Source organism: Desulfurobacteriaceae bacterium (genome assembly GCA_039832905.1).
Lineage (GTDB): Bacteria > Aquificota > Aquificia > Desulfurobacteriales > Desulfurobacteriaceae > Desulfurobacterium.
In genome coordinates, this window is sequence record JBDOLX010000069.1 from 1 (window position 1) to 48054 (window position 48054).

36 protein-coding genes are annotated in these 48054 nt (G+C 34.0%); 17 read left to right on the forward strand and 19 right to left on the reverse strand.

All coding sequences use genetic code 11. The features are described from left to right. The 5 genes from ABGX27_04990 to ABGX27_05010 form a co-directional block, all read left to right on the forward strand. Nucleotides 1-650: glycine--tRNA ligase subunit alpha (locus ABGX27_04990; GenBank protein MEO2068850.1), on the forward strand; the 650-nt coding region annotated here is incomplete at its 5' end. Next, nucleotides 640-2709 (forward strand): glycine--tRNA ligase subunit beta, encoded by a 2070-nt coding sequence (gene glyS / locus ABGX27_04995; GenBank protein ID MEO2068851.1) that lies wholly within the window; start codon nt 640-642, stop codon nt 2707-2709. The genes ABGX27_04990 and glyS, both read left to right, overlap by 11 nt. 13 nt (nt 2710-2722) lie before the next feature. Further along, nucleotides 2723-5410, forward strand: coding sequence for a pyruvate, phosphate dikinase (gene ppdK / locus ABGX27_05000; protein MEO2068852.1), 2688 nt, complete (start codon nt 2723-2725; stop codon nt 5408-5410). A 57-nt stretch (nt 5411-5467) separates the two neighbouring features. Further along, nucleotides 5468-6349: a DsbA family protein gene (locus tag ABGX27_05005; protein MEO2068853.1), complete on the forward strand. Its 882-nt coding sequence runs from the start codon at nt 5468-5470 to the stop codon at nt 6347-6349. Next, entirely contained in the window at nt 6349-7125 is a 777-nt protein-coding gene (locus ABGX27_05010; protein MEO2068854.1) for an ABC transporter ATP-binding protein, read from the forward strand. The genes ABGX27_05005 and ABGX27_05010 overlap by 1 nt, the downstream gene beginning before the upstream one ends. An 8-nt stretch (nt 7126-7133) precedes the next feature. On the opposite strand, the gene ABGX27_05015 is transcribed toward ABGX27_05010, so the two are convergent. From ABGX27_05015 to ABGX27_05025, 3 genes are read right to left on the reverse strand one after another with little or no spacing between them, the layout of a single operon-like run. Then, nucleotides 7134-9452: a DEAD/DEAH box helicase family protein gene (locus ABGX27_05015; GenBank protein ID MEO2068855.1), complete on the reverse strand. Its 2319-nt coding sequence runs from the start codon at nt 9450-9452 to the stop codon at nt 7134-7136. Nucleotides 9453-9503: 51 nt separating this feature from the next. Then, on the reverse strand, nt 9504-10061 hold the full coding sequence (locus tag ABGX27_05020; protein ID MEO2068856.1) for a hypothetical protein: 558 nt from the start codon (nt 10059-10061) through the stop codon (nt 9504-9506). Nucleotide 10062: 1 nt separating this feature from the next. Then, complete coding sequence (locus tag ABGX27_05025) at nt 10063-12903, reverse strand: site-specific DNA-methyltransferase (GenBank protein ID MEO2068857.1); 2841 nt, start codon at nt 12901-12903, stop codon at nt 10063-10065. Nucleotides 12904-13142: 239 nt separating this feature from the next. Here ABGX27_05025 and leuC point away from each other — a divergent pair, with 239 nt between their 5' ends. The 3 genes from leuC (at nt 13143) to ABGX27_05040 (ending at nt 16013) form a co-directional block, all read left to right on the forward strand. After that, nucleotides 13143-14417: a 3-isopropylmalate dehydratase large subunit gene (gene leuC, locus ABGX27_05030; protein MEO2068858.1), complete on the forward strand. Its 1275-nt coding sequence runs from the start codon at nt 13143-13145 to the stop codon at nt 14415-14417. A 72-nt stretch (nt 14418-14489) separates the two neighbouring features. Next, nucleotides 14490-15104, forward strand: a complete 615-nt coding sequence (locus ABGX27_05035) for a DUF309 domain-containing protein (GenBank protein ID MEO2068859.1) — start codon at nt 14490-14492, stop codon at nt 15102-15104. 6 nt (nt 15105-15110) lie between these two features. After that, nucleotides 15111-16013: a selenium metabolism-associated LysR family transcriptional regulator gene (locus ABGX27_05040; protein MEO2068860.1), complete on the forward strand. Its 903-nt coding sequence runs from the start codon at nt 15111-15113 to the stop codon at nt 16011-16013. Here the strand turns inward: ABGX27_05040 and ABGX27_05045 are convergent. From ABGX27_05045 to ABGX27_05065, 5 genes are read right to left on the reverse strand one after another with little or no spacing between them, the layout of a single operon-like run. Continuing rightward, nucleotides 15994-16965 carry a CoA ester lyase gene (locus tag ABGX27_05045; GenBank protein MEO2068861.1) on the reverse strand — a complete coding sequence of 324 codons (972 nt, stop codon included), beginning with the start codon at nt 16963-16965 and terminating at the stop codon, nt 15994-15996. The genes ABGX27_05040 and ABGX27_05045 overlap by 20 nt on opposite strands. Before the next feature lie 54 nt (nt 16966-17019). Further along, nucleotides 17020-18801 carry a TonB-dependent receptor gene (locus ABGX27_05050; protein MEO2068862.1) on the reverse strand — a complete coding sequence of 594 codons (1782 nt, stop codon included), beginning with the start codon at nt 18799-18801 and terminating at the stop codon, nt 17020-17022. A gap of 12 nt (nt 18802-18813) precedes the next feature. Beyond that, nucleotides 18814-19563 (reverse strand): ABC transporter ATP-binding protein, encoded by a 750-nt coding sequence (locus tag ABGX27_05055; protein ID MEO2068863.1) that lies wholly within the window; start codon nt 19561-19563, stop codon nt 18814-18816. Continuing rightward, the gene (locus ABGX27_05060; GenBank protein MEO2068864.1) at nt 19550-20467 is read right to left on the reverse strand and encodes an iron ABC transporter permease; all 918 of its coding nucleotides are present in this window, start codon (nt 20465-20467) and stop codon (nt 19550-19552) included. The genes ABGX27_05055 and ABGX27_05060 overlap by 14 nt, the downstream gene beginning before the upstream one ends. Next, entirely contained in the window at nt 20452-21216 is a 765-nt protein-coding gene (locus ABGX27_05065; protein MEO2068865.1) for a helical backbone metal receptor, read from the reverse strand. Before ABGX27_05065 ends, ABGX27_05060 begins: the two co-directional genes overlap by 16 nt. A gap of 87 nt (nt 21217-21303) precedes the next feature. Between ABGX27_05065 and ABGX27_05070 the strand changes: the two genes are divergently transcribed. From ABGX27_05070 to pyrF, 3 genes are read left to right on the forward strand one after another with little or no spacing between them, the layout of a single operon-like run. Beyond that, nucleotides 21304-22521, forward strand: a complete 1218-nt coding sequence (locus ABGX27_05070; protein ID MEO2068866.1) for an aminotransferase class I/II-fold pyridoxal phosphate-dependent enzyme — start codon at nt 21304-21306, stop codon at nt 22519-22521. Between the two features lie 10 nt (nt 22522-22531). After that, nucleotides 22532-23815 carry a homoserine dehydrogenase gene (locus ABGX27_05075; GenBank protein ID MEO2068867.1) on the forward strand — a complete coding sequence of 428 codons (1284 nt, stop codon included), beginning with the start codon at nt 22532-22534 and terminating at the stop codon, nt 23813-23815. Between the two features lie 2 nt (nt 23816-23817). Further along, the gene (gene pyrF / locus ABGX27_05080; protein MEO2068868.1) at nt 23818-24516 is read left to right on the forward strand and encodes an orotidine-5'-phosphate decarboxylase; all 699 of its coding nucleotides are present in this window, start codon (nt 23818-23820) and stop codon (nt 24514-24516) included. Here the strand turns inward: pyrF and ABGX27_05085 are convergent. Beyond that, the gene (locus ABGX27_05085; GenBank protein ID MEO2068869.1) at nt 24511-25095 is read right to left on the reverse strand and encodes a flavin reductase family protein; all 585 of its coding nucleotides are present in this window, start codon (nt 25093-25095) and stop codon (nt 24511-24513) included. The genes pyrF and ABGX27_05085 overlap by 6 nt on opposite strands. A gap of 259 nt (nt 25096-25354) precedes the next feature. Between ABGX27_05085 and ABGX27_05090 the strand changes: the two genes are divergently transcribed. From ABGX27_05090 to ABGX27_05115, 6 genes are all read left to right on the forward strand, one after another. Further along, entirely contained in the window at nt 25355-26245 is an 891-nt protein-coding gene (locus ABGX27_05090; protein MEO2068870.1) for an NAD-dependent epimerase/dehydratase family protein, read from the forward strand. A gap of 59 nt (nt 26246-26304) precedes the next feature. Beyond that, nucleotides 26305-27645, forward strand: coding sequence for a glycosyltransferase (locus ABGX27_05095; protein MEO2068871.1), 1341 nt, complete (start codon nt 26305-26307; stop codon nt 27643-27645). After that, entirely contained in the window at nt 27642-27938 is a 297-nt protein-coding gene (locus ABGX27_05100; GenBank protein MEO2068872.1) for a hypothetical protein, read from the forward strand. Before ABGX27_05095 ends, ABGX27_05100 begins: the two co-directional genes overlap by 4 nt. After that, on the forward strand, nt 27939-28202 hold the full coding sequence (locus ABGX27_05105; GenBank protein ID MEO2068873.1) for a hypothetical protein: 264 nt from the start codon (nt 27939-27941) through the stop codon (nt 28200-28202). Continuing rightward, nucleotides 28177-29688: a hypothetical protein gene (locus ABGX27_05110; protein MEO2068874.1), complete on the forward strand. Its 1512-nt coding sequence runs from the start codon at nt 28177-28179 to the stop codon at nt 29686-29688. Before ABGX27_05105 ends, ABGX27_05110 begins: the two co-directional genes overlap by 26 nt. A gap of 189 nt (nt 29689-29877) precedes the next feature. Next, nucleotides 29878-31152, forward strand: a complete 1275-nt coding sequence (locus tag ABGX27_05115) for a radical SAM protein (protein MEO2068875.1) — start codon at nt 29878-29880, stop codon at nt 31150-31152. Nucleotides 31153-31336: 184 nt separating this feature from the next. Here the strand turns inward: ABGX27_05115 and ABGX27_05120 are convergent, their stop codons facing one another. From ABGX27_05120 to ABGX27_05165, 10 genes are all read right to left on the reverse strand, one after another. Continuing rightward, on the reverse strand, nt 31337-32563 hold the full coding sequence (locus tag ABGX27_05120; protein MEO2068876.1) for a DUF6175 family protein: 1227 nt from the start codon (nt 32561-32563) through the stop codon (nt 31337-31339). A gap of 11 nt (nt 32564-32574) precedes the next feature. Next, nucleotides 32575-34422 carry a hypothetical protein gene (locus tag ABGX27_05125; protein MEO2068877.1) on the reverse strand — a complete coding sequence of 616 codons (1848 nt, stop codon included), beginning with the start codon at nt 34420-34422 and terminating at the stop codon, nt 32575-32577. A gap of 19 nt (nt 34423-34441) precedes the next feature. Further along, a complete protein-coding gene (locus ABGX27_05130) occupies nt 34442-36448 on the reverse strand; it encodes a PEGA domain-containing protein (protein MEO2068878.1) in 2007 nt (668 codons plus the stop codon). Nucleotides 36449-36451: 3 nt separating this feature from the next. Beyond that, nucleotides 36452-37543: a hypothetical protein gene (locus ABGX27_05135; protein MEO2068879.1), complete on the reverse strand. Its 1092-nt coding sequence runs from the start codon at nt 37541-37543 to the stop codon at nt 36452-36454. A gap of 36 nt (nt 37544-37579) precedes the next feature. Continuing rightward, nucleotides 37580-38182, reverse strand: a complete 603-nt coding sequence (locus ABGX27_05140) for a hypothetical protein (GenBank protein ID MEO2068880.1) — start codon at nt 38180-38182, stop codon at nt 37580-37582. Between the two features lie 165 nt (nt 38183-38347). After that, nucleotides 38348-39349, reverse strand: a complete 1002-nt coding sequence (locus ABGX27_05145) for a hypothetical protein (GenBank protein ID MEO2068881.1) — start codon at nt 39347-39349, stop codon at nt 38348-38350. An 11-nt stretch (nt 39350-39360) separates the two neighbouring features. Beyond that, complete coding sequence (locus ABGX27_05150; GenBank protein MEO2068882.1) at nt 39361-43335, reverse strand: carboxypeptidase regulatory-like domain-containing protein; 3975 nt, start codon at nt 43333-43335, stop codon at nt 39361-39363. Next, a complete protein-coding gene (locus ABGX27_05155) occupies nt 43320-44579 on the reverse strand; it encodes a murein transglycosylase domain-containing protein (GenBank protein ID MEO2068883.1) in 1260 nt (419 codons plus the stop codon). Before ABGX27_05155 ends, ABGX27_05150 begins: the two co-directional genes overlap by 16 nt. 68 nt (nt 44580-44647) lie before the next feature. Then, nucleotides 44648-45796, reverse strand: a complete 1149-nt coding sequence (locus ABGX27_05160; GenBank protein MEO2068884.1) for an alanine--glyoxylate aminotransferase family protein — start codon at nt 45794-45796, stop codon at nt 44648-44650. Nucleotides 45797-45806: 10 nt separating this feature from the next. Beyond that, nucleotides 45807-47936: a UvrD-helicase domain-containing protein gene (locus tag ABGX27_05165; protein ID MEO2068885.1), complete on the reverse strand. Its 2130-nt coding sequence runs from the start codon at nt 47934-47936 to the stop codon at nt 45807-45809. Between the last annotated feature and the right edge of the window lie 118 nt (nt 47937-48054).

Genomic DNA, 48054 nt, shown 5'->3' on the forward strand with positions numbered 1-48054 from the left:
GACCTCAGCACTACTTTCAATTTCAAGTTATCCTAAAACCTTCTCCCGAAAATTCCCAAGAGCTTTACTTGGGTAGTCTTGAGGCACTTGGAATAAAACTCTCTGAACATGACATAAGGTTTGTTGAGGACGACTGGGAATCTCCGACTTTAGGTGCTTGGGGACTTGGTTGGGAAGTTTGGCTTGATGGAATGGAAATTACTCAGTTTACTTACTTCCAACAAGCAGGGGGAATTACTTTAGACCCTGTTTCTGTAGAAATTACTTACGGTTTAGAAAGAATTGCAATGTACATTCAAGGTGTTGATAACGTTTACGATATTGTATGGACAGAAAACGTTAAGTATGGAGACCTTTACAAAGAAAATGAGTACCAGTGGTCTTGCTATAACTTCGAAAAAGCGGATACAAAAATGCTATTTAAGCTTTTTGATATGTTTGAAGCAGAGTCCTTAAGGCTTGTGGAGGAAAATCTTGTCCTTCCAGCTTACGACTACTGCCTGAAGTGTTCTCATATTTTTAACCTTCTTGATGCGAGGGGAGCAATTTCTGCTCTTGAAAGGGCAAGTTTTATCGGAAGAGTTAGGAAACTTGCTGCAAAGTGCGCCAAAAAGTATTTAGAACTTGAAGAGGCCGAAAATGAAAACTAAGAACCTGTTAATTGAAATAGGTTGCGAAGAGCTTCCTGCTTCATTTATAAGACCTGCACTTGAATTTTTCAAAAATGAACTTTCAAAAGAACTTAAAAATAACGAACTTGTTCCGAGTGGAATAGAAACGTTCGGAACTCCAAGAAGGCTTATTTGGATAGTTTATGACATTCCAACTACTCAAAATGATAAAGAAGTTCTGATAGTTGGTCCATCGGTAAAAGCAGCGTTTGATGAAGATGGTAATCCAACAAAAGCTGCAATCGGCTTTGCAAAATCAAAAGGTGTTTCCGTTGAAGATTTGATAAAAGTTGAAAATCCACAAGGAAGAAAAGGTATATATGTTGCTGTCAAGAAGCTTATTAAGGGAAGAAATACAGTTGAAATTCTTTCTGAAATTGTTCCAAAGCTTATCACTTCCATTCCATTTAAAAAGAGTATGAGATGGGGAACGAAAAAAGTAAGATTTGGAAGACCTATTAGATGGATTACCTGTGTTTATGGTGAAGATGTTGTTCCTTTTGAAGTTGATGGTATAAAAAGTGGCAATGTTTCATATGGACATAGATTTTTATCTCCTGAGGCGTTTAAAGTTAAAAGTGTAAATGAATTTATCACTCAACTTGAAGAGCATTTTGTGATTGCCGATATAGAAAAAAGAAAATCAATAATTCTTGATGTTAGTGAAACTTTAGCAAAAAGCGTAGATGGAGAACTGTTAAGGGATGATGATCTTTTAGAGGAAGTTGTTAACCTTGTTGAGTATCCCCATCCAATCTTAGGAAGTTTTGACAAAGAGTTCTTAGATCTTCCAAAAGAGGTTCCTATTGTTGTAATGAAAGACCACCAAAAGTATTTCTCCGTTGTGGAAAAAGATGGAAAACTTAAAAATCATTTTATAGGCGTATCAAATATAAAACCTGTAGATGAGAATGTTGTAAGACAAGGTTATGAAAAGGTTTTAAGAGCAAGATTAAAAGATGCTCTCTTTTTCTTTAATGAAGACAGAAAAGTAAGACTTGAAGATAGAGTACCTAGTCTTTCTGGTGTGGTCTTTCATGAAAAGCTTGGAACTATGCTTGATAAAACAAAAAGACTTGAAAAACTTACTCCTTTCATTTCAGAAACCCTAGGATTTGATTGTCAAGATAAGTCCAGAAGATCTTCTTTTCTTTCAAAAGCAGATCTTTTAACCGAAATGGTGAATGAATTCCCTGAGCTTCAGGGAACAATGGGTAAATACTATGCCCTTTTAGAAGGTGAAGAAGAGGAAGTAGCAATAGCTTTAGAAGAACAATATTTTCCAAGGTTTTCAAAAGACAAGCTACCAGAAACAAAAGTTGGAATTTCTCTATCCTTAGCTGAAAAGATTGATAACTTAATAGGATTCTTTGGAGTAGGATTAAAGCCAACAGGTTCTCAAGACCCGTTTGCTCTAAGGAGAAACGCCATCGGACTTATTCAGATAATTTTGGAAAGGAAACTTCACTTGAACTTAAAACCTATCCTTGAAAAGGCGAAGGAAACTTATGAAAATCAAGGAGTAACCTTAGAAGAGGATGTGGTCTTAGATGTTCTCAGCTTTATCAAGGAAAGATTTAGAGTAATACTGCGTGAGAAAGGTTATAAAGTTGACACTATCGATGCTGTAATAGATACTTCAGATGACCTTTTAGATGTCTTGAATAGGGCTCGTGCTGTAGATAATCTAAGAGAGAAAGAAGAATTCGAAGAAGTTTTAATTACAATGAGAAGAGTTGTGAACATTATTCCAAAGGGATTTGAAGCTAAACCGTTTAGCCCTTCTGGAAAGTATGAAGTTGAACTTTTTGAAAAATTTATTTCAATCAAAGAAAGACTTAAATCTTTTGTATCTTCAGGTAGCTACAAAGAAGCACTTCTTCTTGTTAAGGAACTAAAGCCTTATGTTGACGCTTTCTTTGATAACGTTATGGTAATGGACAAAGATGAAGAGGTAAGAAATAGAAGGTTAAGTCTTTTAAAAGCTATTGGAGATGAACTAAAGAAACTTTTAGACTTTTCAAAAATAGCTTCTTAAGGGGGCAGGAACAATGTCCAAGAAGATGGTTTATTACTTTGGTGGTGGTAAAGCTGAAGGTAGAGCTGATATGAAGCTCTTACTTGGTGGTAAGGGTGCTAACCTTGCCGAGATGACAAACTTAGGTCTTCCAGTTCCTCCTGGAATAACAATCACAACAGAAGTTTGTAGAGAGTATTACGCATTAGGTAAGCAGTTTCCAGAAGGGATGTGGGAACAAGTTTTAGAAGGTCTTAAAAAGATAGAAAATGAAATGGGTAAAAAGTTTGGAGACAAAGAAAATCCTCTCCTTGTTTCCGTTAGATCTGGAGCACCCGTTTCAATGCCTGGAATGATGGATACAATCCTAAACCTTGGACTTAACGACGAGACAGTTCAAGGGCTTGCTAAGTCTACCGGAAATGAAAGGTTTGCTTGGGACTCTTACAGACGTTTCATTCAGATGTTCGGAAACGTTGTTATGGGAATTCCTCACGATGAGTTTGAACACATCTTGGAAGCCAAGAAAAAAGAGGTGGGAGCAAAAGCTGACGTAGACCTAACTAGTGAAGATCTAAAAGATATTGTTAATAAATATAAGAAACTTGTGAAGGAAAAAACAGGTAAGGAATTCCCTCAAGATCCTTACGAACAGCTCAAAATGGCTATTAGATCTGTTTTTGACTCTTGGAACAACCCAAGGGCTATCAAATACCGTGAAATTAACAACATTCCAGAAGATTACGGAACAGCCGTAAACATCGTCGCTATGGTCTTTGGAAATATGGGAGAAACTTCTGGAACGGGAGTTGCCTTTACAAGAAACCCATCTACAGGTGAAAACGAGTTTTACGGTGAATATCTAAAGAACGCTCAAGGTGAAGACGTTGTTGCAGGAATTAGAACTCCACAACCTTTAACAAAAGCTCAAAAGACTTCCTCTGAACAGGTATCCCTTGAAGAAGAATTCCCAGAGGTTTACAAGGAACTTCAAAAGATTAGAGAGATTCTTGAGGAACACTATAAGGATATGCAGGACATAGAGTTTACCATAGAGAACGGTAGACTCTGGATGCTCCAAACAAGAACAGGAAAGAGAACTGCAAGAGCTGCTGTAAAGATTGCTGTTGATATGGTTAAAGAGGGTCTCATTACCAAGGAAGAAGCAATCTTAAGGGTTGATCCTTCTTTAATTAACCAGCTTCTCCATCCAATGATTGATGAAGAGGATAGAAAGAAAGCCCTTTCCGAAGGAAGACTCATTACAAAAGGACTTCCTGCGGCACCAGGTGCTGTTTGTGGTAAAGTTGTTTTCTCTGCCGATGAGGCGGTAGAGCTTGCAGAGAAGGGAGAAAAAGTAATCCTTGTAAGACACGAAACCTCTCCGGAAGACATTCACGGAATGCACGCGGCAGAAGGTATTCTTACCTCCCGTGGTGGTATGACTTCCCACGCTGCAGTTGTTGCAAGAGGAATGGGTAAAACTTGTATCGTTGGTGCAGAAGAAATAGAAGTTGATTACGATAACCAGGAGTTTAGAGTAAAGGATGTTGTAGTTAAGAAAGGGGACATCATCACAATTGATGGTTCTACAGGTGAAGTATTTAAAGGAGAAATAAAGACAATACCTGCCCAAATTTCCGGTGAGTTTGAAGAACTTATGAAGTGGGCAGATGAGATAAGAGATCTTCAAGTAAGAGTTAATGCCGATACACCAGAAGATGCAAAACAGGGAAGGGATTTTGGTGCTGAAGGTATAGGTCTTTGTAGGACAGAACACATGTTCTTTAAAGAAGAGAGAATTCCTGTTGTTCGTGAGATGATTCTTGCAAAAACAAAAGAGGAAAGGAAGAGAGCTCTTGAAAAGCTCTTACCAATGCAAAAAGAAGACTTCATTGCAATCTTTGAAGTAATGAACGGTCTTCCTGTCAACATAAGACTTCTAGACCCACCACTTCATGAGTTCTTGCCAAGGACGGAAGAGGAGTTTGAAAGAACTGCCAAAGAAATGGGACTTCCTGTTGAAGAGATCAAAAAGCGTGCGGAAGAGCTTCATGAAGTTAACCCAATGCTGGGCTTGCGTGGTTCAAGACTTGGAATTGCATACCCAGAAATTTACGAAATGCAAGCAAGAGCTATTTTAGAGGCTGCTTGCCACTGTAAGAAGAAAGGAATTGAGGTTCTTCCAGAAATTATGCTTCCGTTAATTGCAGACGATAGAGAACTTGCAGAACTTAAAAAACTTATCGATAGAGTAGCTAAGGAAGTCTTTGAGAAAGAAGGTATAGAAGTTCTATATCAGGTTGGAACTATGATAGAAGTTCCAAGGGCAGCACTTATTGCTGACCAACTTGCAGAGTATGCTGAATACTTCTCCTTTGGAACAAACGACTTAACTCAGATGACATTCGGACTTTCGAGGGACGACTCCGGAAAGTTCATTGGAAAGTATGTAGAACTTGGAATACTTAAAGGTGATCCATTTATGCATATAGATGAAAATGGAGTTGGACAGCTTATCAAACTTGCGATAGAAAGGGGAAGCAAAGTAAGACCAAACATCAAAACAGGAATTTGTGGTGAACACGGTGGAGATCCAAGGTCTATCAACTTCTTCCAAAAGATTGGAGTTAAGTACATAAGCCCATCTCCGTTTAGAGTCCCAATAGCAAGGCTTGCAGCTGCTCAAGCCAAAATTAGACAAAAGAGGGGAGAGATATAAGAAGCCAAAGGGGGCTCCTGCCCCCTTTTTTTACTTGAAAGATTTTAGGGGGTAAGGATGAGATTTCTTTTAACTATTTTTACAATTTCTTTTCTATTTTCCTGTTCAACAACTCCAGGAAACGTTGCTTTTAAAGAGGAAGAGAGCTTAATAAAGTCAATTCTTAAGCCCTTAGCTGTGAAAGGGGTGGAAATAAAAGAAGTAAAAGCTACTGATGGGTCTCCATTTAAAGACTTTACACAGTTTGAAGTGGTTCTTGTCGATAAAAGGAGAAATCAGTTAGTTAAAAAATATATCTGGGTTTCTAAGGATGGAAATTACTTAATTCTTGATGCTTTTAAGATTAGAAAAGAAGCTGACAGAGTTTCCCTTGTTCCTGTGAAACCGAAGGATAGCGAGGTTCCTTTAAAGCAAGATCTATCGTGGGTCGAAAAGATAGATGAAAAACTGACCAAGATGAATATTCCCCATGTGATAGGTAATGGAGAAAATATCGTTTATATCGTTTGGGATGTTTACTGTCCTTTCTGCTATAAACACTTTGGAGAAATTGTAAAAAAGGCAAAAGAACTTAACCTTCAAGTTCATTTAATTCCTCTTGCTGTTCACGGAAAGAGTTCTTTAGAAGGTTTCGTTTACTTTACAAAGCTTGCAAGAGAGAAAGGTATGGAAAAAACTTTCCAGTATCTACTTAAGAAAGGAGAAGGTGATTTCTTAAAGTATGCTAAAACATTCGAAGAGGAAACCAAGAAAAACCTAAATTCTGTACCTGCGGAAGAAAGAGAAAGTTTAATGGAGTTCTATAAAGATTTAAGAAACTCTTTAATTTCTCACAATATTACAGCTACTCCTACTGTTATTTTCATTCCAAAGGGTGAAACTCAAGGATACGTTTATGTTGGATTTAAGCCTTTAGAAGAGGTTATAAAGAAAAAATAATGGAAGAAGGTATAAGAGTAGAAAATCTTACTATAGGTTACAAGAAGCCCCTCCTTTCGGGGCTTTCTTTTCACATGGTGGAAAGTGAATTTTGGGTAGTTGTCGGTCCTAACGGTGTTGGGAAAAGTACACTTTTAAAAACAATCCTTGGGATAATTCCGCCACTGTCAGGAAAAATCTTTATTCACGGTGTAGATTGTACAGAGGGTTGTAAAGAAAAGAAGTTTTTAGGTTATGTTCCACAGATGGAAGACTACTCCCATCACTTTCCAGCTACAGCTCTTGACGTTGTTCTGTCAGGTTTTTTCCCTCGTCTTTCAAGGTTTCAGAGAATAACAGACAAAGAAAGAGAAAAAGCCCTTTATTGGATGAAACTTCTTGAAATAGAAAGTATTGCTGATAGGCAATTTAACCTTCTATCTGGTGGTCAGCAGAGAAAAGTTTTAATTGCAAGAGCCCTTGTTAGCGATCCCCATTACATCTTTCTAGACGAACCTACAACAGGAGTTGATCTGAAAAGCACGAAAAGGATTTTAAGGATAATAGATGATCTACATAAGAAAAAAAACTTTGGAATTTTGATGGTTACCCACGATTTAAACTTTGTCTGGAATTACATTGACAAAGTAATTTTAATTGGACATAACAAATACTTTATTGGTAAGAAGGAAGAAATTCTAAATGGAAAACTTTTATCAGAAATATATGAAGTTGATGTAAAGTTAGCAGAAACTCCTTATGGTCCTGTCTTTTTAGTTGGAGACAAGCACTTGTAATTAAGTAATCAGCTGGCTTTCCTACAAAAGTTAGATATGTATTCTCTTAGAACAATTAACACTATTTCATGGAGTTTTTTTATACCTTCAAAAGATGTTATTTCTAAAACCAATTTGTTAGCTTTTTTTCTAATGTTTATTCCAGAAGTGTTATTCATAAAAACTTTATATTTTTTCGACAGAACGATTTTCTTTAAAACATCTTTGTAAATGATTAGATTAAACATACTCTTTACAGTTTTGTAGGTTAGAATTTCAGAATAAATGGCGTTCCAATCAAGGATATTAATATATTCATCTGGTATCTCTATCGGTTTTTCAGTTGAAGATACTGATTCTACTTTTAAGCCGTGTGCTATTGAAATTCTAGACCTTAAGTCCAGTTTGACGTTATTTAATATGGTTTCATCTAGTTCTAACTTAATAGGATGCCTTACAAAATTAAATTTTTTTTCTGCTTTTACTTGGTATAGTTCTTTCTTCCAGTTTTCTTTTTTTAGGACTTTTTCATAATCTATCTCTTCTTTCTCTATTGTTTTCAAGAATGCATTTATATAATCGGCATTCAGCCCAAAGATGAATAAAGTTTGAAGTACCTTTAATTTATAATCCGGGTTTTCTTCTCTTTTTAGAGAATAGTTTTTTCCTTTTAATCTAACTCCTCTTCCAAATAGTTGAATGATCTGAGGTCCCTCTCCTTTACCCATATTGATTAATCCCATGTTTGAGACACGCCAAGAATTCCAGCCTTCAACAAACTTCTTTGAACCAATGAGAATATTTATGGGAGAGTGGTTATTATTTATTTCTGAAAACAAAGATTGACTGAAGTGATCATCTTTTATTTCAATTTCAGCTTCTTTAATTAATTTCTTTAGTGAGTTTGTGTCTCCTACGTTTATTACTCCAAAATATTTTTCTGCTGTGGAAGTTTTAAGACCTATTTCGCCGTCGCTATTTTTTATGTCATATAACTCAAGTTTTCCTTCTCCATCGAAAATTTTTTGATAGATACTTTCTACGATTTCATCTATAGGAAATTGTCTTAAGTATTTGAATTTGTCTTTAAAAATATCATTTCCCCCATTATCTATAAGTCCAGATTTCCCTTCTATTATTTTTTTAATGTTATCCTTTAAGTGATCTTTATCAGTGGTTATTTTATTTAAGAACGCAACTATTCTGATTACATCAGAATTTAGTCCTTTTCCAGTAACTTTACTCCCAACAAAGACCCATAAAGGTTTTTCTACGTTGTATTCTTTTAGTTCGTTTTCATATTTACTAAAAATTAATAATTGTTCGTAGAAGGATAATAATCCTGCCGTGAGTAATAAGTCCTCTTGTACTTCTGAATAAGCGTCTTCTTTCATGTTGTAAACGTAGAAATCCTTACCATAACCGTCAGCATAGAAATATTTGTAGGAGTAATCAAAGATTATGGCTTTGCTGTATTCCTCAAGTAAGTTCCTATTTTTTCCTATAACCTGTCCGAAAGTTGCTGAATATTCAAATAGAAAACCTTCTTCACCTATTTTATCTCTTAACTTTTTCCATTTTTGTTCTTCAGACTTTTGTCCTTTATGTCCTTCGTCTATGAAAACAAGGTTTTTTCCGTCAAAGTAGGAAATATCTACACTAATACCTTTTCCCTTTTTTTCTTCCGTTAATTTATAAATGTCAATAATTAAGACTTCTCCTTCTTTTGTTTTTAGATTATCTAGATTTCCATTGTAAAGTTTACAAGGTATTCCGCTTAATTTAAATTCTCTGTAATGTTGTTTTGATAGTCCTTCATTGGGAGTAATTAGAATAATATTATCCCAGTTATTTCTTGAATATTTTAAACTTTGCCAGTAGTTTATATGCATTATGAGAGTTTTTCCGCTTCCAGTTGCCATCCAAAAGGCAAGTTTTTTAAGGTCTTCTTCAGTGAAGAGACTTATTTTTGACCTGCTTTCTTTATTAAATTTTTCCAGAAATTCATTAAGTTCATTCAAGAATTTTTCTTTCTCGTTGTAGTATTTATCTAAAAAGATTTCTGTGAACAGAACTGCCAAGTATTGGAAGTATTTAAGATTGAATTCTGGTTGTTTTCTGTTTTGCCTTAGCCTTTTAACATACTCTTCTATTGCTTCATCGTACTTTAAAAGTTCTGATTCCCATTCTGGCTTTAGGTTAACTAGAATATCAACAAAACAACTTCTACCTTGCGAGTTATAGTCTTCTTTAACGTCTTTCAATTTTTCTCTCAAATGGTTGAATTCGTTAAAGCCAAAAAGATTGAGAAAGTATTTATTCAAAACCAAGTATTTCTCAATTTTCATTTTATCTACCTATGTTGAATGGTTTAAACTTGCTTAAATTACTCTTAAAAATTAGGACAAATGGGTCTGCACTTCCAAGTTTTCTAATTGTCCTTTCCTTTTGTTAATATGTTTTTTGTTTCTTCTTATTGGTCTTTTCTTCAAAATATCTTTTGAAAATTTTTCAAGAATTTTATTTGTTCTTTCATCGAATTTGTCGGTGATAAATACTTTATCTACCAAATGAATAATATCCTTAGCGTGTAAATAGGAAAGACTGATTTTACCCTGTTCATTTTCGTATCCATACACATATATTACGTTTAACCCTAGAGACTTTTCAAGTCGATAATTTACCATTAAAGGAACCAATTCCAACGCTAAATTTTCGTATTGAGGCGATTTTGACTTTACTTCTATAAACACAGATTTATTATCTTTTACTGCAAGAATATCTGGTAAAGTTCTAAGAAATAAACATTCAAAAGAGTCACAGCTTTTTAACATTTCTGTCATTTCTTGATTGATGGAATCGTGGTATGTGAATTTGACAACCTTATAACCGTTGTCCTTCAGTTTGGAGATAACAATTTTCTCTATTTTGTCATGATAGACACTTATACTGTTCACTCTACCACACCCTTTCAAATATTAAAGATTTAAATAAAGGTTCTATAGGCTTAAAACCTTTAACTGTGGCATCTCCATTAATGTAAATTTCGTCAGGACTAAAGTCGCCTATTTGCTTCTCTATTATTTCTCTGTCACTTTCAAAATCGATGTTTTTTATGTTTCTCCAAACAATTACAATTCTTTTTCCTTCTTTTTCCCCAAAGACAAATATATACTTTCTTTCGTTATCTTTGAGAACTTTATAGCCTTTAATATGTAAACCCAGAAGGTAGTTAAAGGTTTCCACAATATCTACATTGACAACTTTCTCTTGATAATTCTCTATGATTTTCATCTTGTAGTTAAAAGGATTTCCTAGTTCATCAATGTTGAGGAACGTCTTACTATTCTTAGTTTCCCATTCAAGCATGTATTTGACAAAGTAATCTGAAAGTTCATAGAGTGTTTCTTGAGATTTTTCAAACTCAACGTTTTCTAAAGCATCTTCATACTGTTCTAAGGTATGATATTTGAAAAAGCCTCCTGCTGTTTTCTCGTTGTATTTTTCTTTAACGTCTTTTTCCTTGCTTATTCCTGATTTATCGTAAAACAGAACTTTTTTCGTTCTTGGCAAAATTACTGTCCAGAAATGCTCTCCCATCTCAATGCCAATCCATTTTCTTTTTAGTTTGTGGGCTACTGCTGTTGTTGTTCCACTTCCTAAGAAAAAGTCCAGAACTAAGTCGTTTTCATTGGAAGTGGATTCTATGACACGCTTTAGAAGAATTTCTGAGTTTTCAGTTCTGAAAGTGGTAGTAGAAGAGTATCCAGGAATATCAAGCCAGTTATTGTCAAGTAAAGTTTCCTCTTTAGGAGGTACCCAATATTGAATTGAGTTACCGTGTCTTCTTACAAACTCCAATTTCCTGCCAGTTCTGTTCCAATATTCTTCTAAAGTTTCGCCTGTTTTTTTAGCTACTTCAAGGTATTTTTTATAATTTTCTACCGCCCGATAAGCCCTTTCTTTACTCCACATCCACTGTCCTTTGGTTAAGTTTATCCCTAAAATTTCATACCTCATAGTAGGTCTATCGTAAATTTTTTTAAAACTTGTCCAGTATCCTTGTCTTTTCTCAGATAGGGGGGTTATGAAATTTCCGTAAACTTTTTCTTGATTCTTTGAATACCAGTAAAGGTTATCGTACATTACTCCGATAGATTTTAAGTTATTAAACTGCTGAAACAGCCCTGCTTTTGGAGATCCTCTTCTGACTACTATCTCGTTTCTAAAATTTTCTTTTCCGAAAATTTCGTTTAAAAGCAACCTAACGTACATATTTCCGTTGTAATCACATCTAACAAAAATACTTCCTCTATCGTTTAACAACTCTCTTCCTAGCCTAATCCTATTTTCAAGCATCGTTATCCACGTAGCATCTTTATAACCGACTTTGTAAAGGTAATCTGCTTCTTTTTCTTTGTTAAACGGCGGATCGATATAAATTGTTTGTATTTTCTCAGAATATTTATTTAAGAGTAAATTCAAAGCTTGCCAATTTTCGCTTTTTATTAATATTCCATCTAAAATATTGTCTAAATCATTTTTCTCACTTAAAGCAGATAGTAATTTCCATTTGAAATCGTCATTAAAATATCTTGTATCAACTGGCAACTTCTTCCACTCTTTGTTTTCTGGTGTACTTTTCTCGATTAAATCTTTTTTGTCTTTAACTTCAATTTCAAACAGTTCTTTCCATTCGTTAACCTGTTTTTTGTTACTCAAGATCTCGTCTAAAATACTCTCTAAAAACTTTTCTCCTGCGTATTCTTTAATTTTGTCTAAAGTAATTACATAGTTGGTTTCTATAACAAACTTTTTCTTTTCCCAAATCTTTTTTTGGAAATTTTCAATCTGTGCTAAAAACTCAACTATTTTTAGGGCAATATTTCTAAATACTCTAACACCGGTAAGGTAAAGTTTTAGCTTATCAAAATAATCATTTTGTTCTAAAACTTGTAAATCATCTAGCTGTAAGAATTCGTTTTTAATGTAAAAGTCTAACTCCCTCTCTAAGAATTCCTTTAAATTTTTGTGAATAAAGTAATCTGTAGTGTTTCTTCTTGTATATCTGTAAAGGTGTTTTTCAATTAATGTTTTTTCTCCTTTTTCGGACTTTTCAAAAATTAAAGTTGCTAAACTATTTTGTGGGATTTTATCTTCTAAAGTCTTTATTGTTTCCTTATTAATTTTTTCCTGAACTTTTTGATTTCCGTACTTTTTTTTCTCTTCTTCTGTTAAAGATCTATACTCAAAGTAAACGTTTAATTCTTTCTTTTCATCATAAAAGTCAAAAATCTTTTCATTTAAAACAAAAAACTTCTTTTCTTGTGCTTTAACGTTTCCCTTTTCTTCCTCTGCTTCTACAACTCTAAAGTTAACCGTTATATCTTTAACTTTGAAAGTGTATCTTCTGAAATATTCTGTAGTCTTTATGTAGTAACTATCTCTATTTACCCAATAGAGGAAGATTTCTTCTCCGTTATAAGGAACGCAGTATTTTTCTTTTTTTCCATATCTTCTTTTACTTATAAAGTCTCCGTTTTCATAATAGCGGGAAAAGAAGCTGATTAAATGATCATAAATGGTTTTTTCTAAGTTCTCAACTTCATTTTCGTTTAATATTGCTAGCTGTTTTTTTATACTGTCTATTAACTCTTCTTCAATGAACCTTTCAATTTCTTTCCGCTTATAGTTCATTATTCTATATATTCCAAAGTTCAAATCTTCACTTTCAAACCGAAAAATTTCCTTTAATTTTTTCTTAAGTTCCTTTATTAAATCATTGGTTGAATATGTCATGTTATTTTTCTCCTTATGGTAATTTTTTCTGGTATCTTATAATTTAAGACAGATTAAGCGCTAATCCTTTTCTTTTCAAAGACACAGACAGCGCACGCCGTAAGGCGTTTGGTTATGCGATTGCTTAGAAATAGTTCACGAAAAATGGAAGGAAAATCTCCCTATATATAATACATTGAAACTGAAGAGGTATAGAGATAAAATTTCCAAACATAAAATCTTTTAAAAGGAGTAGTAAGATGGGAATGACAATTACTCAAAAGATTTTAGCAGAACACGCTGGAAAAAAAGAGGTTTATCCTGGTGAACTTATAATGTGTAAGGTTGATATTGCTCTTGCAAACGATGTTACTGCTCCTATTGCAATAAAGCAAGTTAAAGCTCTTGGAGCTAAGAAAGTTTGGGATAAAGAGAGAATAGCTCTTGTTCCAGATCATTTTGTTCCTGCCAAAGATATAAAGGCTGCTGAACAAGTTAAGATGATGAGAGATTTTGCAAAAGAATTTGAAATTAAACACTTTTGGTCTGAAGGTAGAGTGGGAATTGAACACGCTCTTTTACCAGAACAGGGTGTCGTTGTTCCAGGAGACGTTGTAATCGGAGCAGATTCCCATACATGTACTTATGGTGCTCTTGGAGCTTTTGCAACAGGTGTTGGTTCTACCGATATGGCTTACGCTTGGCTTACGGGAGAAGTTTGGTTTAAAGTTCCAGAACAAATGAAGTTTATTTACTATGGAAAGCGTCAAAAGTGGGTAAGTGGTAAGGATTTAATTCTTTATGTAATAGGAATGATTGGTGTTGACGGGGCACTTTACAAGACTATGGAGCATACGGGCGAAGCTATTAGAGAGCTTCCAATGGATGATAGATTTACAATCTGTAATATGGCTATTGAAGCTGGAGCTAAGAATGGAATTATTGAACCGGACGAAATAACGCTTGAATACGTTAAAGGAAGAGCAAAGAGACCTTATAAGTTCTACAAGTCTGATCCAGATGCTGAATATTCTGAAGTTTACGAAATAGATGTTTCAAAGATAGAACCACAAGTAGCGTTCCCATACCTTCCATCAAATACGAGACCTGTTACAGAAGCAACTCACGTTACAATTGATCAAGTTGTTATTGGTTCTTGTACAAACGGAAGAATTAGCGATTTGAGAGTGGCAGCTCAAATCTTAAAAGGAAAGAAGGTAAATCCGAACGTGAGATGTATAATCATTCCAGCTACCCAAGATATTTACAGACAAGCTATGAAAGAAGGTCTTATAGATATCTTCATAGAAGCTGAGTGTGTTGTATCTACCCCAACTTGTGGTCCATGTCTTGGTGGACATATGGGAATTCTTGCCAAAGGCGAAAGGGCGATTGCAACAACTAATAGGAACTTTGTTGGAAGAATGGGACATCCTGAAAGTGAAGTTTACCTTGCATCTCCTGCAGTAGCTGCTGCTTCTGCTGTTCTTGGAAGAATTGCACATCCTGATGAAGTTGTTGGTTCTGAAAACTAAGAGAACAATTTAGCACTGGGCTTTTGCGTCCCAGTGCTTTCTTTTATTTAAGCATTAATGGGGAGAATAGCTTTGGATCTTTTTGAGATAAGAAACTGGTTTGCTCACAATCTTGTAGACTATTTAAGGGAAAAGGAAGAGGAAAGTTTAAGAAAGCTTAACGTTCTAATAGAGATTGTAGACGGAAAGAGCCCTGAAGTTGTTGAATACCTCAGAGAGGAGCTCCTTTCTGAATTTCCTTTATTAAAACTTGAAAACGGATTTCTGACTTTAAATGAAGAACTCTTAGATCCTTTTACAAAGGAGTACTTGGAAGAGAAAAGCGAAAAATATAAAGACTTCTTGAAAACTCTTGGAGATTTTGAACCTGTCCATGATGATATAGAAAAAAATATCCATATGGCGAGAAAACTCTTTAAATCAGGACTTTATTTTGAGGTTCATGAACTTCTTGAAGAGCTCTGGTTCAATGAATTTGGAAAGTACAGAGAGTTTATACAAGCCCTTATTCAGATAGCTGTTGCTTACTATCATCTTCAAAACTTTAACGTAAAGGGATATGAGCTTTTGATTCAGAACGCGATAGAGCTTTTAAAAGGTTATGAAGGAGTTCTTTTTAGTGTAGATGTTGATAAACTAAAAAAAGACCTTGCTAATGCTACACAGGACGAGCTTGTAGAGTTTTAAGAAGAAATGGATTTAAGACAGCTTGAAGTTTTCGTGAAAGTTTTTGAGTTGAAGAGTTTTTCAAAGGCAGCAGAGAAATTAAACATTTCTCAACCAACGGTTAGTGCTCATATACAAAATCTTGAAGATGAACTTTCTTTAAAACTTTTTGACAGGATAGGAAGAAAAGTAGTTCCAACTTTTGAGGCCAAAATTTTATATAAACATGCAGTAGAGCTAATAAAGAAAAGAGACGAAGCATTATCAGAACTGTTATCCGTGAATAAGAGGTCTAAAGGATTTTTAAAGATTGCTGCAAGCAATATTCCAGGAGATTTTCTAATCCCTCACACACTACCAAAGCTAAAACATCTTCTACCTGAAGTTATTGTTCGTGTTGATATTTTTGACTCAAAAAAAGTTATAAAGCTTTTGAAGGAAGTAATTCCTGATTATGATTTGGGAGTTGTAGGATCAAAACTTGAGGATCAAAAACTTGAATATAAAAAAATACTGGATGATGAAATAGTGTTAATAGCTCCTCCTTACTATAAAAAGGACTCTTTAGAGCTCAAAGAACTTTCTGAAATTCCTCTTCTTCTAAGGGAAGAAGATTCGGGTACGAGATTAACCGTAGAAAAAGCGTTGGAAGAGAATGGTTTAAATCCACTATCCTTGAATATTATTGCAATTTTAGGAAGTAATACAGCTATTAAGGAGTCTGTAAAAAAGGGAGTGGGATTTGGACTTGTGTCAAAGTACTCTGTTTTAAAAGAGCTTGAGTGTAAAAAATTAAAAGTTTTGAAAGTTAATGGACTTTCAATAAAAAGAAGCTTTTACGCTGTAAAAAGAAAGGATATTACCCTTACTCCACCTGCAAGGTTTCTATGGGAAAACTTGGAAAAAATATTTAACTTTCCAAGTACTTAAGTTTGTTTAGAGCGTCTTTGTATATAGGTTGGTCAATAAACTTACCTTTGTAAGTAATTCCTCCTTTTCCTTCTTTTAGAGCTTCTTCGTAGAGTTTTACTATTTCTTTTGCTTCTTCTATTTCTCTTTTAGATGGGGAAAAGACCCTATTGGCAATCTCCACCTGTCTTACGGAAATGCACATTTTACCGGCAAATCCAAGTTCTTTTTCAAAAGTTGCCTCTTTTTCAAATCCTTCTAAATCTTCATAATCCTGGTAGGCAGGGGCTATTGGTGAAACTCCAAAAGTTCTTGAAACTACTACAAATTTTTCCTTTATGTATCTTGCGATGCCACTTTCTCTTTTTAAAAGTTCCTGAGGAAGATTTAAATCTGCGAACATATCAAGAATTCCAAGGTAAACAGCGTTAATCCGAGAGGAGCTTTCTAAAATCTCCTTTAGGTTTTCTAAAGCTTTTCCTGTTTCTATGGAAAGCTGAATCTTTATTGTTCCATTTCTTAAACCTCTTGAAAGCTCAAAGGACTCTATAAGTTTTGAAAGTGCTACCACATCTTCTTTTGTTTCTACTTTGCTAAGCCTTATAGCGTGAGGAATTACTGGTAGAAGTTCTACTATATCTTCAAAGAAAAACTCTGAATTCCAAGGATTTATTCTTATAACTATTTCCTTTGAACCGTCAAATGGGGAGTTTATTAAAAACTTTCTTAAAAAAGTTCTTGCAAAGCGTTTGTTTTTATCAGCAACTCCATCTTCAACGTTGAAAATTATAACGTCTGCATCCCTTTTAAATATTTTTGCAAGGTGCTTTACTCTATCTCCAGAAACTATTAGTGCAGATCTTCTAAATGGTTTTTCAAAAGGTTTCCTCTCTTTTAGCTCTTCTGGGTAGTTTTTTAGGTCTTGAATATTCTTTTCACCTGCCAAGACTTTTTCCCCAAGTTCAAAAAGCACTTCCAACTTTTCCTCCGCGGAAGTTGAGATACGGGGCAAAAGCCCCGAAAAATTTTACTTGAAAGTTATGTCAACACCGGCAAAAATAGATCTTCCCATTGTGTTATATCCATAAGCGAGTTCGTACTTTTCGTCTGTAAGGTTAACACCTTTAAGGTAAAGTTTTGTTTTATCGTTAAGCTTATATGAAGCGTAGCAGTTAAGGGTGGTGAATGGAGATAGGGTGTTTTCTCCATCTTTCCTTTCGCTGTAATGTTCTATCCAAGTAGACATTTTTAGCTTTTTAGTTTTGAAGTTGAGTCCTACAATATAGCTATTTTCGGGAACTCTATCTCTTATGTTTTCAGAAGCATTTATATAGGTATATTTACCATACAAACTTAAATGTTTGGAAACGATAGTTCTCGCTTTTACTTCTATTCCTTTGGTTTCTCCACTCCCAATATTCTCGTAAGTATAATAATCAGTTTTATTAACACTTTGGATTTTATTCCATATGTAATTTCTAAAGTAATTTAACTCAAATAAAGACCGAATTTTTTTCAATTTTTGTACCACTCCTACTGTCCATCCCCTTGACTTCTCTGGAGATAGATCAGGGTTTCCTTTGGTAGGAGGATAATAAATTCCATTCCAAGAAAAACCTGGATAGTATCCATAAAGTTGGTCAATGGTAGGTGCTTTAAAACCAGTACCATACTGAAGTTTAAATGTGGTTTCTGTTTTATCTATGGAGTAAGCTCCTGATAACTTGTAAGTACCATAGTAACCAAACAGAGAATGATTGTCTATTCTACCAACTCCTGTAATATATAATTTTGAAATTTCAGTATGTCCTTCAACAAATGCTGAACGAAGAGAAACCTCCTTATCTCCTACAGCACTTGTTTCTGCTCTTTCTTGTCTGTAATTGATTCCAGCTTTTAAGAAGCTTTTCTCGTTAAAATAGTATGTAGGAGATAAAGATAAATAGTTAGTGTATCCTATATAGTTTCCGTAAGAGTATTCCCGTTTTTCTCTATTGGTTGATGTTTTTAGGTTCCATATTAGATTCTCACTTTGGAGATAGGAAACACGGGTGGCTGCAAATAACCTCTTGTAGTCCATTTCTCCATTATCATATTCATTATGTCCGTATTTTGCCTGAACATCAGTTATTATCTTTAAATTTTCTGTAGGATAAAATCCGAAAGAAATTCCTCCCGTTGTATAACGGAAAGGATCGTCGTCAGGAGAAGAAGTAGTGGCACTAAAACCAGAGATTTTAAAGTTTTCAAGATAAATAGATGAGAATCCTTTGTTAAAAATCTTATCTATTTTTAGTTTTTCTTTAAAAGTCTTGTAGCTTCCACCTTCTAGAGTAATAGAAGCCTTATCTTTTTTAGGTTCCTTTGTAATTATGTTTATTACTCCTGCGATGGCTTCTGAACCGTATAACGCACTTTGAGATCCTTTTAGGACTTCTATTCTTTCTACATTACTTAGATCTATCCATTCAAAGTTAGCTGTAGATCCTGGAGTTGAAGGATCATTTATTGGTATTCCATTTACAAGAACAAGGATATATTCGCTACTTAGTCCTTGTATCCAAACACTGGTTTGTTTTCCCCATCCACCTGATGATACTACATGAACCCCAGCTACATACTTTAAGACATCTGCAATACTTGTAAAACCATACTTTTCAATTTCCTCTTTTGTAATTACTTCAACATCGTCTCCAACGTGTTCAATAGGAACTTCAACCCTTGTTGCTGTAACTTGAACTTCTGGAATATCTTCAGCCATACCTTGTGAAACTAAAAGAAGGGAAAGAAGAACTAAACTTTTTCTCAAAACTTTACCTCCTTAAGGTTCTTTGATATCAGGCTTGATAAAAATTTCACGATTAAGTTTAATTATTTTAAGCTTAGCGTCAAATATGAAGTTTATGTTTTCTATGAATTTTTCCTTTTTTCCTTTAAAAATTATCCTGCCTTCTTTTAAAGCTAAAAATTCGTCAGCAACGTCAACTAAAAAGTTTAGATCGTGGGAAGTTAAAATGATAATTTTTCCTTTTGCTTTTAAATCTTCTATTATTCTTACTAAGAAAGGTAAAACCTCAACATCTAAGAAAGCTCCAGGTTCGTCAAAAAGATAGATTTCTGGATCAATAAGCAGTAATCTTGCTATAAAAACTTTTACCCTTTCGCCTCCACTTAAAGTTTGTAAACTTCTATCTCTAAGATGAGGGATTTGAAGCTTTTCTAAGATTCTCTCTATCTTTTCAATATCACTTTTTGAATGATGTGCAAAAATTCCCTTTAAAGGAACTATTGAAGAAATGAGAAATTCAAGAACTGTATAGGAAGTTTCCATTTCAGTTACTTGGGGAAGATAGTTTATTTTCTTTACTCTTTCTCTCAAAAGTACTCTTTTTAGATCGATACCGTTAAAGAGGATAAAACCGGAACAGTTTAAAAATCCTCCAATACATCTAAGAAGTGTTGTTTTTCCTGAACCGTTTTTTCCGGCAAGACCTAAAATCGTTCCCTTTCTAACAGTAAAGGATATGTTTTTTAGAATATTTTTGTAGGAAAGGTTCCTAACTTCTAACAAGCGAATACCTCCAAACTATAAAAAGAAAGGCTGGTACCCCGATTAAAGAGGTTATTACACCTACCGGAAGGACTACGGGAGAAAGGATTGTTTTTGCCATTCCTTGAGAAAAAACAAGAACGCTTCCTCCTAAGATGAAGGAAAAAGGTAAAAGTTCTCTTAAGATTCTGAAGCCCAAGAGCCTTACAGCGTGGGGAACAACTATCCCAACGAAACCTATTATTCCCGTTTTTGCAATAAATACAGAAACAAAAGAAGAAACAAGGATGATATAGATTACTTTTTCAAAAGTTGATATTCCGCTAAAGTAGGAGAGCTCTTCACCAAGACTTAAAGAATCAATCCGAGGAGAAATTGCCAAGAAAATAGTTAACATAAGAATTGCTAAATTTAGGTAAACTAAGGAGGTGGTAAGTTCTACTGATGGAATATATCCAAGAGAAAAGAACAAAGCATCTTGGATGGAATAAAACGGAATGATTGCAAAAAAGAAAAGAATAAGGGCTGAGAAAAATGCGTTAAGACCTATTCCAAAGAGTATTATTCTTAAATTTTCCCGTAAGAAAATTGAAGCTAGAAAAATTAAAAACACACTGATAATTCCTCCGAGCAGAGCTCCCACTTCTACATTCCACCCTTTCCATGCGGAAAGTGTAGCTCCAAATGCACTTCCTGCAGAAACTCCAAGGATATAAGGGTCTGCAAGAGGATTTCTGAAAATTCCTTGAAAAATACCTCCACTAATGCTCAAAATCCCTCCAACAGCAAAAGCCAAAATAAGTTCAGGGAGTCTCAACTGGAAAACAATCGTTTTATTTACTTCGGGTAGCCCCACGAAAAGAGAGAAGAGAAAACTAAAAGCTGTGACAAGAGTAATAAGAAATGCTTTTAATAGCTTTTGCAAACTTTTTCCTCTATCTCTTTAAGTCCTTTTAAAATCCTTGGACTAGGATGTAAAAGATTGTCCTGTGAAACTTTAACGGTGGTTATTTTAAATTTTTTCAAAAAGCTTTCTACCTCTTTTAGTCTTTCTCGTCTTGCGGGAAGTATTGCTATTTCAGGTTTAGCTGATAAGAGTCTTTCATTTGATATTGGTTTAAATGAAACGTTAAATAAAACCTTAGCTCCACTAAGAGAGAGAATCTCTCCAATGAAACTTTTATTTCCTGCTATAAAAAGAGGTCTATAAGAAATTATGATAACAACCTTTTTTTTATTTAAACAGCTTTTTAATTCTTTAGCAAGAATAAGTAAATTTTTTCTAAATTCTTCCTTCTTAATTTTCCCATTACCATGTAAGGTATTACCTATCTTTTCTATTGCATTCTCAATATCCTTTAATGATATAAGTCTAAAGACCATCGTTTTTATTCCTAAGGTTTGAAGCTTAGTTATGAAACTTTTTGGAGTTAGATTAGATGCAATTACAAGGTCTGGATGTAAAGAGTAAATCTTTTCTAAATTAGGATTTATTATTCCCCCAACTTTTTCGCTTTTATGTTTGGAAAATATAGTTGTTCCTATTAGTTTGTCTCCTGCTCCAACGTATTCAATAATATCGGTGATTGCCGGAGATAGGGAAACTATTCTTTCAAAAGAGTATCCTTGAAACGGGAAAACCAAAAAGAAGATAAGAATAAACAGTATTCTCAAGGTCGTTAACCTCTAATGGATTTTTTCTATAAATTGTAAAATAACATTTACTTTCTTTAAATTCAGAACGGTTTTGGAGAGAGAGAAATGTCAAAATTCCAGTTTGCAAGGATAGATAGACTTCCTCCTTACGTTTTTGCTGTTGTAAATGACCTAAAGACAAGTCTTCGCCGTGCAGGAGAAGATATCGTTGACCTTGGAATGGGAAATCCAGATTTACCTACTCCACAGCATATAGTTGATAAGCTTTGCGAAGCAGCACAAAATCCGAAAAACCATAGGTATTCTCAAACTAAAGGTCTTTATAAACTTAGAGAGGCTTTAGCTCTTTGGTATAAGAGAAAGTATAATGTTGAGCTTGATCCTGAAACAGAAGTAATAACTACAATCGGTTCTAAAGAAGGTCTAGCCCATCTTGCCCTTACTCTTATCAACCCAGGAGATGTAGCTATTGTTCCAAGTCCTGCCTATCCTATCCACCCTTATTCAATTATCATTGCCGGTGGAGATGTAAGGAGTGTTCCACTTTTAACCGATGGAGTTTTTGACGAAGAAGCTTTCCTTGAATCAATCATAAAAGCTTATAAGGAAAGCTGGCCAAGGCCAAAGCTTTTAATTCTCAACTTTCCCCACAATCCAACTACTGCTTGTGTCGATATTAAGTTCTTTGAAAAGATTGTTGACTTTGCAAAAGAAAACAACCTTATAGTGATTCAGGATATAGCTTATGCAGAAATCTCTTTTGATGATTACGTTCCTCCAAGTATCTTACAAGTTAAAGGTGCAAAAGATGTAGCTGTTGAGTTTTATTCTCTCTCAAAAACCTATTCCATGGCCGGTTGGAGAGTAGGTTTTGCTGCTGGAAATAAGGAAATTATCCATGCTCTTTACAGGATGAAGAGTTATCTTGATTACGGAATGTTCCAACCAATTCAGATAGCGGCCATTATTGCTTTAAAAGGGGATCAGTCCTGTGTCGAGGAATATAGAAGAATTTACGAAAGAAGAAGGGATGTTCTTGTTGAAGGACTAAACAGGATTGGCTGGAAGGTGGAAAAGCCAAAAGCTACAATGTTTGTTTGGGCTGAGATTCCAAAAGAATTCCAGTCAATGGGGTCTTTAGAATTTGCCAAGATGCTCCTCCTTGATGGTAAGGTGGCTGTATCTCCTGGTGTTGGATTTGGAGAATATGGAGACAAGTTTGTACGATTTGCCCTTGTTGAAAACGAACTAAGAATTAAACAAGCCATTAGAGGAATAAAGAGGGCTTTTGAAAAGTATGGTCTTAGGAAGATAAACGTTTAAAGAGGAAAGGATGGAGAGTCTAAAAGTTGGAATAATAGGTTGCGGTACTGTTGGAACTGGTGTTGTAAAGCTTTTAATAGAAAATGAAGAAGTAATTTCAAAAAGGATAGGTAAAAAGATTGAAATAGCTTTTGTAGCAGATAGAGATGTAGAAAAGATAAAAAAACTGGGAGTTCCTTCTGAAAAAATTGTTAGCGATGGATTTAAAGCTTTAGAAAGAGAGTGTGATGTTGTTGTTGAGTTAATTGGTGGAACGAAAGTTGCAAAAGAGATTGTTTTAAAGGCTTTAGATAAAGGTAAACATGTAGTAACTGCAAATAAAGCGCTTTTAGCAGACTTTGGAGATGAACTTTTTAAGAAGGCTAAGGAAAAGGGCGTTTCCTTAAAGTTTGAAGCGAGCGTTGGAGGTGGAATTCCGGTAATAAAAGCTTTAAGAGAAGGGCTTGTCGGAAACAGGATAAAAAGAATTTACGGAATAATAAATGGTACTGCCAACTACATTCTTTCAGAAATGACCTTAAAAGGAATAACTTTTGGCGAGGCCTTGAAAAAGGCACAAGAGCTTGGATATGCTGAGGCAGATCCTACTCTTGATGTGGAAGGATATGATGCAGCCCACAAAATAGCGATTTTAAGTACTTTATCTTTCTGTACTTTCGTAAAGACTGATCAAGTTTACGTTAAAGGAATTAGAGATATTACTCCCCTTGATATAGAACTTGCGAAAGAGTTTGGATTTGTTGTAAAGCTTCTTGCAATTTCGAAACTGGTTGATGGAGAGCTTGAAGTAAGAGTTCATCCTACAATGATTCCAGAAGACCATATCTTGGCGAGTGTTAATGGGGTCTTTAACGCTTGTTTAATAGAAGGAGATTTCGTTGGAGAAACCCTTTACTACGGTAAAGGAGCTGGACAAAAACCTACTGCAAGTGCTGTTGTTAGCGATATTGTGGATATTGCAATAAATAATGACTACTCTGTGCCAGAATGTCTTTTTAATGAAGAAGAGTCTATAAGTGTAAAAGCTCCTGATGATTTTATTTCAAGCTTTTACTTGCGTTTTACTGCTGTTGATAGACCTGGAGTATTGGCAAAGATCTCTAAAATTCTTGCAGATTACGGTATAAGTATAAAAATGGCACTTCAAAAGAACATTGAAATTGACGGTGGGGTTCCTGTTGTAATGACAACACATTTAGCTAAAAAGAGCGAGATTCAGAAAGCTATAACTGAGATAGATAACCTTGATGTTATACTAAAACCAACCTTTGTATGTATGATAGAGGAGTTCTAAAGATGATAATAGTGGCTCTTGACTTTGACTCTAAGGACAAGGCTTTAAATCTTGTTGATACTGTAAAGGGAAAAATAAACCACTTTAAGGTTGGTCTGGAACTCTTTTCAAGGTGTGGAACAGAAATTGTAAGAGAAATTTCTAGTAGAGGCTGTAAGGTTTTCCTTGACCTTAAGTATCACGATATACCAAACACTGTAAAGTCTGCAGCGAGGGTGGCAATCGAATCGAAAGTATGGATGTATAACATTCACGCTCTTGGCGGTTTTGAGTTTATGAAATCTGTTGCAGAGTTTAATAAGGAGTATGCAGAAAAGGTAGGAGCTCCTAAACCTCTTTTAATTGCAGTTACTATTCTCACAAGTATGGGAAACGAGGATTTAAAGAGTATAGGTATTGAAAATGAGGTAGAAACCCAAGTTCTAAAGCTTGCTGAGCTTGCTAAAAAAGCAGGTCTTAATGGAGTTGTATGTTCAGCAAGAGAAGTTAAGAAAATAAAAGAAAACCTTGGAAGCAACTTTTTAACTATCACTCCGGGAATTAGACCAGCTTGGGCATCAAAAGATGACCAAAAAAGGATAGTAACTCCAAAAGATGCTGTAAAACTTGGAACCGACTATATGGTTATTGGAAGGCCAATAACAAGAGCAGAAGATCCGAGAGAGGCAGCAGAGAGGATCCTTAAGGAAGTAAACTCATGATTTTTGTGAGAAATCAATTTCATCATTGACTATAAAGTATCTTTTTCCTCCTAACCTTCCTACTATTCCTTTCTGCGTTTTAAGGATAGAAGGTTCGTAGTGGATTGCAACAACTTCTCCAATAACTAAATCCATTGGAGTATCGCCAATTTCAATAATTTCTTTAAGTTTGCATTCGAGAGCAGCTGGAACTCCTTTTACCTTTGGGGGAGTAACTTCTATCGAAGGTTCAAGTTCTATCCCAAGCTTTTCAGCTTCGCTTATCTCACTCGGGAAGTCATTTCCTGTTTCAACCATTTTGTCTAAGAACTCTTCACTTACAACGTTTATTACAAATTCTTTTGTTTCTCTAATGTTTCTACTGGTATCCTTTAGAGAACCATCTTTCCTCTTTCCGATTGATACAACCACTAAAGGTGGTTTTGTAGTAATTGCATTGTAAAACGAGAAAGGTGCTAAATTTACAGTTCCATCTTTTGAAACTGTAGTTATCCATGCGATCGGTCTTGGAACAACTACGTTAAACATTAGCTTACTTATAAGTTTTTGATCTGTTTCTTTTATCTTGGCTAGTTTCATATACTCCTCCCTTAATTATTATATCATTTCTCTTTATTGCGATTGGAGATTCTTTTCGTGAGGGAAATTGCAAGATATTGTAAAATAACTTTGAAGGTATTTTATATAGTATCTGAGAAAAGTGATTCGGGTATTACGAGTAAATAACTAACCAATGTAAGCTGAAACTGAAGATGGTAGTTCCAATATAAGTAGTATTAGTAGTATCAACTGTAGGATCCTTTTTAGAACTTTTCACTTAAAGTTTTAGAAAAAGAATATGAAAAGAAGGAAAAAAAATATATTAATTGCTGGTGGAGCAGGATTTATAGGTTCACACTTATGTGAACGTCTAGTAATAGAGGGATACAATGTTTATTGTCTAGATAATTTAAGCTCAGGAACTTTTGAAAATATAAAGCATTTAGAAAAAGAAAAGAATTTTAGATTTTATGAGTATGATATAGTAAAAAGTGTCTTTGATCCTGGAGATATTATTGATGAAATTTATCATTTAGCTTCCCCAGCAAGTCCTAAAGATTATAGGGAAATACCTGTAGAAACTGCTTTGGCAAATTCTGTAGGAACACTGAACTTGCTGAAGTTAGCTGTAAAACATAAAGCAAAATTTTTGTTTGCATCTACCTCAGAGGTTTACGGAAATCCGTTAGAACATCCTCAAACAGAAGAATACGTAGGTATTATTAATCATTTATCTATTAGGGCAAGCTATGCAGAATCCAAAAGGTTTGGGGAAATGTTAGTTTATTTGTTTAGAAGGAAATATTTTCTTGATACTAAAATAGTAAGGATTTTTAATACCTACGGACCTAGAATGAGAATTAATGATGGCAGAGTGATTCCTACATTCATATGTCACGCTTTAGCTGATAAAAATATAGTTGTGTATGGTGATGGACAGCAAATATGTTCTTTTTGCTATGTTGACGATATTGTAAATGGCTTATTAAAAGTCATGGATTGTAATTATCATAAACCTATAAATTTAGGAAACCCTAATGAAGAAATAAGTATCTATTCCTTAGCTCTCAAGATAAAAGATATAACAAAATCAAAATCCAGAATTTTATTTATGTTTAGAATGAAGGATAGCATTGAAAGAAGAAAACCGGATATTTCTAAGGCAATAAAATTATTAAATATAGTTTAGATGAGGGGTTGAAGCTTACAGTACGATACTTTAAGGAAAGAATGAAGGAGAATGTTTAGATGTTGGAAAATAGTTTTTCGGAGAATTTTATAATAATTACTGTAATTCCTACTATAAATCGTCCTGATAAACTTAAGCGATCTGTAAATTCCGTTTTAATGCAGAAATACTTTCCTAATGAGATCTTAGTTGTATATGAAAAATATAAATCTAACTATCAGGAAGTAGAAAAAGTTGTTTTCGATTTTCAGAGATTTGGAAAGACGAAAGTTTCTCTTATTCCTAATGTAAAAACAAATAACTTGTCTGGGAATATCAATACTGCAATTTTGTATATAAAGAATAAATATAAGGGTTTAACTGATAGAATAACTGATAGAATATTTGTATCTATTTTGGATGATGATGACGAGTATTTACCTGATTATATCCAAACATGTGTGAATGAAATAAAGAAAAATACAAACATAGTTGCTGTATTCAGCCCTATAAAGTGGAAAACAAAAGATGGGAGTTGGGTTAATTACATAAAGAAAGAAAATTTAACTCCTAGGGAGTTTTTCATAGGAAATCCTGGGGTTCAAGGAAGTAATATGTTTATTAAATTTGGTATTCTGGAAAAAATAGGAGGTTTTGATGAGAAACTAATAAGTACTACTGATAGAGACTTAATGATACGCTTTTTGAGGTTTGTAGAAAGTTATAACAAAAAAAATAATGAACAAATGTATATAAAAGTTTTAGACAAATCTTTAGTTATTTATCACGCTGAAGAGGAACATGATAGACTTACCACAAATAAATTTAAAAAAGTGCTAGGATTGAATGCTTTTTATAGAAAATATAGAAGTGACTTTTCTCAAGAAGATTTTAAAAAGTCACTGGAAAGATCTCGAAAGCTTTTTGGATATGAATATATAAATAGAAAAGGAAAAATAGTAATAGGAATGCCTTTTAAAGATAATTTTAAGACTGTAGAAAAAGCTGTTAGGTCCGTTTTAAAGCAAAAGAGTTTAAGTAGAGAACTTATTTTATTAATAATAAATGAAGGTTCTTACAATGATTTAAAAAGGGAAATATCATCCTATTTAGATGATCCTAGACTGATAATACATAGCACTAATATAGGAAAAATAAGTGCTATTAGGAACTATATAATAGATTTTGCAATAGATGCTATTCCAGATGTTGAGTATATAGGAAGACTTGACGCTGATGATTGGTTAGTTGATGATTATGTTCTTTCTAGACTAGAAAAGATTATGGATAAATATAGTCCTGATGTAATCATAGCTGGAAATAAACTGGCTATAGATGGAAAAGTTATAGATAGGATTAATTACGCTGATAAACGACTACTAGATTTTAGCTTTTTAGAAAAAAAAAATTGCGTCAGATGAGTTTAGGTTTACCTGAAGGTGAACTTCCCTCTTGTAATACTTTTATCAAACCTTCTGTTGATATTAGATATCAAGATATGGAAAGTGCAGAAGACCATTGGTTTACTGTTGATTTATTGTTAAACCAAGATAAATATGAAATATATATAGCAGAAAACATATTATATGCAGTATATTCTTTGGATGGATATCTTACCTCTATAAATAAGAAGAAGAATTTATATTTAAAATTCAGAAAAAGGCTTTATAAGTACTTTCTTAATAAAGTTAGAAAAATTAAATGGGGGCTGTAAGTGGATAGGAGAATGGAAGCACTAAAAATACTAAAAAAATATAGAAATCAAGACTATTATTACTTAGGAGAAGGATTTTCAGGAGTTGTTTTTCATGATAATAGATCAGTATATAAAGTTCATATACCTCTCGCAAATAATTCATATGGTGAAAGTGATGGTTTATTATATTTAAGAGAAAAATTAGATGTTTTTAAAAATTCTAAATATTTCTATGAGGTAGACTTATTTAAAATAGATGATATTTATATCCTTAGATATTAGATATCCCTACGAACAGGGTGAAAAAGTAAGAGAAATTTCTGAAAGTGAATTTATTGGATTCTTAACAGAGTGTTGGGAGAAGAAAATTGTCTGTAAAAGTATAACAAAAGAGAAGAATTTTATAAGAGTTAATGGTGCCTTAAAGTTTATAGATTATGAAATATTACCTTATAGTGATAATCTTTTCTTAAATAGTGCAGCTAGAGCTTTTATGTATCTAAGGTATAAGAATTTGTCAGAAGAGAAATATAATAGAATAAAGAGAAGTATTATCAATAACTTCCATATAGAAGAAATGGAAGGATTCAATGAATTTTTAAATAAACTTTTCTTCAACATATCTTTCCATAGAAATAGAACTTTTCTAGAAAATAGAAAGCTGGAAAACTTAGAGAAGTTAAAGAACCTAGATGAGTCTATTTTCTGGAAGAAATTGGAAAAAGGAGAGTATATAACTGAGGTAATACCGGTCTTTCAAATTGACAATTACCACTTTAAAACTGAGTTTTTCATAAAAACAAAAAAATTAAATAACTTAAATAAAAGAGTATCCTTGTTGATCAAGACTTGCCCTCAAGAAAGTAAAACGATTTATCAACAAGTAAAACATATAGTTAAACAACTATCTTGTCCAGATCTGTTTTTAGAAAAGGTTATAGCAATAGATAAAAAAGAGAAAGATTTCTTAAGGGAATATACGAAAGATGGAAGTTTGGAGGAACTTTACAAAGAAATTCAAAAGTTGATAGATGAAGGAATAATTGATTATTATATAGAACTACCTGAAGAAGAAATAGAGGAAGTAAATTATAGATGGTTCGGTTTGAAGACTAAGGAGACTCACACTATTAACAATATACCTGTGACTCCTCAAGTTTATGCGTTCGAAAAAGTTAAAGGGGATTACATTCTTCAAATGGATAGCGATGTCTTAATTGGTAGAGAAGACTATAACCATTCATTTCTAGATGATATGATTCGTGCTTTGGAAGAGAATGAGAATGCAGTATCTGTTGGTTTTAATATTCCAAAAAGTAAAGATATTGTTTTTACGGAATATCATGCCCCTGAAGGTGGATACAAACCAGGAGTCAGATTTGCATTAATACACAAGAAAAGGCTTTTAAATGCAAGACCTTTACCTAATAAGCTTGTGAAAGGAAGACTAAAATGGGGTTGGTATCATTCTCTACATGAATATCAAAAGAAAAATGGTTTAGTTTCTTTAAGAGGCGGGAGTTCAAAATCATATTATATTCATCCCCAAAATTTTAGAAAGCAATGTAAAGATGTATGGTTTACAATTCTGGATAGGGTGGAAAAAAATATTATTCCAGATATTCAAAGAGAACACTTTGATCTAGAAGGTTCTTTCTACGACTGGACTATACATAAGAGAAATGAAGAGTTGATAATATTTACAATCTTAGAAGATGGCAAAAAACTAAGTAATTTTTTCAGATTTTTTTACAGTATCTTAAATTAATCCTTTAAGGATTATGGGGTTATTATAGTGAATAATGATCCTAACCATCTAATAGATAAGATTTTATGGGATTTTTTAAAAAACTTTCCTAATGTTACTTATATTCACAATAAGTTTAGATTAAAGACTACTCACAATGTATATAAAGCTTTACACTATTTTGTTAGTAATTCTGAAAGTTTTATTTTGTTGGCAAATCCTAATGATTATTTTTTAGGCGAGAATGTGTTATCTGAAATAATGGAAAGGTTAAGGATGTATAAAGCAGATCTGTTAATTGGAAAGCATGTAGTTACGAGAAATATAGAAAATTGTGGGTTGTTTAACGTAAACTTTTTACAAGCTAGGAATGTAGAGAGTAATCTTTATTCTTATGTGAAAGTATTTAAGAAATATTTGTTTGATAGTTTGAGTATGTATGACTTGAAAAAGGAAAAAGAAACGGGAATTATGTCTAATAACTTTCAAAGGCTAAGTGAAAAGTATGAGTGGTTTGATGATGATGATGAGTACACTGCCTTGTTTTCTTTAATAGTAGAGTTAAGCGAAAATCCTATAAGATTTGATTATATTAACTATGTTATTGACTCAAGAGATATCCATAAAGAAAAGATTCAATCTTCTATACATATAATTAAAAATAAGCAACCTAGGAATCATAAAAATATCGTAAGAGGTCGAAAGAACTTTATTCCAAATATAAACAAGATAGAAATAGATATAACTTATGACTGCAATTTAAAATGTTTGGGTTGCAATCGTTCATGTACTCAGGCTCCTTCCAAAGGTGATTATATGGAGATTGAACAGATAAAAAGGTTTATAAAGGAAAGTGTAGAACTAGGTCATAAATGGGAACTCATAAATATTTTGGGTGGGGAACCCACCTTGCATCCTCAATTTATAGAAATAGTTGAACTTATGTTAGAAGAATATATTTGGAAACACTCACCAGAAACTATACTACAAATAACTAGTAATGGATATACGGATCATACAAGAAAATTGTTAGACAAGGTTTCACAGTATAAAAATGTGGTCGTTGATAAACTTTCTTTTAAAAATGATAGAAATGTTATCTATTTTACATCATTTAACATAGCTCCGATAGATTTAAAAGAATTTAAAAATGCGGAATTTCATAAAGGATGTTGGGTAACTTCTTACTGTGGAATTGGATTAAATAAATATGGAGATTATGCTTACTCCATTGCAGGAGGAATAGACAGGGTTATAGGGTTTGATCTTGGAATAAAAGCTTTGAAAGATGTCCGATCAGAGAAACTCAAAAAACATTTGGACATATTTTGTAGGTATTGTGGTAATTTCGTTGAATATGACATAAATAGAGGAGATTTTATTCCTAGATGTGAAAGGGATCGTTTCAAAAATAAAATAACAAAATTTTGGATAAGGATTTACAAGAATTACAATAAAAGAAAACCTAAATTAACACATTACTAATACCTTAGTTTTATACTCTATGATATGATCTTGAAAGAGAAAAACAGCAACTAGAAAAAATAAGAAACTCTTAGAAAAGGTTATGAGAGGAAATAAGATAAGATATTGTCACCTTTCTTGAAAAGGGAAAAACGATCATTAAAAAAGGGGAAAAGGGAACGACAAGTTCCCTCCTATGAAAAATCTACTCTATTACAATTTCACTACTACCATCTCCTACCTTAATAACCAAGAAAGAACCAGCATCTAAGACCTTTTCTACTTTTCCAGGGCCATTGTAGAAGTCTTTTAACTTCATGTAAAGCTCAAAAGCATTTGGAACATCTTTTATATAGGCTATATAGCTCATCATGGAGTTTCCAGAAGCAAGTCTCTTTACTGGACGCTTTGAAAGTTTTCTGAGAGCCATATAAATAGCTTCATCTACCTTAGGAGCTATTCCTTCTGTAGTAAAGACCACAAGCTTAAATGGTTTCCCTTTCTTGGCTTCTTTTATCCATTCTTTCTTAATCTGAGAAGTAATTTTGTCTGCAACATCGTTGGCAGCTTCCTGTACAACAACTTCAGGTGAAGATACTTCTCTTTCTACAGAGTATCCAGTTGAAGCACCAACCAGCTTCCCTGTAGCAGTTTCGTAAGCTTTTACATTAACAATAGCTTTGTAGAATGGATGTCCATACTTATATCTTTGATTAACTTTAACACTTACATCAACGTAAATATCACTTCCAAACTGAAGTGCCATAGCGTACATTGGATCCGCTTTTCCTTCTAAAGTAGCAATCTTTTTGACAATGTTGTTTATTTTTGTTCCTTGTTCTTTAACGTAAACTTCAAAGTCTCTATCTTGGAGGTATTCTTGAAGTGTTGTTATCGCTGTTAAGGTTTCTGAAGAATCATCTCTTGAAAGAACAGCGATAGTTGGAAGTCCTATTTCTTCAGCAAGATCTTCTGTAGACTTTATAACCCCTGCTTCTTGAAGTTTTTCAGTTAGACCGTTAACGTCAACTTTAAATAAGTAAGTAAGGAGAATAAAGTTTCCTTCTTTTCTTTTACTTTTGACGTCGCTTTGCCATCTTATGTACTGATCTGGATTTTGAAGAATTTCTTTCACTATGCTTTCAGCTTTTCTTTTCTCTTCTGGAGTTTTCAAAATAGGTCTGTCTCCAGCGTAGAGAACGTACCAAATAGCAGCTTTCTTAGCGTCTCTTGTTGCCTGTTCAAAGGTGCAACCTTTACCAGTTGCTCTTATTAAGCTCTCGCCGGTTGTGGTGCTTTCGACAAAGCTTGCTTGTTTTGAGAGAGGTTCTACAGTTAGTGGCATTTTGCAAACGGGTTCTCCGCAAGAGGAGAGATAGAAAAGTGCGAGAGTAGAAACTCCCGCAAGAGCTAATTTATTTGTTAATTTCATCTTTCACCTCTTTATTTGGTTTTTTCTACTTTCATTCTACATACTGTAGAAGGTTTCTTGTAAAGTTTTACAAAAGGACCAACAGTCTTTATGTGGTAATTTATTCCTACACCGAAAGTAAGTCCTCCAGAAACTTCTGCATCAACATCTACATCACCTCGTTTTGCAGATGTTGAAAGTGGTTGATTCCAGCCAAGGTATCCTGCAATTTCGAAGTTAGGAGAGAAGTTATAACCAAACTGGACTTGAGGTTTTATTGCAAAGGAAGATACGCTAATATCTTCTCCATCGTAGAGTAAATATGTTTGATTTCCTTTAGCACTTAAACCTTCCAACGCAAATTCAGCACCTGGCGCGAGGTAAAGTCCAAAATTTCTAATATAAAATCTTTTGTAAAGTCCTAGCCCTAGAGTTAAATAACTTGGATCATCAGTAAATGCAGAACCATTTCCTTCAAACTGAAGTGCATCTCCTCCAAATCCCAGTCCAAAGTTAACATCAAACCAAATTTCAGAAAGAAGAGGGCTGTTAACTGCATATCCTAAATCTAGGGTAGCTCCAAGTTTTACAACTGTAAACATTCCACCGCCGGCAGAAAGATCTTCATCATCAAATTTGGTAACTTCATAATTTTCCATTCCTACTCTTGTGTAGATAAAAAGACCTGTCCAAGGATGTTCTTTTAGTTGGTCTTTAAGTTCGGCTTTTCCTTTTATAAGTTGGAACTCGCTTTCTCCCCTTTCATCACAGTTTACAAAGACTTTACGTGCTTTTACAAAACCTACTGTTTCGATTTTCCCATCAATATTTTCTCTAACGAGATAAGGTGCATCAACTCTTAAGTCTTCTAAGACTCCAATATCTGCCTTTACGGTTGTTCCATTAACATCGTCTACAGTAGCGAATATTGCGAAGTTATCATCTTCTTTCAAAGTAGTATTTACATTTATTCCTGTAGCCTTTGCGGAAGTTAAGATACTTCTCTTAAATAAGAATTCTGTTTCGGTGTTTGTTGGACGGTGATCATATGTGTAGCTTTCTCCTGTTCCAAGTCCAGAAGAACCGTCTAGCTCCTTATAAAGAACAAACTTTCCTTTATCAGCATCAAATTTAAAGATGATTACTTTTACTTTTGAAGGAACCTCTATGGTTGTTGGATAAACTATCTTATAGCCTCTGGACGTTCTTATTTTTTGCGTACTATAGGTTGCTGAAGGATTTACAGGTTCAAAGTATACACCGAAAACGAAAGCTGAATTCATAAGTTTTTTGGCAACTTCTACTGGTATTCCAAGTTCCTTAGCTTTTTCTGTTATAAATGTTTCTTGTTCAGTTTCTGGAAGTTCTTGGTATCTTTGTTCTAATGCGGAAGACATTAGTTTTTCTACAACAGGAGAAAGATCTTCGTTTAAGTAGTTTTCAAGACTTGCTTTAAAATCTTCATAGTTTCCTGTGTCAAAAGAAAAAGTTTTCATCACGTTGTTATCAACACCTATTTTCTCCTTAGCGGTTATTATGTAAGCCTTCGAAGGAGTAATAACTACCTTGTCAAACCTTTGGGTGATTAGCCAGTCGTAAAGTTCCTTGGCAATTTCATTTTCAAGATTCTGATCTATAGTGTAGTACCATGTTCCTCTGCTTTGGCATCTACCTCTTGGAGGGCAATAAGTAACTGGAACTTGTAGATCTCTTTTTGGAAGTCCTAAATCGAGACCTAAAACAGCTTTTCTTTCGTATTTCTTTTGTGTTTCATCTGACTGAACAAGGCTTTCATCTTCTACAGCCCATGAGGAGCTGTTTAGTGCTATAATGGTTGTAAGTCCTAAAAGAAGTTTTAGTGTTGTTCTTGTTCTTTTCATTTTCTACCTCCTCCTCTTTTTATTTTAATTCCACTTTTATTGTTGTTATTTCCTTGGCAATGCTCTCTGGAACATAACCAGAAAGATTTACAGGTTCCTTCCAGTCAAGGATTAGATAAAAGTTTGTATCTTTAAGTGTTGGGAGGTGGAATTTTAAGTATCTATCAAAAGGACTATCGTTTATTTCACTAAATTCAAGAGGGTGAACATCTGCTATAGATGGATAAGAGAAGCCTCCATCCCATCTATACTTTGCTCCAACGAGAGTAAGTTCATCTTTATCTTTAAAGGAAATTTCTAAGACTTTTTTCCTTAGAGTTCTATCAATTTCTTTTGCCAAAGATTCACAAGTTTTTCTGTCCATAGAAAATACAAAACTCCAGATTTCGGAAGTTTTTAAAATATTTTTTATTCCTAAGAAAAATGTGCATTGGTAATCTTTGGTATTGCTTACTGGAACATCTCTTTCTTGCTTTTTAGCTATCGCTGATAGATAACTTTTAACTTTTCTTAAAAGACCTTTCGGATAACCTATTGAGAAACTTAACTTAATAAAGTATCTTTTATCTCCATAAGGATTTTTCTTTAAAATCTCTCCAGTTTTTATGTTAATGTACTGCTTTAAAAAATGATCTGGTTTGTATATCTCATAGTTTAAATTCTCGATCTTAACACTGTTTAACAAGAAGCTCACAAGTTGCTTTGGAGAAAATTCCTCTTTTTCAGTATTAGTACTTTTACTTTCCATTCTCGTACTTGTTAAAGTTTTTATCTTAAAAAGAGGTCTATAGTCAAAGTCTTCTTCTCCTTTAAACTTTTCTGCGTCAAGTTGATTTATAAGTTTTTTTAGAATAGCAGATAAAAGCTTGTTGCTTTTTTTCTGTAAGATAACTTTTTCAGTTTCAAGCGTTGTGTAGAAAGGTTTCATTCTTCCTGAAAGGGTTAAAACAACCTTTCCTTCCTTGTAGGCTTCAACGGTTATGTTGATTGAATGTTTTGTGTATCCATCAATTTCTGTCTTTGTGTCCTTGAACTTTATAAGGATTGCGTTGGGTGATATAGGGAAAGGAGAAACCTCTAAACCACTCTTTGTGAGAATTGCTTTTGCTTCTTCTACCAAAAATGGAACGTTGGAATGAACGAAAACTTTCACTCTGCCCTTTACAATCTTTTGAAGTTCTACGGTTTTTGAAACTTTATCTCCTCTTGATAGAAAAACTGTAAAAGTTTCTGTTTTGTATCCTGGAGCACTTACCTTTACAAGGTATTCTCTTTGGGGAGGAAGTAGAATAGGAGTAAAAGGTTTGTAACTTTTTCCATTTACAAAAATGGAAGCATTTTCAGGTATTGTATTGATGGTAAGCATTCCATAATTTAGGTAAGTGTTTATTTCTTCTACTTTTTTCTTTACAAAGTTTACTATTTCTTTTCTGTTATTTGACAGGTAAGCTATAGAAAGAAGATAGTAAGCTTTGGTTAAGAGCTCTTTTAACTGGTTTTTGTTGAGTTTCGCGAAATCTACTTCTAAGCTTGTTTTTAAAAAGTCTATTGTTGCTTTTAGAGAATCTTCTGTGAAGTAAGCACATACCTTGTAATTGCCGTTTTCAAAGAGAGGTTTTGAAAGTAGGACGCCCTTTAGGAAAGATTCTGATTTCAAAGTTGAAGTTGACTTGTATTTTCTTGAAGTTCTGCCGTTTATTCTTTTTCTTTCTAACTGTGTTTCTGTTTCAACTTTTACCAAAATTTGTTCTGAGAGCTCTTTAAGGGCACTTACTCTTGCTTCTTTTGGAGTTTTCCCAAAACCACAGGCATTAAGTAGAACTTTCACTTTTTTTCTTTTATAGATTAAAACTTTTTCATTTTCAGGATCTACCGAAAAATCTTTTGGAGGTAAATTGGTTTCTTCAAGTTCCTTGAAAGCTTTTTGTGCCTTTTTTTCTTCAAAAAGAATTTTCTCATCTATAGGGGCTGCGTAACAAGAAGTAATGATCAAAAGCATTAAAAATGTTAAAAGTTCTCTTTTCATCTCTCACCTCGCAACAACACCAACGTATAAAACTCCATTCTTTTTATATATACCAACGATTTTTGCCGATACTTCCTGACAGGTTTTTGTCTTTGTATCTACGTAAGTAAGCTTAAAAGTTCCAAAAGGATTTCTTCCTATTTTCCTAAAAATGGAAGTGTTTATCCTTATTCCCTTTACTTTTGCCATTTCTACAAGTGCCTTTTTCAAGGCTGTTTTTAGTTGTCCTTTAAATCCGTTAAGGTTTTTCTTTGCAATACCAACATAGACGTATTCTCCTAAACAATCTGGATCGTCTATCCAGCAAGGTTTCTCTGAATTTAGCTTTTTGGTTGGAATGTCCGGTGATATAAGATAAACGAAAAGATTTCCTTCTTTATCAAAACATAAAGATCTTACCAAGAAGCGTAAAGAATTCTTTTTCCCCGTTGGAGTTACTACAGCGTCTTTTAGATAAAGTTTAAAAGAAGTTAATCTGGTCCTTATAACTTTTTTTACCTCTTTACTTTCAACTTTTGCATTATAAGAGTATAAGAAGAGATCCAATGCTCTTTTTACAGCGATTGAGTATTGTTCCTTAAATGTTGGAGCTTTGAATGCTACTCCTAAGCTTCCTACATAACCTTCAACGGTAGGGTTGCATAAGTACTTAGGTTTACACAATTCTAAAGAACAGATTTTTGCATCTTCAAAGTATGGGAAGTCTTTCTTTTTCTCTTTATAGGCGTAAGCAACGAAAATTTTACTGGAGTAACCAGGTATTTTTATTTTCTTGGTTTCAAATTTTATTCCTTCTTGAGAAGAAACGTTTTCAAGCTTTGTCTTTAGGACTTTAAGACTTTTTGATGAAAGACTTTGAAATTGGGATGGACAAAAGAAAGGAGGATTTTTATTTTCCAAGTTAAGAAGGCTGTAAATAGCACGGCACTTTGCTAAAAACAGCGAATAATCATTACCGTAAAAGCTTTTGTCTGAAAAACCAAGAGCTCCCAAGTGGGAAACATCGGCAGGCTCAAAGAACCACTTTGGGAGCTCTGCGGTATAAAGAGGCGTTGTTTTAACCTCACGACAACCAAGAGTGAGGAAACTTAGCAAAAACAGAAGAATAAGATTTTTCTTCAACTCTATACCTTACTTTGTGGTTTCTTTCTCAAGTTCCTGCTGAGCTTTGTAAGCTTTAAACTCTTCGTATAAGATTTCTTCGTCTCTTGGGTTGTTTAGATTTGCTTTTTGAGCAATTTCGTGAATCATCTCTTTAACAACTTGAGGCTGTAATCCTACGACAGCACAGGCTACAAACTGTCCATCTTGAGTTCTAAAGGTCTTATACTTAAGAGGTCTACTTCCTTCCAAGTACTTATCAGCTACTTGTTTTGCAACGTCTTCAAAAGTGCTACCTATGTATCTTTTCTTGCCTGCAACGGTTCTATTCTTGTATCTTTTTACCATGTTTTTAACTCTTATTCCCAATATTCTTGCAAGTTCACTTCTTGCATCTGCAACAGCTTCTTCCCTTGCATACTGAGCTTCTTCAATGCTTTGAGCAAAGTTACATTTACAAGCAGCAATTCCACCTTCTAGATTGCTGTACTCTGAACAAAAGTCGTCCCAGGGGGTAGAGAATTCTATTGCATTCATAGAAGTTTTAGGCTCTTCTTTCTTTCCTCCACATCCAAAGACTCCAAAGGACATAGCTATCAGTCCTGCCATTCCAAGAACAAGTTTCCTTCTCATCTTTCCCTCCTTCGTTTAGGATTAAAGGTGGAGTGTTATTTCAAAGACCCCTCGGGTTATTCTTTTCAGCAATTTTATAATTGTATCATCTGTAGGTTGGTTTCTTTTTTGTATTTCATAATACCCTCACTCAAAATTACCAGAATTAATTATAATAGAAACCCTCTAAAAAAGTAAAGCTAAAGATACAAAAGGTCCTGAAAATTTGCTTTCAGCTCTGGCATAAATGTAAATATCGTCCTCCTTAGCTGTTTCTAAAACAAAATCAGAGTATCTGTATCCTATCTTACATGTAAAAATTTTAGGAAATACAGATTTTAGTAGTTTATTATCTACTTTAGATTTTTTGGAAAATAAGATACCAAACTCTATTTCGTAAAAGTAACCTTTTCCTCCTTGTAGATATTCTGATTCATTAGCTTTTTCTACATTTTCACTTTTAGGTTCCAACTTTAAAACATATCCCCCAATTACTTTTCCAAAAAAGTTTAAAAAGCCTTTTTGATTCTCTACTTTTTCTACAGTAAGAGTAAGAAAATGTGCTTTCCAGTTCATATTGGGTTCGACGAAGCGATATAGTTCTTTGTTGGATCCTATGACATATAAAGTTTGTGGTAGAGTGTAATCCATAAACCTATATCCAGCTCCTAACGCTAAACCTTCTTTATTAAAGAAAGGATAAAAAGTAATATCTCCTATATTTAGTTCTGTGCTAAACTTAACAAATCCTTCATTTAAAGTGTCAGGATCTATTGAGGTAGAATAGCCTTCTGTTTTTGAATGGATATATGACGCTCTTGATGCCATTCCCTCCCACTCTATTCCTATAAATCCAAGAATTTTGGAAAGTTTCTGTTCTGTAGAGAGTGCTGTTGTTAGTTCTTCATCTTTTTTAGTGAATATATACTTTATTCCTCCTTTTACTCTATGCCATGATCCGCTTACTGCCACTTCCTTTGCAAAAGAGTTCTTTATAGTAAAACGATGGTAGATATCGTTTTCTATATCCTGGTTGTTGGGACTATCATCCTGTTCCCAATGTAAATACCAAGTTCCTAAGGTAAACTCAAGAGTTTGAGATTTTCCATATAAAGGTGTAAAAAGAAACATAAGAAAAAGAATTTGTAGAAAGACATAAAGCCTTCCTCTATATCCATTTTTCTTCACTACTGCCCCCTTTACTCTTCTTCTTTAGTGAGAGAAAATTTGTAGTGGGTGTCGTAGTTATTTTCTCTATAGATTTTCAATATATAAGTTCCTGGTTCGGAAATGGTATAAGTACAACTTCCTGTTTTTCCAATATTGCCATCCACACGACAATCTGAATTATAAAATTTTGTAATGAGTTGGTAGTAACCCCAAGATTCTGTACCATCTAAAATTGATATGGTAAGTACATATTTTCCAGGTGTTGTGATTTTAACTTCATAGTAGTCTACGGTATCAAAACCAACGCCAACCCAATTCTCTATCTCTTCCCCTATTTTTATAGGAGTTGCAAGATTAGGTGTATTATTTGGCTCCCCTTTAGCATCCTGTTTTAAGCCATTATCTACACTTGGATAAACTTCCAGAGCATAATAAGTATCGCACCAACTTTCTCTATAAACTTTTATTTTGTAATTTCCACTTTCCTTAGGTGTGAAATCGAACCAAGTTTGACAATTTGTACATTCACCATCAATAGATCCTTTTGCAATTTCTGAACCAGAAGGAGAGTAAATCTTTGCCCAAAGTTCGGCTCCCCAACAACTTTCTGTCCCTGAGTATGTTCTTAGTCTTACAGTATAAGTCTTATCTTTTTCAAGGTTTTTAAGATCATACCAATCGTAAGGATCAGCTCCTACGCCTACATCAGCCTTTATCTCTTGTAAGAGCTCCAGAGGAGTTGCCATATATTCACTGTCATTCGGTTCTCCATTAACGTCCTGTTTGAGTCCATTGGTTATGGATGGATAAATGATGAATCTGTAATATGCATCACGGTTGTAGTCAGAGTAAATTTTTATGTAGTAATTTCCTGTAGTTTTAGCTTCAAATGAAAATACAGACCAGCCGATTCTATAAAGCCTAGTGGAACCTACTTCTGATCCTGAGGGATCATAGACTCTAAAGTACACATTGTTGTAGTCGTATGTTCCACTTAAAGTTTGAAATTTTACTGTGTAGTATCCTTTAGTAGTAATAGAAAGCCTATACCAATCGACGTAGTCGTGTTTCCAAATGTTTACATCCGAGTAAACAGCCTGCCCAAGCTTAATCTCATATGCTGTTGCCTTTACATCGTTTGGTTCAAGGGTGTTTCCATCCCAGGCAATACTACTTAAAAGATTACCGTCTTTATCTTTTACATCCCATCCGGGGAATAAAGCAATTTTTACATACTCTTTTCCTGAATAAGAAGAGTAGCGATTTTTAGGAATAAGCTTTAATTCATAGTCTGTCTCTTTGTCCAGAACTTCAAGCTGATAATAGGTATTTCCATCATCATACGAATTTCTATATCCGTCTGCATATATCTCACTACGGGTATAACTTTCAGAAATAATATCTTTATCATCAAATATAAGTATTTCATATTTTCCTAGTTCTAAATTAGTAAGTTTTACTGTGTAGGTTTTATCTACTTTTACTTGGCGTATTTCTCCTGGACTTAAAGTATAAGTCCCATTATCATCAGTTTTCAGGTTATCTATAACACGTACTGTAATGTAGAACTCGTAGAGAGGATTACCATTTTCATCCTTTTCTTGAGAGTAAACTCTAACCTTTGTAGTTCCTGCTTTTACAGCATAAATGATGCCATTACTGTCTACTGTAGCAACGCTTTCATCTAAGGATTCATAAAGAAGTGTTTTATCTGTGGTAGCTATAGGAATTTGATAAGTTGACGGGAGATCTATTCCATCTTCTGTAGTATAAAGTTTAATTGTTCCAGCATCTGGAGCTTTTAGCCACACTAAATCCATAGGGTTCACTTTTATATAGAAGGTCTTTACGGTTTTTAGTCCATGCTCATCTTGGACTTCCAAAGTAATAGTATGTGTTCCAGGAATTAAAACTTTTTGGAGATTTTCATTATCTCCTAAGTCTCCTTGTAGATCGGAGAACCATCTTATAGTAACGTTATCAGAATCTGGGTCTGTTATTGAAGTATTTATTACAACCTCTTCATTAGCTTTATACTCTTTAGGATATTGGTTGTTTGTTATATCTGTTTCGGCTGGAGAAATAACTGTAATTTCGGGGTAATGGTTTACTTTAAAGGAAATAGTTTTAGAAGTAGTACGGGCATTACTTTTTGCTTTTACGACGATAGAATAAATTCCCCCTTCATCGGGAGATTTCCATGTAGCTTTTCCTGCAGTAGGATCCATAGCTATGAATTCTCCAAATTCAGAGTCAAATTCGTAAGTAACATTATCTCCGTCCGGATCAACAGCCAATACTTCTATATTAACGGTATTACCAGGATTGAGGAAGTAATTGCCATTCTCATCTTGGGTAACATTTTCTGTAAGAGAATAAACATTTACAACTTTAAATTCAGGTGGATTAGGATCTACATATGTAATCTCGATAGGAGTGTCTATAGTTAAAGTCTCTCCAACAGAAAGACTTCCTAATTCTTTCACTATTGTATTGATAAGATTTCCATCTTTATCGCTTCCATAAACTTTTATATAGTAATCGTTTCCAACAGGCACATTTTGAATAGTAAAGCTGAAAGTTCCATTTACTATATCTCCTATAGGAGAGTAAGTTGTTACAACGTTGCCAGTGCTATCTAATATGTCAATTTTGAGGTTTTCCAAACCTTCAAAATCTTCTGGAAGCTTTATAGTTCCTTCTACTGTTCCGGTTAATCTATGTAGAATGATAGGATCTTCTAATACAGTTGTAACACCTGCTATTACTTCGATTTCTTCCGTAGTAACTTCCTCGTAGGATGAGTCTGAAGATTTTCCAAAGTGGAGTCTATATTTACCTTCGGGGAGACCTGTTATTAAGAAAGCTCCATCTATTAAGGAACCATTCTGCTTTGTTTCAAATTCTCCGTCAAGCCTTTCTACTGTAATATCTATACCGGCATGTTCGGTAGAATCAGAGAAGTAAACGTAACCTGCTATTGCTCCGGTTGTTTCGGATGGAGATAAGAATATAGTTCCTAAATCTTTACTGAGAGATGATAAGTCTATGTTTTCGACAGTTTTAGGTATAAAACCTTCTTTTTTTATAAGGACTGTATAAGTTCCTTTAGCTAAATTTGTAAACTTAAAGTACCCATTATCATCTGTAATAGCTAAAAGATAATTGTCCTTATCCGGTTTTAGAAAAACTAGGGCATTCTGAATAGGATTACCCGTAGAATCTATAACTTTACCAGTAAGGGATCCTTCAAATACTAGATCATCAAGAGATATGGTTACATTCTGAGTTTCATTTCCTACAGAAACATATCTACTTAACAGCACATTTCCATTTATATCAGAAAGCGTAAGAAAATACCTTCCCTCTGGAATTCCTTTAATTATAACGTCTTCTCCTGTGGGGATTCTTTGATAAAGGTCTAAAGAGTTAATGTTTAACCAAACTTCTGAGAATCGGTTAGTTAGGACTTTAATAGAAAAGTCGTATAAAGGTTTTAGTTCTATCTCTCCTAAATCAACAGTTTCTCCCTTTTTAACAGCAATATCGTTTATTTGAACCCCATATCCATCTTCACTTTTGTAGGATATAGAGGCGTCTGCAGTAGGAGGAACGTTAGTAATTACCCAGGTACCATCTTCTTCTTCTTGTTTAATGTTAGATTCGCTGACTTTTAAAGCAGCACTTATAGCCTGAGCTATTTTATCAGGAGTTGCTATTAAACCCCCAGAAGCTTCATACTCGTAGGATCTTTGGATATTTGGAGTTACAAACTTTACTTTAATGGTACCTCCTTCCCTTTCTATTTCAGTAGAGGAGGTGATTTCATTGGAACTTGTGCTAGAACTGTAAGATGTAGTTGTAGTGTCGCTACTAGTACTAGTGGTATCTTGGTAGGTCGTTTGAGTAGTATCTGAATTAGAATTTGTAGAAGTTTCAACAGAACATCCTACTATGAAAGATAAAAGAAATACGAGAAAAATTGTTTTCAGATTTTTTCCCATTTTTCCTCCCTTACTACTTTTTGAAGCTTAGAATATACTTTTTTTCTTCTTAAAACCCTTTTTAAATAGTTCTTGGTTTCTAAAGGTACATTCTTTATAAGTATATCATAAACTTGAGTATGTGATAAAGTATTAATTCTTCCAATTGCTTTCTTAAGGTTGGTTGTTCCAGTAATTGCCCTTGCAACGTTTCCTACGCCTGTGTTGTAGGCAGCGATAGTGCAGTAGAGTCTGCTTCGTGGATCTTTGACATTCTTAAAGTAGTGGTGATATAGAAGATAAAGATAAGTTGTTCCAACTAGAATATTCTTTTCTCCATTGTAAAGGTACGAAGGAGCAAGTAGTACAGGTTTTCCGTAGATGATTCTTGTTGCGTCCCTTCCTGCAGTTTGAGGAACTATTTGCATTAAACCGTAAGCCGGAACTGGAGATTGAGCGAAAGGGTTAAAAGAGCTTTCTGTATGAATAATTGCAAAGACAAGAGCTGGTTCTAAATGGTATTTACTGGCAAACTTGTAAACATGAGGTCTATAGCGTAAAGCTTTTCTTAAAAGGTTTTTGTATGGAAACTTTATTTTTACAGTATAAACCCTGTTGTTTCTTATCTTTGACTTGGATACCGATAGGTTTGATGTTTTAACCACTCTTTCCGAAAACCTTTTAGCCTCTTTCAGAGAAGGTTTCTTTTTAAAAAGAAGATCAGTAATTAAAGGTTCTTTATCTACTTTTGCTTTCTTTACGTATTTTAAAGTTGAAATTCTTTTTTCCACCCTTTGTAATAGCTTGTTGTTTCTAAAAGCTGTTTCCTTATCTTCCAAAATAAGCTTAGTGAGTTCTTTCTTGATACGTTTTTCTGCTTCTTTTTTAGAGGGTGCTATAACTGAAATCTCTATTTCACCTTTTTCGTAATCTATACTCTTTTTGGCTTTTAAGTCTTGAGAATAGTCTACCCATCTTTTCTTCGTAGGTACTTCAGCTTTCCCCCAAACGGCAGCGATTTCTTTTTTGTACTTTTCAAACTCTTGTTGATAAATCCTTTTATATTCTTCAAACTCTTTATTCAGTTCCCTTACGTACTGATTAAAGCTGTTTTTTTCATTCTTACTAAAGGAGTTGAACTCTTTAGTTTGAGATAAATAGTAGTTTTTAAAACTTTCAGGATTTTCGGAATATGCCACACTATACATTGAAAAGGAAATAAAAGAAAAAGTTAATATCCTTTTAAGAATATGAAAAAGTTTCATAAATCCCTCCATCTATCTTCTTCATTATTTATTTTAACGAAAAAAGGGCAGGAAAACTGCCCTTGAGTTTAGCTATTTTGATAAACTTCCATAGCTGCCTTAATAGAATCTCCAAACTTAAAATCTTTATATCCAAGTTCATAAAGTGCAAACTCAACAACTTCAAGACCTGTAAGAATGTCAAATATATCTACATATCCCATGTGAGAAAGTCTAAATATCTTTCCTTTAAGATGTTCCTGTCCCCCTGCTATTGTTATTCCAAATTTTTCTCTTGCGAGTTTAACAATATCTTGTCCGTTGATACCTTCTGGAGAGTAAACTGCCGTAACACCATTTGCAGGCCTTTCAGAAAAAAGTTTCAAACCTAAGGCTTTGACTCCTTCTTGAGTTGCTTTTGCTAAAAGAGCGTGTCTCTTTGCTACATTCTCAATTCCCTCTTCTTCTATCATCTTTAAAGCTTCATTTAAAGCAACTACAAGGTTTGTGCTTGCAGTATAAGCTGTCTGTCCTTCTTTCTGTTTTTTAAGTTCTTTTCTTAAATCAAAATAGTAGCTCCTTGATTTTACTTTTTTTAGTCTTTCCTGTGCCTTTTCGTTTAGGGAAATTATTGCAAGTCCTGGAGGTGTCATTAAGGCTTTCTGGGAACCTGTAATTGCTACGTCTATTCCCCATTCATCGGTTGGAATGTCGTAAACACCGTAAGCTGTTATTCCGTCAGCTATTAGAAGAATGTCATCGTAGTTTTTCAAGATCTCACCTATGCCTTTTACATCGTGTATTGTTCCTGTAGAAGTTTCACATATCTGAACTAAAACACCTTTAACAGTAGAATTTTCTTTTAATACTTTTTCTATCTTCTCCAAATCTACACTTTTTCCCCATTCAACTTCTATGACTATTGGATTTACTCCGTAAATTTCACAAAGTTCTTTCCATCTTTCTCCAAACTTTCCACCAACGACAACTACTGCACTATCGCCAGGATTGAAAAGGTTTACAACTGCCGATTCCATAGCACCGGTTCCAGAAGAAGCTAAGATAAGAACTTCACCTTCCGTTTTAAAAAGTTTCTGTAGTCTTTCTCTTGCTTCAAGGAAAACCTTTTTGAACTCAGGACTACGGTGATAAAGTGTTGGTCTTGATAAAGCTTCTAAAACTCTCGGTGGAACGATTGTTGGCCCTGGAGTTAAGAGTCTCTGTTTTATCGGTCTCAAGGCATACCTCCTAAATATTGTTTTCCCATTCTAAAACTTCTAAGAACTTCATAATTATCGTTTTTTCTCCAAAAGTTGGAAAGAATACAGTAACCTTTGCATTATCTCCTGTTTCTGAAACTCTTAGAACCTTTCCTTTCCCAAATTTTTTGTGGAAAACTGTTTTTGGATTTTTTCTATGTTTTATGGAAGTTTTTATCTCAGCACTGGCAATTCCTTCACTTTGCTTCTTTTCTTTTTTCTTTACTTCCTTAATTAAGGATTTAGGAATTTCGTCCAAGAACCTTGACTTCTTAGTAGGTTTTACTTTCCCAAAACTTCTGCGACTTTTAGCGTAAGAAAGAGAAAGTATCTTTTTTGCCCTCGTTATAGCTACATAAAAAAGCCGTCTTTCTTCTTCCATTTCTTCAAAAGAATCGAGGCTTTTTATGTGGGGGAAAAGTCCTTCTTCCAAGCCTACAATAAAGACTATCGGGAACTCAAGCCCTTTTGAAGCGTGAACGGTCATTAAGACAACTCTTTCGCTTTCTTCCATTTCGTCTTGATCAGATGAAAGGGCTATTGTGTTGAAGAACTCTATATAAAGTTCTTTACCTTTTAATTTTTCTCTTTCTGCAAACTCAGAAATAGTGTTTCCAACTTCTTTTACGTTTTCAAGCCTTGTTTCAAAGTCTGTAGGGTTTTCCTTCCTTAAAAATTCTTCGTATCCGGTTTCTTTTAAGATAAAGTTAATGACGTCAAAAGGAGAGAAGTTTTTCTCTATTCTTTCCCTTATTTCTTTAATTATGTTTATAAGAAGTTCAACAGAGTTTTTTTGCTTTTCAGTTTTAACAAAACTTAACAGTTTCTCTAAAGCTTTTATGGAGGACTTCTCTTCTTCAAGAAGTTCTTTTAGGACTTTTTCTACTTTTTCTCCAAGTCCTCTTCGTGGGGTGTTTAGAATTCTTAGCAAGGATATTTCATCGCTTTCGAAAATAGCCACTCTCAAGTATGCTAGGATATCTTTAACTTCCTTTCTTTCGTAGAACTTAATTCCACCAACGATTTGATAAGGTATATTCTCACGCCTTAGGGCATCTTCTATTATCCTTGACTGTGAATTGGTTCTGTAAATAACTGCAATTTCGTGTGGCTTTACGTTCTTTTTGAGAAACTGTTTAATCGTTTTAGCTACGAAAAGTGACTCTTGAGTATCGCTTTCAGCAGCAAAAAGTCTTATTGGTTCTCCTTGAGGGTTATCTGTGTAGAGGGTTTTTCCTTTCCTTAATTTATTATTCTTTATTACGCTATTTGCTGCTAAAAGTATAGTTTTTGTACATCTATAGTTTTTCTCAAGCTTTATAACTTTTGCGTTTTTGAAATCTTTCTCAAATGAGAGAATGTTTTCAATGTTTGCTCCGCGCCAAGTGTAGATACACTGATCCTCATCTCCTACGACACAAATATTTCCTTTTTCTTTTGTTAGAGCTTTTACGATTTCGTATTGTATTTTGTTGGTATCTTGATATTCATCTACTAAAACGTATCTAAAGAACTTAGAGTATTTTTCTCTTAGATTTTCTTTTTTTAAAAGATCTCTTCCTAAAAGGAGTAAATCATCAAAATCTAATGAATCGGTTTCCCTAAGTTTTTTCTCATAAGCTTTAAATATTTCTTTTATTTTGTCTATTTCTATTTCCTCTAAGGATTGCGTTCCGTTTTTTACGTTACTAATTATTGAAGAAATAGCTGCAGGGGTATAGAGTTCTAAATCAAGGTTTAAATCCTTTATTATTTCTTTTAGAATCCTTTTTTTGTCGTCGGTATCAAGAATTAAAAAGTTTCTACTTAGTCCAACAGTTTCAGCTTCTCTCCTTAAAAGTTTTACGCAAAAAGAGTGAAAAGTCGAAACCCAGATGGGAGTATCTAAACCAAGTAGATTAGAAACTCTCTCTTTCATTTCTCTTGCAGCTTTGTTGGTAAAGGTTATTGCCAGTATCCTTTGCGGTTCAAAAGAAAGGGCTTTTACCATGTAGGCTATCTTGTAGGTAATTACCCTTGTTTTTCCAGAACCTGCTCCTGCTAAGATAAGTAGTGGAGAATCAAAATGTAGAACAGCTTCCCTTTGCTCTCTGTTCAGATCTTTCAGAAGCTCTTCCAAACTACTACTCCATATTTTGCGATTTGGAGAGGGAATTATCTTATAGTAAAGATAGAAAAGTAAAGTAGTAAAATTTAAATAAGGAGAGGGTGGCAGGAAGCGAAGTGGAATTATTCTT

What these genes read in the sequence shown, in the direction of transcription:
- glyS (MEO2068851.1), top strand. Translation starts at nt 640, where the DNA reads ATGAAAACTAAGAACCTGTTAATTGAAATAGGTTGCGAAGAGCTTCCT.
- ppdK (MEO2068852.1), top strand. Translation starts at nt 2,723, where the DNA reads ATGTCCAAGAAGATGGTTTATTACTTTGGTGGTGGTAAAGCTGAAGGT.
- ABGX27_05005 (MEO2068853.1), top strand. Translation starts at nt 5,468, where the DNA reads ATGAGATTTCTTTTAACTATTTTTACAATTTCTTTTCTATTTTCCTGT.
- ABGX27_05010 (MEO2068854.1), top strand. Translation starts at nt 6,349, where the DNA reads ATGGAAGAAGGTATAAGAGTAGAAAATCTTACTATAGGTTACAAGAAG.
- ABGX27_05015 (MEO2068855.1), bottom strand. Translation starts at nt 9,452, where the DNA reads ATGAAAATTGAGAAATACTTGGTTTTGAATAAATACTTTCTCAATCTT.
- ABGX27_05025 (MEO2068857.1), bottom strand. Translation starts at nt 12,903, where the DNA reads ATGACATATTCAACCAATGATTTAATAAAGGAACTTAAGAAAAAATTA.
- leuC (MEO2068858.1), top strand. Translation starts at nt 13,143, where the DNA reads ATGGGAATGACAATTACTCAAAAGATTTTAGCAGAACACGCTGGAAAA.
- ABGX27_05040 (MEO2068860.1), top strand. Translation starts at nt 15,111, where the DNA reads ATGGATTTAAGACAGCTTGAAGTTTTCGTGAAAGTTTTTGAGTTGAAG.
- ABGX27_05070 (MEO2068866.1), top strand. Translation starts at nt 21,304, where the DNA reads ATGTCAAAATTCCAGTTTGCAAGGATAGATAGACTTCCTCCTTACGTT.
- ABGX27_05075 (MEO2068867.1), top strand. Translation starts at nt 22,532, where the DNA reads ATGGAGAGTCTAAAAGTTGGAATAATAGGTTGCGGTACTGTTGGAACT.
- pyrF (MEO2068868.1), top strand. Translation starts at nt 23,818, where the DNA reads ATGATAATAGTGGCTCTTGACTTTGACTCTAAGGACAAGGCTTTAAAT.
- ABGX27_05085 (MEO2068869.1), bottom strand. Translation starts at nt 25,095, where the DNA reads ATGAAACTAGCCAAGATAAAAGAAACAGATCAAAAACTTATAAGTAAG.
- ABGX27_05090 (MEO2068870.1), top strand. Translation starts at nt 25,355, where the DNA reads ATGAAAAGAAGGAAAAAAAATATATTAATTGCTGGTGGAGCAGGATTT.
- ABGX27_05095 (MEO2068871.1), top strand. Translation starts at nt 26,305, where the DNA reads ATGTTGGAAAATAGTTTTTCGGAGAATTTTATAATAATTACTGTAATT.
- ABGX27_05100 (MEO2068872.1), top strand. Translation starts at nt 27,642, where the DNA reads ATGAGTTTAGGTTTACCTGAAGGTGAACTTCCCTCTTGTAATACTTTT.
- ABGX27_05110 (MEO2068874.1), top strand. Translation starts at nt 28,177, where the DNA reads ATGATATTTATATCCTTAGATATTAGATATCCCTACGAACAGGGTGAA.
- ABGX27_05120 (MEO2068876.1), bottom strand. Translation starts at nt 32,563, where the DNA reads ATGAAATTAACAAATAAATTAGCTCTTGCGGGAGTTTCTACTCTCGCA.
- ABGX27_05125 (MEO2068877.1), bottom strand. Translation starts at nt 34,422, where the DNA reads ATGAAAAGAACAAGAACAACACTAAAACTTCTTTTAGGACTTACAACC.
- ABGX27_05130 (MEO2068878.1), bottom strand. Translation starts at nt 36,448, where the DNA reads ATGAAAAGAGAACTTTTAACATTTTTAATGCTTTTGATCATTACTTCT.
- ABGX27_05140 (MEO2068880.1), bottom strand. Translation starts at nt 38,182, where the DNA reads ATGAGAAGGAAACTTGTTCTTGGAATGGCAGGACTGATAGCTATGTCC.
- ABGX27_05150 (MEO2068882.1), bottom strand. Translation starts at nt 43,335, where the DNA reads ATGGGAAAAAATCTGAAAACAATTTTTCTCGTATTTCTTTTATCTTTC.
- ABGX27_05155 (MEO2068883.1), bottom strand. Translation starts at nt 44,579, where the DNA reads ATGAAACTTTTTCATATTCTTAAAAGGATATTAACTTTTTCTTTTATT.